At 55.3% G+C, this 55,545-nt stretch carries 55 protein-coding genes and 8 pseudogenes (2 of these 63 only partly in view); 31 read left to right on the top strand and 32 right to left on the bottom strand.

Annotated elements, in window-relative coordinates:
- The 4 genes from AC07W5_RS16555 to AC07W5_RS16540 all read right to left on the bottom strand — a co-directional run.
- Positions 1–1,530 carry the 5' portion of an FMN-binding glutamate synthase family protein gene (locus AC07W5_RS16555; protein WP_495012300.1) on the bottom strand. 141 nt of this gene lie to the left of the window's left edge, so the window shows 1,530 of its 1,671 coding nt (coding positions 1–1,530); its start codon is at positions 1,528–1,530; its stop codon lies off the left edge, out of view.
- 62 nt (positions 1,531–1,592) lie between these two features.
- Positions 1,593–2,078, bottom strand: coding sequence for an acyl-CoA thioesterase (locus AC07W5_RS16550; protein WP_494991649.1), 486 nt, complete (start codon positions 2,076–2,078; stop codon positions 1,593–1,595).
- Positions 2,079–2,404: 326 nt separating this feature from the next.
- On the bottom strand, positions 2,405–4,096 hold the full coding sequence (locus tag AC07W5_RS16545; RefSeq protein WP_495023823.1) for an NAD-dependent malic enzyme: 1,692 nt from the start codon (positions 4,094–4,096) through the stop codon (positions 2,405–2,407).
- Between the two features lie 504 nt (positions 4,097–4,600).
- Complete coding sequence (locus tag AC07W5_RS16540; RefSeq protein ID WP_495012301.1) at positions 4,601–5,503, bottom strand: LysR family transcriptional regulator; 903 nt, start codon at positions 5,501–5,503, stop codon at positions 4,601–4,603.
- 364 nt (positions 5,504–5,867) lie between these two features.
- Here AC07W5_RS16540 and AC07W5_RS16535 point away from each other — a divergent pair, with 364 nt between their 5' ends.
- The 4 genes and pseudogenes from AC07W5_RS16535 to AC07W5_RS16520 form a co-directional block, all read left to right on the top strand.
- On the top strand, positions 5,868–7,208 hold the full coding sequence (locus tag AC07W5_RS16535) for an MFS transporter (RefSeq protein WP_495023822.1): 1,341 nt from the start codon (positions 5,868–5,870) through the stop codon (positions 7,206–7,208).
- Positions 7,209–7,452: 244 nt separating this feature from the next.
- Entirely contained in the window at positions 7,453–8,736 is a 1,284-nt protein-coding gene (gene salA / locus AC07W5_RS16530) for a salicylate 1-monooxygenase (RefSeq protein ID WP_495012303.1), read from the top strand.
- 614 nt (positions 8,737–9,350) lie between these two features.
- Positions 9,351–9,953: an NAD(P)H:quinone oxidoreductase gene (wrbA, locus tag AC07W5_RS16525; protein ID WP_123359376.1), complete on the top strand. Its 603-nt coding sequence runs from the start codon at positions 9,351–9,353 to the stop codon at positions 9,951–9,953.
- Positions 9,954–10,186: 233 nt separating this feature from the next.
- A pseudogene (locus tag AC07W5_RS16520) lies at positions 10,187–10,360 on the top strand (PaaX family transcriptional regulator C-terminal domain-containing protein); the annotation flags it as partial.
- 21 nt (positions 10,361–10,381) lie between these two features.
- On the opposite strand, the gene AC07W5_RS16515 reads toward AC07W5_RS16520, so the two are convergent.
- The 4 genes from AC07W5_RS16515 to AC07W5_RS16500 all read right to left on the bottom strand — a co-directional run bounded on the left by AC07W5_RS16515 (position 10,382) and on the right by AC07W5_RS16500 (position 15,356).
- Positions 10,382–11,902, bottom strand: coding sequence for an MFS transporter (locus AC07W5_RS16515; protein ID WP_495023821.1), 1,521 nt, complete (start codon positions 11,900–11,902; stop codon positions 10,382–10,384).
- Positions 11,903–11,913: 11 nt separating this feature from the next.
- Positions 11,914–13,104 carry an HlyD family secretion protein gene (locus AC07W5_RS16510; protein WP_495023820.1) on the bottom strand — a complete coding sequence of 397 codons (1,191 nt, stop codon included), beginning with the start codon at positions 13,102–13,104 and terminating at the stop codon, positions 11,914–11,916.
- Positions 13,101–14,609 carry an efflux transporter outer membrane subunit gene (locus AC07W5_RS16505; protein ID WP_495023819.1) on the bottom strand — a complete coding sequence of 503 codons (1,509 nt, stop codon included), beginning with the start codon at positions 14,607–14,609 and terminating at the stop codon, positions 13,101–13,103. The genes AC07W5_RS16510 and AC07W5_RS16505 overlap by 4 nt, the downstream gene beginning before the upstream one ends.
- Positions 14,610–14,735: 126 nt before the next feature.
- Positions 14,736–15,356: a TetR/AcrR family transcriptional regulator gene (locus tag AC07W5_RS16500; protein ID WP_494991642.1), complete on the bottom strand. Its 621-nt coding sequence runs from the start codon at positions 15,354–15,356 to the stop codon at positions 14,736–14,738.
- A 366-nt stretch (positions 15,357–15,722) separates the two neighbouring features.
- Here AC07W5_RS16500 and AC07W5_RS16495 point away from each other — a divergent pair.
- Positions 15,723–15,986: pseudogene (locus AC07W5_RS16495) on the top strand (oxidoreductase); the annotation flags it as partial.
- Between the two features lie 16 nt (positions 15,987–16,002).
- Here the strand turns inward: AC07W5_RS16495 and AC07W5_RS16490 are convergent.
- Positions 16,003–16,212, bottom strand: a pseudogene (locus AC07W5_RS16490) (transposase domain-containing protein); the annotation flags it as partial.
- Between the two features lie 135 nt (positions 16,213–16,347).
- On the opposite strand from AC07W5_RS16490, the gene AC07W5_RS16485 reads away from it, so the two are divergent.
- The 5 genes from AC07W5_RS16485 to AC07W5_RS16465 all read left to right on the top strand — a co-directional run bounded on the left by AC07W5_RS16485 (position 16,348) and on the right by AC07W5_RS16465 (position 19,616).
- Positions 16,348–16,977: a LysE family translocator gene (locus AC07W5_RS16485; protein ID WP_495023818.1), complete on the top strand. Its 630-nt coding sequence runs from the start codon at positions 16,348–16,350 to the stop codon at positions 16,975–16,977.
- Positions 16,978–17,445: 468 nt separating this feature from the next.
- The gene (locus AC07W5_RS16480) at positions 17,446–18,057 is read left to right on the top strand and encodes a hypothetical protein (RefSeq protein WP_495023817.1); all 612 of its coding nucleotides are present in this window, start codon (positions 17,446–17,448) and stop codon (positions 18,055–18,057) included.
- Positions 18,058–18,302: 245 nt separating this feature from the next.
- Complete coding sequence (locus AC07W5_RS16475; protein WP_495023816.1) at positions 18,303–18,557, top strand: helix-hairpin-helix domain-containing protein; 255 nt, start codon at positions 18,303–18,305, stop codon at positions 18,555–18,557.
- Positions 18,550–19,263, top strand: a complete 714-nt coding sequence (locus AC07W5_RS16470) for a helix-turn-helix transcriptional regulator (RefSeq protein WP_494991638.1) — start codon at positions 18,550–18,552, stop codon at positions 19,261–19,263. The genes AC07W5_RS16475 and AC07W5_RS16470 overlap by 8 nt, the downstream gene beginning before the upstream one ends.
- A 44-nt stretch (positions 19,264–19,307) precedes the next feature.
- Complete coding sequence (locus tag AC07W5_RS16465) at positions 19,308–19,616, top strand: hypothetical protein (RefSeq protein ID WP_494991637.1); 309 nt, start codon at positions 19,308–19,310, stop codon at positions 19,614–19,616.
- Positions 19,617–19,796: 180 nt separating this feature from the next.
- On the opposite strand, the pseudogene AC07W5_RS16460 reads toward AC07W5_RS16465, so the two are convergent.
- The 3 genes and pseudogenes from AC07W5_RS16460 to AC07W5_RS16450 all read right to left on the bottom strand — a co-directional run.
- Positions 19,797–19,901, bottom strand: a pseudogene (locus tag AC07W5_RS16460) (transposase domain-containing protein); the annotation flags it as partial.
- On the bottom strand, positions 19,877–20,167 hold the full coding sequence (locus AC07W5_RS16455) for a transposase (RefSeq protein WP_495023815.1): 291 nt from the start codon (positions 20,165–20,167) through the stop codon (positions 19,877–19,879). The pseudogene AC07W5_RS16460 and the gene AC07W5_RS16455, both read right to left, overlap by 25 nt.
- Before the next feature lie 106 nt (positions 20,168–20,273).
- Positions 20,274–20,819 carry a MerR family transcriptional regulator gene (locus tag AC07W5_RS16450; RefSeq protein ID WP_495023814.1) on the bottom strand — a complete coding sequence of 182 codons (546 nt, stop codon included), beginning with the start codon at positions 20,817–20,819 and terminating at the stop codon, positions 20,274–20,276.
- Between AC07W5_RS16450 and AC07W5_RS16445 the strand changes: the two genes are divergently transcribed.
- On the top strand, positions 20,703–21,125 hold the full coding sequence (locus AC07W5_RS16445; RefSeq protein WP_495023813.1) for an RBBP9/YdeN family alpha/beta hydrolase: 423 nt from the start codon (positions 20,703–20,705) through the stop codon (positions 21,123–21,125). The two genes, AC07W5_RS16450 and AC07W5_RS16445, sit on opposite strands and share 117 nt — an antisense overlap.
- The gene (locus AC07W5_RS16440) at positions 21,064–21,360 is read left to right on the top strand and encodes an alpha/beta hydrolase (RefSeq protein WP_495023812.1); all 297 of its coding nucleotides are present in this window, start codon (positions 21,064–21,066) and stop codon (positions 21,358–21,360) included. The genes AC07W5_RS16445 and AC07W5_RS16440 overlap by 62 nt, the downstream gene beginning before the upstream one ends.
- A 363-nt stretch (positions 21,361–21,723) precedes the next feature.
- Here the strand turns inward: AC07W5_RS16440 and AC07W5_RS16435 are convergent, their stop codons facing one another.
- A complete protein-coding gene (locus AC07W5_RS16435) occupies positions 21,724–22,545 on the bottom strand; it encodes a helix-turn-helix transcriptional regulator (protein WP_495023811.1) in 822 nt (273 codons plus the stop codon).
- A 5-nt stretch (positions 22,546–22,550) separates the two neighbouring features.
- A complete protein-coding gene (locus AC07W5_RS16430; RefSeq protein ID WP_495023810.1) occupies positions 22,551–23,090 on the bottom strand; it encodes a kinase inhibitor in 540 nt (179 codons plus the stop codon).
- A gap of 489 nt (positions 23,091–23,579) precedes the next feature.
- On the opposite strand from AC07W5_RS16430, the gene AC07W5_RS16425 reads away from it, so the two are divergent.
- Entirely contained in the window at positions 23,580–23,795 is a 216-nt protein-coding gene (locus AC07W5_RS16425) for a hypothetical protein (RefSeq protein ID WP_494991632.1), read from the top strand.
- Positions 23,796–24,007: 212 nt separating this feature from the next.
- Here the strand turns inward: AC07W5_RS16425 and AC07W5_RS16420 are convergent, their stop codons facing one another.
- The 3 genes from AC07W5_RS16420 to AC07W5_RS16410 all read right to left on the bottom strand — a co-directional run bounded on the left by AC07W5_RS16420 (position 24,008) and on the right by AC07W5_RS16410 (position 26,552).
- Positions 24,008–24,217, bottom strand: coding sequence for a hypothetical protein (locus AC07W5_RS16420; RefSeq protein ID WP_495023809.1), 210 nt, complete (start codon positions 24,215–24,217; stop codon positions 24,008–24,010).
- 255 nt (positions 24,218–24,472) lie between these two features.
- Positions 24,473–25,339 (bottom strand): patatin-like phospholipase family protein, encoded by an 867-nt coding sequence (locus AC07W5_RS16415; protein WP_494991624.1) that lies wholly within the window; start codon positions 25,337–25,339, stop codon positions 24,473–24,475.
- Positions 25,340–25,943: 604 nt separating this feature from the next.
- Positions 25,944–26,552, bottom strand: coding sequence for a trimeric intracellular cation channel family protein (locus AC07W5_RS16410; protein WP_495023808.1), 609 nt, complete (start codon positions 26,550–26,552; stop codon positions 25,944–25,946).
- 57 nt (positions 26,553–26,609) lie between these two features.
- Between AC07W5_RS16410 and AC07W5_RS16405 the strand changes: the two genes are divergently transcribed.
- The 3 genes from AC07W5_RS16405 (at position 26,610) to AC07W5_RS16395 (ending at position 31,843) form a co-directional block, all read left to right on the top strand.
- A complete protein-coding gene (locus AC07W5_RS16405) occupies positions 26,610–26,714 on the top strand; it encodes an alcohol dehydrogenase catalytic domain-containing protein (RefSeq protein WP_495012320.1) in 105 nt (34 codons plus the stop codon).
- Between the two features lie 285 nt (positions 26,715–26,999).
- Positions 27,000–27,932 carry a GGDEF domain-containing response regulator gene (locus AC07W5_RS16400; RefSeq protein ID WP_495023807.1) on the top strand — a complete coding sequence of 311 codons (933 nt, stop codon included), beginning with the start codon at positions 27,000–27,002 and terminating at the stop codon, positions 27,930–27,932.
- Positions 27,933–28,096: 164 nt separating this feature from the next.
- The gene (locus AC07W5_RS16395; RefSeq protein WP_495023806.1) at positions 28,097–31,843 is read left to right on the top strand and encodes a response regulator; all 3,747 of its coding nucleotides are present in this window, start codon (positions 28,097–28,099) and stop codon (positions 31,841–31,843) included.
- A 408-nt stretch (positions 31,844–32,251) separates the two neighbouring features.
- On the opposite strand, the gene AC07W5_RS16390 is transcribed toward AC07W5_RS16395, so the two are convergent.
- On the bottom strand, positions 32,252–32,617 hold the full coding sequence (locus AC07W5_RS16390) for a nuclear transport factor 2 family protein (protein WP_495023805.1): 366 nt from the start codon (positions 32,615–32,617) through the stop codon (positions 32,252–32,254).
- 112 nt (positions 32,618–32,729) lie between these two features.
- On the opposite strand from AC07W5_RS16390, the gene AC07W5_RS16385 reads away from it, so the two are divergent.
- Both AC07W5_RS16385 and AC07W5_RS16380 read left to right on the top strand, forming a co-directional pair.
- Positions 32,730–33,692, top strand: a complete 963-nt coding sequence (locus AC07W5_RS16385) for an AraC family transcriptional regulator (RefSeq protein ID WP_495023804.1) — start codon at positions 32,730–32,732, stop codon at positions 33,690–33,692.
- A 417-nt stretch (positions 33,693–34,109) separates the two neighbouring features.
- The gene (locus AC07W5_RS16380) at positions 34,110–34,571 is read left to right on the top strand and encodes an alpha/beta hydrolase (RefSeq protein WP_495023803.1); all 462 of its coding nucleotides are present in this window, start codon (positions 34,110–34,112) and stop codon (positions 34,569–34,571) included.
- Between the two features lie 565 nt (positions 34,572–35,136).
- Here AC07W5_RS16380 and AC07W5_RS16375 read toward each other — a convergent pair.
- The 3 genes and pseudogenes from AC07W5_RS16375 to AC07W5_RS16365 form a co-directional block, all read right to left on the bottom strand.
- Positions 35,137–35,262 (bottom strand): annotated as a pseudogene (locus AC07W5_RS16375) (lytic transglycosylase domain-containing protein); the annotation flags it as partial.
- Positions 35,263–35,306: 44 nt separating this feature from the next.
- The gene (locus tag AC07W5_RS16370; RefSeq protein ID WP_495023802.1) at positions 35,307–36,809 is read right to left on the bottom strand and encodes an aldehyde dehydrogenase family protein; all 1,503 of its coding nucleotides are present in this window, start codon (positions 36,807–36,809) and stop codon (positions 35,307–35,309) included.
- A 98-nt stretch (positions 36,810–36,907) separates the two neighbouring features.
- On the bottom strand, positions 36,908–37,381 hold the full coding sequence (locus AC07W5_RS16365) for a hypothetical protein (RefSeq protein WP_495023801.1): 474 nt from the start codon (positions 37,379–37,381) through the stop codon (positions 36,908–36,910).
- A gap of 144 nt (positions 37,382–37,525) precedes the next feature.
- Here AC07W5_RS16365 and gorA point away from each other — a divergent pair, with 144 nt between their 5' ends.
- The 7 genes and pseudogenes from gorA (at position 37,526) to AC07W5_RS16330 (ending at position 43,353) form a co-directional block, all read left to right on the top strand.
- The gene (gorA, locus tag AC07W5_RS16360; RefSeq protein WP_495012329.1) at positions 37,526–38,887 is read left to right on the top strand and encodes a glutathione-disulfide reductase; all 1,362 of its coding nucleotides are present in this window, start codon (positions 37,526–37,528) and stop codon (positions 38,885–38,887) included.
- Positions 38,888–38,929: 42 nt separating this feature from the next.
- Positions 38,930–39,559 carry a hypothetical protein gene (locus AC07W5_RS16355; RefSeq protein WP_495023800.1) on the top strand — a complete coding sequence of 210 codons (630 nt, stop codon included), beginning with the start codon at positions 38,930–38,932 and terminating at the stop codon, positions 39,557–39,559.
- A gap of 301 nt (positions 39,560–39,860) precedes the next feature.
- A pseudogene (locus AC07W5_RS16350) lies at positions 39,861–40,079 on the top strand (glutathione S-transferase N-terminal domain-containing protein); the annotation flags it as partial.
- A 365-nt stretch (positions 40,080–40,444) separates the two neighbouring features.
- A pseudogene (locus AC07W5_RS16345) lies at positions 40,445–40,564 on the top strand (transcriptional regulator CynR); the annotation flags it as partial.
- Between the two features lie 123 nt (positions 40,565–40,687).
- Positions 40,688–41,317, top strand: coding sequence for a glutathione S-transferase family protein (locus tag AC07W5_RS16340; protein WP_495023799.1), 630 nt, complete (start codon positions 40,688–40,690; stop codon positions 41,315–41,317).
- 204 nt (positions 41,318–41,521) lie between these two features.
- Positions 41,522–42,442 (top strand): LysR substrate-binding domain-containing protein, encoded by a 921-nt coding sequence (locus tag AC07W5_RS16335; protein ID WP_495023798.1) that lies wholly within the window; start codon positions 41,522–41,524, stop codon positions 42,440–42,442.
- Positions 42,442–43,353, top strand: coding sequence for a LysR family transcriptional regulator (locus AC07W5_RS16330; protein ID WP_495023797.1), 912 nt, complete (start codon positions 42,442–42,444; stop codon positions 43,351–43,353). Before AC07W5_RS16335 ends, AC07W5_RS16330 begins: the two co-directional genes overlap by 1 nt.
- A 41-nt stretch (positions 43,354–43,394) precedes the next feature.
- Here the strand turns inward: AC07W5_RS16330 and AC07W5_RS16325 are convergent, their stop codons facing one another.
- Positions 43,395–44,171: an alpha/beta fold hydrolase gene (locus tag AC07W5_RS16325; protein ID WP_495023796.1), complete on the bottom strand. Its 777-nt coding sequence runs from the start codon at positions 44,169–44,171 to the stop codon at positions 43,395–43,397.
- Between the two features lie 263 nt (positions 44,172–44,434).
- Here AC07W5_RS16325 and AC07W5_RS16320 point away from each other — a divergent pair, with 263 nt between their 5' ends.
- From AC07W5_RS16320 to AC07W5_RS16305, 4 genes are all read left to right on the top strand, one after another.
- The gene (locus AC07W5_RS16320) at positions 44,435–45,058 is read left to right on the top strand and encodes a DJ-1/PfpI family protein (RefSeq protein ID WP_495023795.1); all 624 of its coding nucleotides are present in this window, start codon (positions 44,435–44,437) and stop codon (positions 45,056–45,058) included.
- 44 nt (positions 45,059–45,102) lie between these two features.
- A complete protein-coding gene (locus AC07W5_RS16315) occupies positions 45,103–45,648 on the top strand; it encodes a cysteine hydrolase family protein (protein WP_140678626.1) in 546 nt (181 codons plus the stop codon).
- Between the two features lie 32 nt (positions 45,649–45,680).
- On the top strand, positions 45,681–46,361 hold the full coding sequence (locus AC07W5_RS16310; protein ID WP_495012337.1) for a glutathione S-transferase family protein: 681 nt from the start codon (positions 45,681–45,683) through the stop codon (positions 46,359–46,361).
- Between the two features lie 195 nt (positions 46,362–46,556).
- On the top strand, positions 46,557–48,629 hold the full coding sequence (locus AC07W5_RS16305) for a 2Fe-2S iron-sulfur cluster-binding protein (protein ID WP_495012338.1): 2,073 nt from the start codon (positions 46,557–46,559) through the stop codon (positions 48,627–48,629).
- A gap of 18 nt (positions 48,630–48,647) precedes the next feature.
- Here AC07W5_RS16305 and grxC read toward each other — a convergent pair whose 3' ends face one another.
- The 8 genes and pseudogenes from grxC to AC07W5_RS16265 all read right to left on the bottom strand — a co-directional run bounded on the left by grxC (position 48,648) and on the right by AC07W5_RS16265 (position 52,719).
- Entirely contained in the window at positions 48,648–48,911 is a 264-nt protein-coding gene (gene grxC, locus AC07W5_RS16300) for a glutaredoxin 3 (RefSeq protein WP_495012339.1), read from the bottom strand.
- A 30-nt stretch (positions 48,912–48,941) separates the two neighbouring features.
- On the bottom strand, positions 48,942–49,604 hold the full coding sequence (locus AC07W5_RS16295) for a carbonic anhydrase (protein WP_110750121.1): 663 nt from the start codon (positions 49,602–49,604) through the stop codon (positions 48,942–48,944).
- A 37-nt stretch (positions 49,605–49,641) separates the two neighbouring features.
- Positions 49,642–49,824 (bottom strand): DUF2790 domain-containing protein, encoded by a 183-nt coding sequence (locus AC07W5_RS16290; protein WP_495012340.1) that lies wholly within the window; start codon positions 49,822–49,824, stop codon positions 49,642–49,644.
- Between the two features lie 169 nt (positions 49,825–49,993).
- Positions 49,994–50,461 carry a cyanase gene (gene cynS, locus AC07W5_RS16285; protein WP_495023794.1) on the bottom strand — a complete coding sequence of 156 codons (468 nt, stop codon included), beginning with the start codon at positions 50,459–50,461 and terminating at the stop codon, positions 49,994–49,996.
- A gap of 128 nt (positions 50,462–50,589) precedes the next feature.
- Positions 50,590–51,142 (bottom strand): annotated as a pseudogene (gene wrbA / locus AC07W5_RS16280) (NAD(P)H:quinone oxidoreductase).
- Positions 51,143–51,186: 44 nt separating this feature from the next.
- Entirely contained in the window at positions 51,187–51,663 is a 477-nt protein-coding gene (locus AC07W5_RS16275) for a nuclear transport factor 2 family protein (protein WP_214383422.1), read from the bottom strand.
- A gap of 68 nt (positions 51,664–51,731) precedes the next feature.
- The gene (locus AC07W5_RS16270) at positions 51,732–52,364 is read right to left on the bottom strand and encodes a carbonic anhydrase (RefSeq protein ID WP_495012342.1); all 633 of its coding nucleotides are present in this window, start codon (positions 52,362–52,364) and stop codon (positions 51,732–51,734) included.
- Between the two features lie 196 nt (positions 52,365–52,560).
- Complete coding sequence (locus AC07W5_RS16265) at positions 52,561–52,719, bottom strand: hypothetical protein (protein WP_495023793.1); 159 nt, start codon at positions 52,717–52,719, stop codon at positions 52,561–52,563.
- A 315-nt stretch (positions 52,720–53,034) separates the two neighbouring features.
- On the opposite strand from AC07W5_RS16265, the gene AC07W5_RS16260 reads away from it, so the two are divergent.
- The gene (locus tag AC07W5_RS16260) at positions 53,035–53,235 is read left to right on the top strand and encodes a YbdD/YjiX family protein (protein WP_495023792.1); all 201 of its coding nucleotides are present in this window, start codon (positions 53,035–53,037) and stop codon (positions 53,233–53,235) included.
- A gap of 181 nt (positions 53,236–53,416) precedes the next feature.
- On the opposite strand, the gene AC07W5_RS16255 is transcribed toward AC07W5_RS16260, so the two are convergent.
- Positions 53,417–54,325 carry a cupin domain-containing protein gene (locus tag AC07W5_RS16255; protein WP_495012345.1) on the bottom strand — a complete coding sequence of 303 codons (909 nt, stop codon included), beginning with the start codon at positions 54,323–54,325 and terminating at the stop codon, positions 53,417–53,419.
- A 104-nt stretch (positions 54,326–54,429) separates the two neighbouring features.
- On the opposite strand from AC07W5_RS16255, the gene AC07W5_RS16250 reads away from it, so the two are divergent.
- Positions 54,430–54,987, top strand: coding sequence for a carboxymuconolactone decarboxylase family protein (locus AC07W5_RS16250; RefSeq protein ID WP_495023791.1), 558 nt, complete (start codon positions 54,430–54,432; stop codon positions 54,985–54,987).
- Between the two features lie 149 nt (positions 54,988–55,136).
- Here AC07W5_RS16250 and AC07W5_RS16245 read toward each other — a convergent pair whose 3' ends face one another.
- Positions 55,137–55,545, bottom strand: the 3' portion of a protein-coding gene (locus AC07W5_RS16245) for a LysE family translocator (protein ID WP_495023790.1). The gene runs 221 nt beyond the window's last position; 409 of the gene's 630 nt are visible here — the last part of the coding sequence; its start codon lies beyond the right edge, outside the window; its stop codon occupies positions 55,137–55,139.

The following is a 55,545-nucleotide window of genomic DNA, read 5'->3' as shown; positions in this document are numbered from 1 at the left end:
CAATTCGCCTGATTTAAGGAAGGTGTGTGTCTGGGAAAATAAACGGATCTGGGTGTCGCTGATTCGCCGTACCAGGTGCTCGGCGGTTAATTGCGAGGGATGCTCGATACCCGCGGAGGCGAGCATTTCGGCCAGTGTCATCAGGGTATTGCGGTGGAAGTTGTAGACGCGAGTGGCTTTGTCCTCGACCACCAGTGCGCCCTGGCGCAACGGATCCTGAGTGGCGACCCCGGTCGGACATTTGTTGGTGTGGCAGCTTTGGGACTGGATGCAACCGATGGCAAACATGAAGCCGCGCGCCGAGTTGACCCAGTCGGCACCGATAGCCAGCACACTGGCGATATCAAAGGCACTGACAATCTTGCCGCTGGCACCCAACCGGATGTTGTCTCGAAGGTTCAGGCCGACCAGGGTGTTGTGCACGAATAACAACCCTTCGCGCAGAGGCATGCCAATGTTGTCACTGAACTCCCTTGGTGCGGCGCCTGTGCCACCTTCGGCGCCGTCGACGACGATGAAGTCGGGCAGGATGCCGGTCTTGAGCATCGCCTTGGCGATCCCCATGAACTCCCAGGGTTGGCCGATGCACAGCTTGAAGCCTACCGGTTTGCCATTGGACAGTTCACGTAGCTTTTGAACGAACTGCAGCAGTTCGATCGGTGTAGAAAACGCGCTGTGGCGAGCCGGCGACACACAATCGCGGTCCATGCTCACGCCCCGGGTCTCGGCGATTTCCGCAGTCACCTTATGCTTGGGCAGAATACCGCCGTGCCCGGGCTTGGCACCTTGGCTGAGTTTGATCTCGATCATCCGCACCTGAGGGTTACAGGCCTGCGTGGAGAAACGCTCGGGATCGAACCGACCGTCCTGGTCGCGACAGCCAAAATAGCCACTGCCCAGTTCCCAGATCAGGTCGCCAGCAAATTCACGGTGATAGGGGCTGATGCTGCCTTCGCCAGTGTCATGGGCAAAGCCGCCCAGTTTTGCTCCCTTGTTCAGAGCGCGGATGGCATTGGCGCTCAGGGCGCCGAAACTCATGGCGGAGATGTTAAAGATCGAAGCGCTGTAAGGCTGACGGCACTGCGGGCCGCCGACCATGATGCGGAACTCCTTGGGGTCGAGCACTTCGCTGGGCAGCATCGAGTGAACGATGAATTCAAATCCGGGTTTGTAGACATCCTTCAGGGTGCCGAAGGCTTTCTCCGCGCTCTGGTTCTTGGCGCGGGCATAGACCAGCGAGCGTTGGGTGCGGGAAAAGGGCAGTTCGTCGTCATCACCTTCAAGCAGGTACTGGCGGATCTCTGGACGGATATGTTCGATCAGGTAACGAAGGTTACCGATCACGGGATAGTTGCGACGCACCGAGTGTTGGGTCTGACGCAGGTCATTAAGGCCGATCAGCGTCAGGATCCCGGTGATCAGAGTGAAGGACCAGAGCCACTCGATGCGCTCGAACAGGCACAGACCGACGAGGGTAAAGACAAAGCAAAAGGCGAAGCATGAGTAACGACTCAATAATGATAGTTTCATGCGTGTTGTTCCTTGTAGTGTGGCATCGACAGCTATCGGCTGACCGCTCGGTTTCACGTGGTTCAAGCCTGGGAGACTTTTAGCGAGTCGTAGCGCGCTTGCAGCTCCTGGCGTTGCAGGCGGCGCTGCTGAGCCTGGGCGTACCGGCGTTGTTCGGCGCAGGTCTCCGGAACCAGAGAGCGCACGGCTACGGGGCGGTGGTTGTGATCGACAGCGACCATCGTGAAGTAACAGCTGTTGGTGTGGCGTACGCTGCGCTCATGAATGTTTTCAGTCATGACCTTCACGCCGATTTCCATCGAGGAACGACCGGTGTAGTTCACTGATGCCAGAAAGGTCACCAGCTCACCGATGCGGATCGGCTCCTTGAAGATCACCTGATCGACCGACAGGGTCACCACATAATTGCCGGCATAGCGCTTGGCGCAAGCGAAGGCCACTTCATCAAGCAACTTGAGCAAAGCCCCACCGTGAACATTGCCGGAGAAGTTGGCTTTGTCCGGGGTCATAAGCACACTCATGGTCAATTGATAGCTTCCTGGTTCCATTACTGCCTCATCAGGTCGGTCAAACATGTTGGCTCAACTCATCCGGATGTTGCTGGGCCATGGGCGACTGGCGCGGTTGTACGTCAACGCAACGAGAAGGGCAGATTCGGCCGATCAGGGCGTAACAGGGTTGCAGGACACGAAGCACCAGGTGGATGAGCCATGGTGGCGGGGGGAGTCTAACAATCGAAAAAAACGATAGCTAGCTAATGAAATGAGAAGGTGTTTTTCATGTTTTGTAACAGTGCGGCATGATGTCGCGGGTACTTCGGTATGCCCGGACAGTGTGGGAGCACGTGAGACGTGCTCCCACAGATCGTTATGCATCAGATCGAGGAACGACGATAATCCCGGTAACGCGCTTGCCAGAAGTTGCTTTCGATCGCCAAGTGCAGACGTTCGTCACTGATCTGTAAAGCCTTGCCTTCCTCCTGAGCCTGTTTGGCCACGGCGAAGGCGATCTTCTTGCTCACCGCCTGTATCTCGCTCAACGGTGGCAACACCGCATCACCCTCTCCGGTGAGTAGTGGCGAGCAGTCGGCCAAGGCTCTGGACGCGGCCATGATCATGCCATCGGTGATCCTGGTGGCCATGACCGCCAAGACGCCCAGGCCGACCCCGGGGAAGATGTAGGAGTTATTGCACTGGGCGATCTGAATCTTGCGCTCGCCCAGGCTGACCGGTGGAAACGGGCTGCCGGTGGCCACCAGAGCCTGGCCATTGGTCCAGGTAAGGATTTCCTGAGGGGTAGCCTCGATCTTGGAGGTCGGGTTGGACAGCGGCATGACGATCGGCTTGGAGCAGCCCGCATGCAGGGCCCGAATGACTTGCTCGGTGAACAGTCCGCGTTGCGCCGATACACCCACCAAAATGCTGGGCCTGGCGTGGCTAACTACATCCAGAAGGGTTAAATCGCCATTGCCTGCAGCCCATGCCGGCATGCTACTGCGCTTTTGCGCCAGCTTGTGCTGGAACGGCAGCAGGTTGGCCATGTCATCGGTCAGCAGGCCCCACCGGTCGATCATGAAGATGCGCTGGCGAGCCTCGCTGTCGCTCAGCCCTTCGAGTATCATCGCCGCGACGATCTGCTCGGCAATACCACAGCCGGCTGAACCTGCGCCGACGAAGGTCACTACCTGATCGGACAGACGTTCGCCTTTGGCCTTACACGCGGCGATCAAGGTGCCGACGGCTACGGCAGCGGTGCCCTGGATATCATCGTTGAAGCAGCAGATCTGGTCCTGGTAACGCTCCAGCAGCGGGGTGGCGTTGGTCTGGGCGAAATCCTCGAACTGTAGCAGCACGTTGGGCCAGCGACGTTTGATGGCCTGGATGAACAGTTCGACGAACTCGTTGTACTGTTCGCCGCTGACACGTGCATGGCGCCAGCCCATGTACATCGGGTCGTTCAGCAGGTCAGGGTTGTTGGTGCCGACGTCCAGTACCACCGGTAAGGTGTAGGCCGGGCTGACGCCGCCACAAGCGGTGTACAGCGACAATTTACCGATCGGGATACCCATGCCACCGATGCCTTGGTCGCCGAGCCCGAGGATGCGCTCACTGTCAGTGACCACGATGACTTTGACGTTGCCCTTGGTGGCGCTGTGCAAGATATCGTCAATGCGATCGCGGTCGGGGTAGGCGATGAACAGTCCGCGATGGGTGCGGTAGATGCTGGAGAACTCCTGGCAGGCCTGGCCGACGGTCGGGGTATAGATGATTGGCAGCATCTCTTCGAGGTGATCTTCGAGCAGACGGAAAAACAGTGTCTCGTTGTTGTCCTGCACGCCGCGCAGAAAGACATGCCGGTCGATATCGCTGGTGCACAGCTCATATTGCCGGTAAACCCGGGTTGCCTGCTCCTCGATGGTTTCCGTGGTTTGCGGCAACAGGCCGAGCAGGTTGAAGTCGATCCGCTCCTGCGAGCTGAAAGCGCTGCCCTTGTTCAGCAGGGGCATTTCCAGTAACGACGGGCCGGAGTAAGGAATGTACAGCGGCCGTTTTTGTTTTTCGTTCATCTTGAATTCACTCTCTATCTTTTTTGCAGAAACCCGAACCTAGCAGGCTAATGAGAGCGCGGTACAGTAAACGTTAGTCTGCTACTTATTTGCTCCCGGTCCTTGTGGCGAGGTGCCAAGTGAGCCTTGCGAGCGTTTGAATGCGGCGTGGGTTTCTCTGCTTGGACACGATGTATCCAATCACTCGGAAAGCTCTGTCGGTCAGGGTCGCCGCACAGCAAAGCTTAGACGTGTTTTTTTCCCGATACTGCTTATTGCGGATATCTGAGGGTGTCATTGCCTATATCTCCTCGATTTTTGTTCTTCTTTTGAGGTTTGATCATCGGGCGCGCTACGGCATGGGTATTGAATATTCATGCGCAGGTGTTGAAGGAATCTGCCATCGCAGATATTCAATGGTGGGGAGGGCTGGGGCACGAGATGGCGGGCGAACAGCCTACGGATTTTGGGTTTATCGCTCGTGACGACTTTTAATGACCGTCATACTCCGAGGATTCAGTGCATTTAATCGGAGAACAGCTCGAACATGAGCTGGCGTAACCAACGATTGGCCGGATCCTTGTTGTAACGGGCATGCCAGAACAGATTGATCTCGATTTTTGGCAGCTCCAGCGGCGGCGGTAGAATGGCGAGCCCGAAGGGTTGTTCGCAACTGGTGGCAAACCGTTCAGGCACTGTTGCCAGCAAGTCCGTGCGTTGAAGTATGTGGCCGACCGCAACGAAATGCGGAACCTCCAGACGTATTTTTCGCTCGATACCGGCGCGTGCGAGGAACGTATCAACTTCACCGTGTCCTGTGTTCGCTGCTACAACACGAACGTGGTCATAGCTGCAAAAACGTTCCAGCGTCAACGGCTCCCTGGTGGCGGGATGGCCTTTGCGGCACAAGCAGACGTAGCGATGGTGAAACAAGCGTTGCTGAAAAAAACCCGCTTGAAGGTGAGGAAGCAACCCGACAGCAAGATCGATCGCACCGTTTTGCAGCCCTTCGGCCAGGGTATCGACGTTGTTGCGCAGCGTGCTGATCGAGCAACCCGGAGCGCGTTCAGCCAGAGCATCCATTAGCCTCGGCATGAAGTAGATTTCACCAATATCCGTCATTGCCATGGTGAATCTGCGATTGCTGTGGAGCGGGTCAAACGTGTCCTGTCGGCTAAGTGCATCGCGTAACGTTTGAATGGCTTGCGCAACCGGCTCAGCCAGCTGCCGGGCATAAGGCGTGGGCTCCATTCCCTGGTAGGTGCGTACGAAAAGTTCGTCGTTCAAGGCGCTACGCAACCGCTTTAGCGCGTTGCTGACAGCGGGTTGGGTCAGCTCAAGATTATCCGCCGCAGTCGAAACCCTACGGTCGATGAGCAGTTGGTTGAACACCAAAAGAAGATTGAGATCCAGCTCACGTAATTCCATAACGCCTCGTGCAGATTGGCTCATACCAGAGCGATAAACCGTTGCCCGCCGCTGGGTTTGCACCGCTCTGAAATGGCCGCTGCAAGAACCGCAAGCCTATCAAGTGCTACACCGTTGCGTCCATCGTAAGAGTTGCTTGGCTTTTGCTCATCTCTAATCTTTATTCACGTTCGAAATAGTAGGTATTCGGATCGCTGCATTTATCACGGTGGATGCCTTGGCCATGATCGCTGCAATGCCCAAACTCTGAACGGTTTACGTCCCTCAAGAACAACGCGCATATCGGTCAGCTAGTTGGGCACCGCGCAACGCCCGGAGACGTCTGATCCTCCGGCTCTATAACAATGACAAAAAGAGCGATTCCATGCGTACGATCGATGTATCAGCCCTGATTGACGGGGCACGTTTCAACGCCTTCCATGCGCGCGTACTGTTCTGGTGTGCGCTAATCATCATCTTCGACGGCTATGACCTGGTGATCTATGGGGTCGTGTTGCCCTCGTTGATGGCCGAGTGGGGGCTGAGCTCATTACAAGCTGGAGCGCTGGGTAGCTGTGCGCTGGTAGGAATGATGTTGGGTGCGCTGTTTTTCGGATCATTGTCGGACCGGATAGGCAGACGTAAAGTCATCATGATGTGCGTAACACTTTTCAGCGGTGTCACAGCAATCAACGGCTTGGCGCAGAGCCCAGAGGCATTTGCGTTGTGCCGGTTTGTTGCCGGCCTGGGGATCGGTGGGGTCATGCCCAACGTTGTCGCGTTGATGAACGAGTACGCACCCAGGAAATCCCGCAGCACCTTGGTCGCCGTCATGTTCAGTGGTTACTCGCTAGGGGGGATGCTGTCCGCCGGACTGGGCATGGTGCTGATTCCTCAGTGGGGATGGCAAGCGGTGTTCTATGTGGCCTTGATTCCACTGTTGGCAGTGCCACTGTTGGTACGGCAGTTGCCCGAATCGATGGATTTTCTTCTGCGCACCGGGCAGACGGTCAAGGCCCAGACGTTACTGACGCAGGCCGTACCGAGTTATGTGCCCGGCGCAATCGATCAGTTGAACCGGATAGTCGCTAAAGGCACGAACGTATCGATTTCGCAGTTGTTCCGGGACGGGCGCAAGTTGAGCACCTTCATGCTGTGGTTGGCGTTTTTCTGTTGCCTGTTGATGGTCTATGCATTGAGCTCCTGGTTGCCGAAACTCATGAGCGCCGCAGGATACGGCTTGAACTCGAGCCTGGCGTTTCTGGTGGCGCTGAACATTGGCGCGATTATCGGAGCGGTAGCCGGTGGGTGGCTTGGCGATCGAATAGGCATCGCAAAGGTCTTGTTCGCCTTCTTCGGTTGCGGTGCTTTGGCCCTGAGCCTGCTCGCACTCAAGGCCCCATTACCTGTGCTCTATTTACTCATCGCTGTTGCCGGGGCGTGCACCATCGGCACGCAAATCCTGGCCAACGCTTGCACCGTGCAATATTACCCGCCGCAGATACGGGCCACAGGCCTCGGTTGGGCGATGGGTGTTGGCCGCACGGGTGCAATCATTGGTCCTCTGCTGGGCGGCGCGCTGCATGCCTCATCGTTGCCGCTGCAGGCAAGCTTCCTCATCTTCGCAATACCAGGATTGGTTGGAGCAGTCGCCATTCTGGTCTTCTTGACGCAAAACGCCGCGAGCCGTCAGATCACATCGTCCAGGCAGGCTATACCGCAGTAACAGCAGCAGAAAAAAGACGAGTTCCGTTAAGGGCTCGTCGTGTCTGAAAGATATACAGCTTGTAGAGCATGCTGGCGAAAAGTCCGGATTAAAAAATGAAGATATGACGACGGGTTTGCGTTGCTCTGCTGAGTAATATTCACACTGGTAATGCCTGGTATGGGAGTTACGGTATTTATCAATAGCACTCAGATGGCGATGATCTGGTTACTCCAATAACAACCAGCCTCATGGGTACCTTGCTATGTATAACTCTCAATCTACCTTGCACATCGGTATTGTCGGCGGTGGTATCGCTGGCGTGGCATTGGCACTGGATCTGTGCCGCCACTCCCATCTCAACGTGCAGTTATTCGAATCGGCACCCGCCTTTGGCGAGGTCGGTGCAGGTGTTTCCTTCGGCGCCAATGCCGTTCGTGCCATCGCTGGTCTGGGCATTGCCGAACCCTACCGGCAGATCGCCGACCGCACGCTTGATCCCTGGCAGGATATTTGGTTCGAATGGCGCCGCGGCGAGGATGCCGGCTACCTGGGCGCGAGTCTTGCCGAAGGGGTAGGGCAGTCTTCGGTGCACCGTGCTGATTTTCTCGACGCTCTGGCCAGCCAGTTGCCCGACGGTATCGCCCAATTCGGCAAGCGTGCGGTGAGCGTGGAACAGGATGCCGAACAGGCCCGCGTGCTGTTCACCGATGGCAGCGAACACCGCTGCGACCTGTTAATCGCCGCTGACGGCATCAAGTCTTCGATTCGTGATCATGTGCTCCAAGGCCTCGGCCAGCCCCTTGCGGCGCCGCGCTTCAGCGGTACCTGCGCCTACCGGGGAATGATCGACAGCCAACAGTTGCGCGCTGCCTATCGGGCTCGGGGTGTCGATGAACACCTTGTCGACGTTCCGCAGATGTATCTGGGGCTCGATGCACACATCCTCACATTCCCGGTCAAGCAAGGCCGGCTGATCAACGTAGTGGCCTTCATTTCCGACCGCAGTCGGCCTGACCCATCCTGGCCGAGTGATTCCCCATGGGTTCGTAATGCCAGCCAGGAAGAAATGCTTGCGGCCTTCACCGATTGGGGCGATGCCGCGCGAGTGCTGCTCGAGTGCATTCCGGCACCGACCCTTTGGGCTCTGCATGAACTTGAAGAGCTGTCGGGTTACGTGCACGGCCGTGTAGGGCTGATCGGAGATGCGGCCCACGCGATGTTGCCGCACCAGGGCGCTGGCGCAGGGCAGGGGTTGGAAGATGCCTGGCTTTTGGCCCGATTGCTGGCCGACCCACAGGTTCTGGCGAGCCGGCCACAGGCGGTGCTAGAGGTCTATGACGCTATTCGTCGTCCACGTGCCTGTCGTGTGCAACGCACCTCCTGGGAAGCCGGCGAGCTCTATGAACTGCGTGATCCGGCAGTAGCCGATAACGAGCAATTGCTGGGCAAAACCCTTGCAGAGCGTTTCGATTGGCTGTGGGATCACGATCTGCAGTCCGACCTGCAAGAGGCTCGTGAGCAATTGGGCTGGAAAGTACTCGCCTGAGACTTGAACCGGCTTTCGTCCGCAGACACCCATAAGATCAGGTGAATGATCATGACATTGAATATTTCTCAGACCCCCGAAATAAGGAAGAGGGTGTTTTAGACATAGAACCTAGTGACACACAGCCCGAGGCGGGTAATGGAAGTGGTTGTGAGTCGATAAGCGACTGCCAGCGATGTCAGGGTTTTTTGCCTCTGTGTCGCTGGCAGGATGCGAGGCGAACTACCTTGGTGTCCGCTGTTTTAATGACTATGCAAACTCGAGCACGTCTTCGTCGGCGGCCATTTGTTGGTCGCTCTTAAGCACCACTTCCTCGACAAGGATGACATCTTGGTCGGCATGCTCCCCAAACCCTGGAATTGAGCGGGTACGTGACCTGGTTGGAAATGGTGCCGCTGACACTGCTTATAAAAGCGTCTCTGTCTGCCAGCAGGCAGCATACGGAACTGCTAGTGTTAAGTCCGCATGCCGTCAAAGTCTCTGCAGTCGGGTGGGGTGTGAGCCGCAGTTTTGTTCGTGACCAAGCGCTACACCTGCCGCTGTGGTTCGTTGGCAGTGGTGTAATCCAAGATCCTCCTAATCCATCGAATGGCACTTAATCCAGGGGAAAAATCATGGCGAAGGTACTGGTTCTCTATTACTCAATGTACGGTCACCTCGAAACGATGGCTGGCGCAGTGGCCGAAGGCGCACGATCCGTCCCCGGCACCGACGTGACGCTCAAGCGTGTCGCTGAAACCATCCCGGCCGAACAGGCAGCAGCCATCGGCGTCAAACTTGACCAGAAGGCACCGGTGGCGACACCTGACGAGCTGGCCAATTACGATGCCATCATCTTTGGTACACCGACGCGCTTTGGCAATATGGCGGGACAGATGCGCACGTTTCTCGACCAGACCGGCGGACTGTGGATGAGCGGCGCGCTGGTCGGGAAAATCGGCAGTGTCTTTGCGTCGACCGGCACCCAGCACGGTGGCCAGGAAACCACTATTACGTCGTTCCACAGCACACTCCTGCATCAGGGGATGGTCATCGTGGGTGTGCCTTACACCTGCGCAGGGCTGACCAACATGAGCGAGATCACCGGCGGTACGCCCTATGGCGCGACCACCCTGGCAGGCGCCGACGGTAAACGGCAACCGTCACAAAATGAACTGGATATTGCGCGTTTCCAGGGTAAACACGTCGCTGAGCTTGCAATAAAGATCGCGGGTTAACGCAAGCACGTAAATGGGCACATGTTGCAGGACAGGAGTCGAGCTTCGCTGGCCTGTGTAACGCCGGGGCGGATTTCACCATCGTGCTGCTGATGCTCGCTGGTGGCGAGGCGATTCTGCTGGCCTTGCCAGCGAAAGCCTTGCGCGTCGGTAGTCATTGAAGAAGACGTAAGCGTTTTTGGATTCAAAGGAGCGACGCTCTAGCGAGGTCGCTCCTCATCCCGTCAGTCAAACTGACCTCCAAGGCTCTGCGTTTGCAGGTGCGCGGGAGCTGGAACATCGAAGAGCTGGCGACGCATTACAGCGAGTTCATTCAGCTGTTCCGGCCACTCTGGAAAACGCTTCGCGAGCAAGAGCATTTGCAACCATCCGACTGCTTTCTGGCGCGGACTCTGCTTGTTCATGAGTCCGTGCCTTCACAGCAGATGTCACTTGAAGGTCTTCTGCATCATGGAAATGACCAGTGCAACACTGGCTACCACGATGACAGCCCAAAAGTATTCCATGCTTGCGACCAGGGTTGATTGTTGGTGCAGGGATTGTGCAAGCATCGACACCGAAATCTGGCTGGCCGGGCCCGCGCCTACGGCAGGGGTGAGTGCCTGAGCCAGCATTTGAGTCTGTTCCAGATAGAGCGGATCGCCTGAGCTGAAATGCCCGTTGAGGTTGTTGTATTGCAAGGTGGTTCGCCATTGCAGAAACAAGGTGGCAACGGTGGTGCCGAGTGCCATGGCAATCTGCCCCAACATACTTTTGATCTGATAGGCATGGGCGAACAACGTGTCATGGTGTGTCACATCACGAAATGTCTGCATGGCCGCCGTGGCGAGCACCAGCATTACGAAGCTGCCGTTAAGCACCAGCGCAGGCAAGATGTTCGACCACATATTGGCGTCGGGGGGCAGGGATGACAACAACACGCCAAAGCAGATCAGGGCACTGAATCCGGCTATGAAGAACTTCTTGGGAGCCGGGTACTTTGGAATGACGATGGCCATGACGATCCATGTCAACAACGCGCCGGCCAGACCGAAGGCCTGGAACGTACCGATGGTATCCCAGGAGTATCCCAGCGCCGTTTGCAGGAAATACGGCAAGATGTAGTTGTTGCTGCCTAGCACAATGTAGGTGAAGCAGAACAACGTAACCCCGAGGGTGTAGCGAGACTGCATCAAGTCTCTGACCTTGAGGAAAGGCGCCTCTTTACCGTGTTCGGCGTGGAAGAAGATATACACGCCCAGGGCGGCCAGCAGCGCGAAGACGATGAGGATAAGGGTCTCGTTGTAAAAGTCATAGTAGGAGCGCTGGAGCACATACAGCAGGAAGAAAGTGCTGACGGATAACAACAGGATGTTCGCTGGGCTGGAGGGCGTCCGGTCATCTTCGTGAATCGGTGTGTTGGGCAAGAAGCGTGTGCAGAGCACAGCCGCCGCCGACGCACCGGCGATCAGTAGCCAGAAGATTGCGTGCCATGTGTCCTCGACCACTACCAGTGATGAAAGAAAGGGCGCTACTGCTGTACCACTGGCCAGGCCTGTGGCGAATACTTTTACCCCGACGAATCGCCCAGGACCCGGTGGAAGCAGGTTGACCATCAGGCGCGCGGAGGTCATGAACGATGCGCCTCCCAACGCCATGATCACGCGGCCGGCGGTGAAAGTGGTCAGGTCACTGCTAACGCCGCACACGAACGCCCCCAACACGTAAATGCTGATGGAGCCAAGCATGAAGTTGCGCCAGCCGAGCCGTTCCACCAGCCAGCGCTGTTTTGATATGACCACCACCGCGATACACGCATAGAGCGCTGCAACCAGGGTGAATTCTTCAGGGCTGGCGTCGATCTCACCGCGGATGGGAGCCGAGGCAAAGGCGATCATGCCGGCCTGCAGATACTCCAATGCGCACAGCAGTCCTACGGTCATCAACAGGGCTGCGTTTTTCCGGTACATGAAATACCCCGTCAAGGTTTCAGAAGATTGGCATATTGGCCACGGTCATCGTTGGCGCTGATCACTTGCTCTACGACATCATTGGCGTCCTTGAGCTCATTTTCAAAGACGTTGGTGCTGTAAGCCGGTTGTGCGGGAGGCTTTTTGTTGAGCACCTGCCCACTGGTGTCGGTGGTATCGACGGATACGCGCATGGAAAGGCCAAGGCGCAGCGGGTTGTCGGCGACCTCCTGCGGTTGCAGCGCGATTCGTACGGGCACGCGCTGGGTCACCTTGATCCAGTTACCCGTGGCGTTCTGGGCGGGCATCAACGAGAACGCGCTGCCGGTGCCGGCATCCAGGCCTACGATGGAACCGTGAAATACCACCTTGCGGCTGTAGGCATCGGCACGCAGAACCACAGGTTGTCCAATACGCAAATCCTGGATCTGCGATTCCTTGAAGTTGGCGTTCACCCATACCTGGTCAATTGGTACGACCGACATAAGGGCCACGCCCGGATTGATTCGCTGGCCAACCTGCACGCTACGTTTGGTGATCACGCCGGTAACCGGCGAGTAGATTTGCGTGCGATGCAGGGAAATGCAGGCATCGCGCAAATTGGCGGCGGCTACCAGCACATCGGGATGGGTACGTAACGTCGTGTTATCGACCATGGCCAGGCGAACGGCCAGTGCCTGCCGGGTACCGTCGAGGCCCGCCAGGGCGTTTTTAAGCACCTCCTCGGCGTGGCTGATCTCTTCACGGGAAACAGCGCCGCTGGTGGCAAGCTGACTGCGTCGGCGTACATCGTCCTGGGCCTTGCGTACGTCGTTTTGTCGTTGGCTGACTTCAGCCTCCAGTTGTTGCACCTGGTAATACTGGGTACGTGCCTGGCGCACGGCGCGGGCAAGGTTGGATTTCGCGCGCTCATATTGGATCTCGGCATCCACAGCATTGAGCGTGACCAGTGGCGAATGGGCATCGACATGGTCGGTGTTATCGCCGCCGATCACCGTGACGGTGCCGCTGACCTGGGAGGTCACCTGAACGATGTTGCCGTCCACATAGGCATCGTCGGTAGATTCGGTGCCAAGTCCCAACAGGTACCAGATTCCCAAGGTTGCCATTAACAGCACGATGCCCAAGATCAGCAGAAACTGGGGGCGATAGGAAGCTTTGGATTGAGCGGGATCGACGGGGGAGGGCGTTTGGGTGGTCATGATTTATCAGCTACGGTTGGGAGTGCAGAGGCGGTGGTGGGGAACTCGGGGCGGTAGCCACCCCCCAGCGCCCGGCTCAGATTGGCTTGAAGTGAAAGCGCGCGGGACTGCAACGTGACCAGTTGACGTTTCTGGGTCAGCGTCGCGTTCTCGGTGGCCAGCACTTGCAGGTAAGTGGCCAGCCCCGCGCCATAGCGCAGGTTGACCAGATCGGCGGCGGCCTGGGCTGTATTGACTGCTTCAATCTGCTGGGCCAGGCGCTCTTTCAACCAACGCAGCGAAGACAATTGATCGGCGATGTCACGTAGCGCGTCGATGACGGTCTGGTTGTAGTTTTCAACGGCCAGGTCGTAAGCCGCATCCTGCGCATCCAGATTGCCGCGCAAGCGACCACCCTCGAAGATGGGTAGGCTGATCGCCGGCGAAAAACCGAGAATTCGACTGCTGTGATCGTTGAAGGTGTCGAACGCAAGGCTTTGCAAGCCAATAAAGGACGTGAGGTTCACGTTTGGGTAAAACCGGGCTTTGGCCACTTCAATCTCATGCCCCGTCGCCTCTACGCGCCAGCGTTGAGCGACCACGTCGGGACGGTGCCCGACAAGCTCGGCAGGAATATGGCTGGGTAATGCGATGGTGTTGCTTGCCTGCATGTGGGGGCGGGCAATCGAGCGTCCACGGTCAGGTCCCTTGCCCAGTAAAGAGGCGAGCTTGTTCTGGTTCAGCTCAATCACTTCTTTGAGGCCTGCAATGTTGGCCCGGCTGGCGGGCAACGAGGCTTGGGATTGCTTGATATCGATTTGTGTGCCCAATTCGGCGGTAAAGCGTTGCTGCGTCAGCTTTTCAATGTGGACTTGTTGGTCGAGTAACGCTTGAGCAACGTCAAGTTGCTCATAAGTGTCCTGCAAGTCGATATAGGTCTGCACGATGGACACTGACAGCATTAGCGCAGCCGCGCGGCTGTCGACCTCTAATGCATGTCGGCGCCCCACGGCGGCTTCAACGGCAGAGCGATTCTTACCCCAGAAATCCAGTTCGTACCCGACATTCAGTGTCGCCTGGTCGACATTTTGCCAGGTGCCTTTCACGGGGGCAGGCGTGGTGCCGTTAGCACTGAAGCGTTCGCGGGTGGTGCTTGCTGCTGCGTCAATACGTGGTAGCAGCGAGGCACTTTCGATGGATTCCAGGGCGCCGGCCTGGCGCACACGAGCGGCGGTGGAGCGCAGTGTCGGACTCTCTGCGAGCGCCTCTTCAACCAAGGTGTTGAGCTGCGCATCCTTGAAACTGGTCCACCAGGTTTCGGTTGGCCAAGCGGCAGGCGATAACGTGATGCCGCTATTGGCCAGGGTTTCACCGGCATCCCCGGGTGAGAGCATTCTGGACTGGGGCTTCAAGTCGCTGAAAGAGCAACCGGCAAGCAGGATCAGCAGGACAGCGGCTAACGCTTGGGCGGCAAAGGGGCATCTGGATCGCACGTCCGTTAGCTCCTCATTTTTTCGACTGTTCATGAACGGTATTCTCTGGTGTAAAGACTGACTTGCAGCGACAAAAGGTGACCGGTTGGAAGCGCGATAAAGCTAATAAAAACTATCAGTGTCGTTATGGGCAAAAAAAGATCCTGGTCCCCCCACCGACTATCGAACTCTCAAGCCCTTGACGATCACCGCGACCGAATTGTCGATGTCGTCAAGATTCTCCAGGTTCGCGGTAACCAGATGCAGCCAGGACATGCCTGTGAGCATCGAGACGGCAACTTCCACCGCAGGACCGTCGACAATTTCCCCTGCGCTTACTGCTCTGGCGAATATCTTGCGCAAAGTACGTTCGCGGCGCGGTAGAAATTCTTCTCGGAATTCCGCAATGGCCTTTGAATCCAGCTGAATTTCAATGAAGAAACTGCGAAGGGTTTCCCCGGCGCTTGAAGACCGCCACCAACTCCAAAGCGAGCGTAAATGCTCAATCAGATCCTGTTCCAGATTCCCGGTGTCGGGGGAGGTGACGAACGTCAATGCGGCGCGCTCGTATACATCCCTCAACAAGGCGCCTTTGCTGCGCCACCACCGATAGATGGTCGGCTTGCTTGACCCGGCGCGCTCGACAAGTGCGTCCATGGTGAACGCTCGATACCCTTGCTCTTCAAGAATAGCGGCGGCCGCTTCCAGGATGGCCTCGGTGCTTTGCGGGCTGCGTACCGCGCCAATCGAGGATCGGCTGCGCGGTTTGGCAAGCGTGGACTTGGTGGTCTTTTGGGTCATGGGCTTGGCGATGCTCGAAATCGGCTTTTGAGTGACTCGTGAAGTCTATAGAAACCAGTAGTGTTTATACAAGGGCGTTTTTCCAGAGGCAACTTAGGGCGGAAGTAAATCCTCAGCTTTTTGCCTCAAGGCGTTGCTTAAAAAGCAATAGTCATTTGCGATTCAAGCGGATTGTGGCTCCGAAACCCTCAAGTTAGCGTCAATGCATCTTAGAAATTCATCAGACCTCTAGCGTGAGTTCAAGGCGTCCCGCGTCACCTGCCTGCCTCTCGGCTAATCATCATCCCACTCATTAAATTATGGACACTCCAATGTCGAAACTCTTCGAAGAATTCCGCTTGGGCGACACCACGCTCAAGAACCGTGGTCACCCGAATCGTCGGTGAATTCGCGCAAGCGGCCGAAAATGCGATCGAGGCGAGCTTTGATGGTGTGGAGATTCATGGTGCCAACGGTTACCTGTTCGAGCAGTTCATGAATCCATTGGTCAATGATCGTACAGACCAGTATGGCGCTGGTAAGTTGGCAAATCGTCTTCGGTTCACCCTGGAAGTCATTGACGCGGTGGTTGCCCGGATTGGGGCAGGCCGTGTGGGCATACGTATTTCGCCCTATGGGCAGCTCTTTGACAGTAAGCGGCTGGGCATCACAGGTTGCGCGACGGCCCCCAGTTATGCGGCAGCAACTCTGTAACTGCGCTCGGCAGCTGCGTCGGCAGGCGCGTGAGGACGTCCTTCAGGCAAGCATTTGGATCGTGCCAATCGAGCCTTGCCGACTGGATCAAACTCATGATCGCAACCGCGCGTTTGTCGCTGCGTAACGACCCCGAGAACAGCCTGTTCGCCTGTCCACGTGCCCTATGCATCCCTGCGACAGCAGCAGTTAACGCTCCCTGAAAATCGACTGTTGCTATTAGATAAACTCTGACTGTAGCTACCGCCATATCAATAGTTCGCTTATCGTCGTCGCTCAAGCTTACGGAGTGATGCCCATGCCGGATGCAGCCAATCTCTATCTATTCATTGTCGCCGCCATGCTCCTGTTAATCGTTCCGGGCCCGAACATGGCTTTTGTGACCAGCCATGCGTTGGCCCACGGTTGGCGTGCGGGCTTCGCTGCCGCTCTTGGTATTTCCTTCTCTGACTTGCTGATGACCGCTTTGGTTAGCGCAGGTATTGGCGCTATGGTAATGAGCTGGGCACCAGCGTTCGAAGTACTACGCTTGGCCGGGGCGTGTTATCTCATATGGATCGCCTGGCAAGCTTTAAAAACGCCAGCAGTGACTCAGGGCACTCAACCTCAGTTGGCTTCCTTGTGGAAAATCTTCGCCCGAGGCACCCTCAACAGCCTCTTGAATCCTAAGGCGCTTTTGTTCTTTATGGTATTCCTGCCTCAATTCGTCAGCGTAACAACCGGCGATGTTAGCCTCCAATTAATGTTCCTTGGAGCGCTGCTTGCGCTGATCGCGCTAATCTTCCATACCGTACTTGGGATGTGTGCCGGGCAGCTAAGAGGGAAACTGGGCAGCGGCAGGATCTCCAAGCGTCTGGGGACGTATGGTTTTGCTGGGGTGATGGCAGCGTTAGCGGCACGCTTGTTGTTTCTTGACCGCCCGCTTTGACGCAGTGCAGGACAGAGCGGGGGGACGCGCCCGGCAAATACACTCAAGCCCGCGCCCCCCGCGCTTACCATCCCAGGTTGCGGGTGCCACGATGAACCTCCCCAGTTCGACATTTCTGGATAAGCGTCCGCTCAACACACCTTGTGTAATGTAACCGTCCGGTGAAGGCGCCTACCTGTACTGAGCAGGATCTGCAATGAGGTGCAGTCGCCCCGAACCTCACCGCGCAACGGTCTAGATAGGATCCTGAACATTGCTGGCAGGGTCAGCTATGGATGCGTAGGACGTCCCAAGGTAAGGTACGGTCGTCACACTTGGGTTGATAAGGATTCGCCAAGCAGTGAGTAAGGATAACTTCACAAGGAATTGTCAGTGTACCCACCCGCGTTCCCCCATGACCCTATCACTCCTATTTTCCACAACGTTTACCTAGTTCATGGCAGCATCAGGATCGGCCCTGGAATGCGTATGAACCGAAACATGGTCATTGTCAAAAGTGGCGATGAATTGACCCTCATCAACCCGGTGCGCCTGAGCGATGCCGCACTTAGTCAGCTGGATGCGCTAGGTAATGTTCGCCATGTCCTGCGTCTAGGAGATTTCCATGGTCTAGACGATCGGTTTTACGTTGACCGATATCAGGCGGAGTTTTGGTGCCAAGCTCGACCTGAGACCTACAAGCTGCCTATTGGCACCCATGTGATCAGCGCAGGAGCGACGCCTCCGATGCCTGACGCAGAGTTCTTTGTATATGAAGCAGCCCAGTACCCTGAGGCGTGCCTTTTGCTGAAGAATCTAAAACTGCTCATCGCCACGGATAGCATTCAATATTGGGCCGACTGGAGTTACACGACCTTCCTTAGCAGATGCGTACTTCGAATGATGGGTTTTAAGCTGACGCTACTTATTGGCGGCCCTTGGCTGAAACGCGTCACGCCGGAGGGGGGCAGCCTTGCCGCCGACTTCGAGAGGCTTCTGAGGCTTGATTTCGAACATGTCGTAGGCGCTCACGGCCAACTCTTGCATGACGCAGCCAAACCTATGCTTGAAGCGGCAATTGCTAAGACATTGCCAGATTGAGCAGGCGATAGCTGGCTTCCGACAAGCGTGCGACCGAATCGCTCGACGTTAGTCAGGCCGGTATCCACCGATGCGGCAGCAGCTGCTCGATCTCACTCGCGCGCTGGGTTGGCAGCCGCATCGTCCGTCTGCCGAACCCACCTTCCTGATGCTTACGCTTAGGGCGATGGAGTCCATCTATTGAGATGCCCTCTCTCGTCGGGCAAACTCCGGTTGCCTCATTGGCCGATAACAGGAGTTTACGGATGCCATTTCCACTGACGGAACATAATGCCTTGTTGGCCCTAAAGGGCGTGGGGCCGGCCGTTATCGCTCGCCTTGAGCAGATGGGCATTGACTCGCTAGCTGTGCTCAGCAAAGCGAATGTTTGTGACATCCTGGCTCAGGCATCGGCAGCAGTGGGATCGACTTGCTGGAAGAATAGCCCCCAAGCTCGGGCCGCCATTAACGCGGCCATTGAGCTTGCGATGGACTCTCAGTTGAGCACACCTGGTGCGTAAAGCTGATCGCTTATTTCAATTGGTAAATCTGATTCGTGTCCATCAGCCAATCTCTGCTGAACGACTGGCTAGCCGAGTCGGAGTTTCCGTTCGCTCAATCTATCGATACATCGACGACCTTTCCTTCAGTGGAATCCCAATCTATGGTACCGCTGGCGTGGGATATGCCTTGGATGCCGATTTTGAGATGCCGCCTTTAACGTTGAACAAGCTCGAACTGGATGCATTGATGCTCGGGATGGAAATGCTTTCAGCTTCCGCCGATAACGAACTAAGTGCTGCTGCGGGGATGTTGTTGAGCAAAATCTCAGCGTCCATAGTCCATCACAAGGTTGACCCCAGCACGGCAAAAATCAGGGCACTTGGAGCAACACCTTCCTCAACGCGTGCCCATTTGGCAACCCTTCGAAATGCCATCGAAAACACTCAGGCGCTGAAGATAATTTATACCAGCTTGGACGGTGTGGTTTCGCAACGTCTCATTTCTCCCCTTGGCCTTTTCTACTGGGGAGGAAAGTGGACGGTTGGAAGCTGGTGTAGTGCCAAGGCGGCTTACCGCGATTTTCGGGTCGATCGCATAGCCTCCATCGCTATTGCCCAACAACCATCACCCGACAATCCTGCCCTTGATCTCCAAGCGTATATGAAGCACCAGGCAAGCCAGTGGAAAGCGATCACCACTACTGACACTACGCTGTCAGTATGAGGCACTGATAATTGGGACTCCCTAACACACAGAAGGTCATCCCTATGCAGCGCTCATCTCATGTACTCGAATTAGCCATTTTCAAGGTCAAACAGGAATGCGTTGCGCAAGTGCCTGTGCTCCGCGCAGGTCTTCGTGAAACGTTAAAGACCTTCCCTGGTTTGATCGAGTACCGCGCCTACTGCCCTATGAGCGACGACCGAATCTTCGCGGACTTAGCAATGTGGGACAGTCTTGAGAACGCACAAAAAGTGGCAAAGGCGTTCAACGATGGAGATCCGAGATTCTCTGAGTATATGCACGCTATTGAAAACCTGACGTTCATGAGCCACCTCGTTCCAGAGATGAGTTGACCCCGACGGACTGTCAGAGCAGGCAAGCGACACCGATGCCTTTGCTGTCAGGCATCGTTGTCGTCACTTCCAGTGTAAGTGTTCTCAGATCACCTATTGCTAGGTTCCGGGCTGCGAACTGACGTTATATGGTAAAACCGTTTCGAAAAAACGTATCGTCCGCCCTCACACCTTGCGTGACTAAACGGGCGTCCACCTATGCGGCAGTAACTCCGTAATTTCACTCGCCCGCTGCGTCGGCAGGCGCGTGAGGACGTCCTTCAGGTAAGCATATGGATCATGCCCGTAGTGCCATGCGGCTGCTGGATTTCAACGCAGATATTCGGTGATGCAGCTTGCGAATTTGCTCCGGCTAGCTTCATGGGTAACGGAATAAAAGCAGGTTGCAGCTCCGTGCTTTTTTGCGTTTGCAGCCGAATCCATTTGTGGACAAGGTTCGCATTGAGGCTATGGCTCAGCGCGACGCTGGCAATCGAGGCACCGGGCTGGTCGTACTCTTGAATGACCTGGACTTTGAAGGATTTGGAGTAGGAACGGCGTTGTGGCTGCATGAAATACCCGCTTAAAAGGCTAGAACTGGTGCCCACTTAAATTTAAGTGCACACCATGTCTTGGCTTTGCAGGGTTGGGTAGATGACTTGGGCGGACGGATACAAACTAACTCTCTACCTGGCCAACGAAAGCAGCAAGAACACGCCGGCTTTGCATCAGGGCTTCGAGCCTCTCTTCCAACCTTTCCAGTTCGTCACGCAAAGCAGAGCGCACTGCGGCGCATGGATGAAAACGAGGTGTATCGTCAATCATGCAAGGCAGCACCATACGAATGGTTTCCAGCCTGAGCCCTGCGCGGTTTAGCTGGCATATGGCGTGCGCTGTCCTTAAATCCTGATCGCTGTAGGACCGATACCCGGTGGTTGATCGTTGCGGGCAGAGCAGCGCTTGTTCTTCGTAATAGCGCAGCATTCGCTCGCTGGCCCCGGTCAGCCGAGACACCTCGCTAATTCGCATCGCGTTTTCCTTGACCTTCACAGTGCTGTCAGGGTTCAGACTGATGTCTTGTTTCCTGAAAAGAGTTGGTATTCCCAAATGATCAGTTTCCTGAAAGCTGCTTCGCTGACTTGCATTGTCGCCGTGTTTTGCATCTATGGTCTGCCGGCTACTGTCTCCAGCAAGCCCCTCATGCCAATTGTCTACATCCTTCATGGCTACGCAGCCTCCGCAGACGATCACTGGTTTGCGTGGCTTCAGAACAGCCTGGCCGAACGAGGTATCGAGGCACACATACTGTCTTTACCCGACTCGAGCCATCCGTCATCGAAAGCTTGGGCAGACTATCTCGACCAGACGATTACCCGCGAGGATCGTGAGACATTTTTTGTCGCGCACAGTCTTGGCTGTATCGCGCTACTCAGGTACTTACAGCGTCAGCCGGCGGGAACCCGGATCGGTGGGATGCTATTGGTGTCGGGCTTTTCCGCAAAGCTTCCCTCCCTCCCTCCCGCAACTTGATGACTTTGTCAGTCCCCCTGTGGATTACAACGCAATCATACAAAAAGTCGACAATCGTCGCGTGATCGCAGCCCAGGATGATCCGATAGTTCCTTACGCGTTAAGTGCCTCACTCGCCATACAGCTGAAGTCGCCTTTAACGTCAGTGGAGCATGGCGGTCATTTTCTGGCTTCTGATGGATTCGTGCGGATGCCGCAAGTGCTGGTGGGGCTGCTGCCGATGATCGAGCACTAGAGCTTGCACAATAAAATCCGGCGTCCGGAGAGCCTTGACGATTACGTCACTGAAACCAACCCAATGCGCGTTGTTTGTCTATGAACTCTGAACTGCATCCAGTCGAGTTGTAAGCAAGAGCGAGAGGTCCAGCTCAACGTCGAACTAATGTGGCTGACCGGGTGGAACGATCTCGACGACCTGAAGGCTGATGCCCTTGAGTCCGTTGACGCAACAATTGCGCGCAGGAATAGAGCGCGTCTTTCGTCGCTCAGTAGCTGGTGATGACGGTCTTGGGTACGAACCCCGCAGTGGAGGTGACGTTCGGGATCGCGCCACGGGGTTGTTTCAACAGGAAGGTATGGGGACACCTCACAGGAATGCTTAAATTGCCGCCCGCAATTCCCGTGGCGACAGACCATAGTGCGAGCGAAAGCGCACTGCAAAACGTGAGGCCGAGGCGTAACCGCAGGCAGCGGCGATTTCACCGATGGGGCGAGACGTGGTTTGCAACCATTGCAACGCCATGGCTAGTCGGACGTTTTCCAGAATGTTCCTGAAGCTGTCACCTTCATTGGCCAGTTGGCGACGCAAAGTCGATTCACCAAGGTTTAGCTGTTGTGCGACGCTTGCAACAGTCCATTCCCTGGCTGGGTTGCCCATTACTAGCTGCTGCACACGTTCGCAAAGTGGATCGTTGCGATTCATCAGTAGCGGGCCGGCCAGGCCGGAAAGGCCCAAGCTCAGAAGGACGGCCTCCCCATAGAGTGTGCGTAATGCGTCTGGGGCATTGGCACTGATGGAGGCCAATAACTGATCCCATGCCTGTGTTGTATGTCTATCCAGAAGGACACATAGGTCCGTCTTCAAGGCTCGACTACGATGACTCATGATCTGCTGGCCATATCGAGCGCTGAAGTTACGCAGTGTCGAGCTGGGAAAGGTCACTGCATCGGCGATGTAGTGACCGTAAAGGCCGGGGAGGTTGGAAATTCCCAGTTCGCACCCTGCCGGCATCAGCAATAGATGTTGTGGTCCTGCACGCATCTCCCGCTCGTCCCACTGCAACAGCTTTTCTCCATGCCGCACTCGACACAAGGTGGTAACGAATATCGGCACCCTTTGTAAGGTATGGGGCTGCCGAGCCCGGATTACGCAACCCTCGATGAAGTTTTCTCTGTGCTGGATGCTGGCAGGAGGGTGCATCGTTCCTAACGTCCGTAAGTGGAAGTGATTGTGGATTTGGCCAGGGTATTGGCATTAAGCATGTAGCCAACCAAGGCGCCGCTGGCCTGCTCGTCGAGCGGTAGCTTATCTACTTTCAATGCCCATACGGTGAATTGATAGCGATGGGGCTTATCCCCGACTGGTGGGCAAGCTCCACCAAATCCCGACTGACCATAATCGGTCCGCCCTTGTACTGCACCAATAGGCAGGTTCGACCCCACTCCTCTTGGCAAGCTGCTGGTTGAAGCAGGTATGTTGACCACAGTCCAATGCCACCAGCCGCTGCCGGTAGGCGCATCAGGATCGTAGACCGTGATCGCGTAGCTTTTAGTACCTGCAGGGGCGTTACTCCAGGAAAGCTCAGGAGAGGTATTCCCCCCCTCGCAACCGAAGCCTTGGAATACTTCAAGATTGGTCAACGGTCGGTTTTCAGCAATATCCCGGCTGGTCAGCGAGAAATCGGCAGCGTATCCGCTGAGTGCTACTGCCATAGATAGGGCCGGCAGGATTAATCTGATTTTCATTGCGATCTCATCTGCATCTTAGAGTGAAACCCGAGTCTAGGTAGATCAAAGGGTGGTTACTGTGCCGAAATGCTCGATAGCTGTGCCGAAACGCTCGATTAGTTTGTACTGGGAAACATCATTCGCCGGTTGCAGCGTGAAGCCAAACTCAGCCGCCCTTTGCTCGATGGGTTTAGGGAGAGCCGAGGTCTCCCTGATCATGTGCAACGGCGAAACGTTGCGTCTAACCCCTACCCATCGACGGTACTCGAGCGTTTATTACAAGCATGGCGCAATGGTACGAAGCTACAGACCCGGACGTGCCTGCTGACTATGGATGCTCGGTGTTCAGTCGGTGCAAACAGTCGCGACTTCAGCTCTGACCTTGAACACGCTCGCCGAGCCTCCTTCGACAAGAGCCGGTGATTCAAAACCAGCTCGAGTAGCTGAAACACTGACGAAACATTCCGGCCATATGATTCGCGTCACCGAAAGCTAGGAGGGTTGGAGATGAATCGGCCATCAAGAAGTATGCGCAAACTGCTCGACGCCGTTGCCACTAACAATGAGGCAGCGGCGCTTGATGTGATGCGTGCTGCCGAGCAGCTCCAAGATGAGGTGTTGCGGCAACGATTGCTTAATCTCATTCATCGGCTCAACCAAGACGCCAATGACTTGCGAATGGCGCGGGAGGATATCCAGGGCGGAGCCATCAAACTCGCGTGACCCGCATCCTCCACTTCTAAGCTCGTCCACCTAAGCCACGCATTGAGTGGCGCGATGAGCAGCTTTATCTAAATCCAGGTAGTGCGGGGGCGACGACACTTCCAGCTGCCTGTAACGCAGCGCTGCTTGAAACATCTGCAACCTCCATTAAGCCTCGATTGATTCACCTATTCGAGTGACTCGTATCATCAATGGTGAAAAGGACGACCAGATCACTCAGGTGTCATCAGCACCGCGAGCGTCATGTTGATGAACTCTTCGTTTCGGTCGATAGCGGCCAGAGCCCCGCGCACATTGTCGGCGACGTCACCTGATCCGCGTTGCTCGACCCGATTCGTAAGCTCCATGATGGCAGCCTCAAGGGCGAGTTGGTTTTGATTGATTTTAAATAGCGGGGAAGGGAGCAGGTCTGCATTCGACATTGTGATTCCTCCGCGGAAGAGGTCAGCGTAGCAGGAGGAAAAATGAGGTGGGACGCTTTCAGAAGGGCGGAGCACAATCTTGAGTCCGCGTGACCCAACCAGGCTGGAAATTGATCGCGGCTTTCCCGATGATGTAGTGCTCACGGGACACTCGGCATAGGTCAACATCGAAGTGGGGCATGCTCAACCTCTCCAGATACTCTCGCAACATTGCACTGAGTGTTGAGGGCCTCTTTTATAGGTAATTCACATCACTCAATGCTCATGGGCATGTGAATGGATGGTCAGGGCACCAGGTACCTTGGTGCGTTCGAGCCCCCCACGTTCCAGCCACCGGAGGGTCTGCTCATAGGCACGCTGCAGCAAAGACTCGGTCTGGTCAAAGTTGAACACCGAGACATCCACAGGGCACAAGGGCGGGACGATGTGCAGGCTGGTGAGAGTGCGGAAGTGTTCGATGTCGCTCACCAGTTGGCGCATGCTCATCAGATTGACGGTGTGCAGGGCTAAGGCGACCAGGCCTCGGGGCGGTTGTGTTAGGGCGCAACTCACCCCGGTGGGAATTACCACGACGTTGGTGGCTCCCAAGGCTACGGCAGTCGAAATAGGTGTATTGCTTGCCACGCCGCCGTCAACCAGGAACTGATCGGCGATTTGTACGCAGGGGAACACCAACGGGATGGCAGCGCTGGCCAGTAACGCCTGCTCAAGTTCGCCACTGGACAGAACCGTCTCGGCACCACTGAGCAGGTCGGTGGTGACGATGTGTAGGGGCAGCGCCGCATCCTCAATGCGATGAATGGGCAGTGCCTGATCCAGCAGTCGATTCAAGGCCGCCGGCTGCAACAGAAAACCACGCCGTTTGATCAGTCCTCTACAGGTATCGAGCCAGGACAGGGGAAAGATGTCCGTTTTACGTAGGCCCCGCCAGAAATTGGCGAGCGCCTCGACGCCTTCGGAATCGGGTCTTGCGGCAAAATAGGCACCGTTGATGGCGCCCACCGAAGCGCCCACCACCATGTCGCATCGAACGTTGGCCTCGACCAAGGCCCGCAACATACCCACTTGGACAGCACCCAAGCTGCCGCCGCCAGCGAATACGATTGCGGTATTGGTCGCCATGGTCGAAGTCTCTGTGCAGAAATGTATCGAATTAGTGTAGCTGGTGGCTCGGCGTTACTTCCGGGGGCTCGCCACATGATCGAGACGTCGCAAGCTTGGAGTTCCGGACGATACCGAATCCCAATGGAGCCGGGATCAATGCGTAACCATTTGGCGCTTGGCGTTTCGAAACGGGTGGATCATAGGCTTAGGGACGCACGACCTACATCATTCTGACGTGGTTGCTCGGCATTCAGCCGCGAACAAACAGCGTCTGCCTCCGTCCTGACCTTGAACACGCCATGCTTGCTAGCCGAGCCTCCTTCGACGAGATCAACGACCCTGTATTGCTTACTGCCATCGTCCAGTCTGGTGGTCTCGATCACCTTGAATCTTGGTTGCATGGTGCGTTCCCTGCTGAAGATTGTGTTCCAGGAGTACCGGTCTGACTCCATGATTTCAATAATTATGCAGGACTGAGCTGCGACAATTTATGACAGCGCGTCGTGACTCTCATTTCCCAAGCGCTGACGGCAAGCTGCAATGGAGCGTATAGCTCAACTGGATCAGTGCCACAGCGCTGCCAGGTTTCAATAGATCCGACACGGCCGTCACCCCGGACGAATTATCCCTGCTTGGTAGAGAAAATCGCTGGCATTTGAAGATGCCTGTAAATGGCCAAAAACCTCAGGCCGAAGGTGAAAATCAAAGCAATCCAACCGGCGATCCAGACCGACGGGAATATGTTGCGCAACACAACATACAGGGTGCATCCCAGCAAGATTGGCGTGGCATATATCTCACGTGACATCAACAATGAGACTCTTCCGGCCAGGACATCGCGTGCTATACCGCCTCCAATGCTGGTCAGCACGCCCATCATCACCGCCAAAGGCGCGGCAAGGTGGAATGCCAATACTTTCTCAGTAGCAGCCAGGCCGAACAGTGCAGCGGCCAAACCATCGAGATAGAGCAGCAGGCGATAACGTCGTTGTAATCTTTTAGTCAGAAAAAACGCCAACAGCGCAGCAAAAAAGGCGGCCCAAATGTAATTGAAATCGGCAATCCAGAAGATCGGTAGACCCAGCAGCAGATCTCGTAGGGTGCCACCACCAATAGCGGTGATGATGCCGAGCACCACAGCACCGAACAAATCGACATCGGCTTTTTGGATAGCCAGCACACCGGTTATTGAAAATACGGCAATGCCTAGCATTTCCTGAAAATAAAGCATCCTGTGTTCCTTTATCGGGTTACCAATCGCCCAACTATGTTGAGACAGTAGCCCAAGATGGGGAAATCGCTTTTTCGGGCACCTGGGCTGGAAGGCGCGGGGCATGTCGCCGCTGTTGGTGCAGGTGTCAGCAATGTGCGAGTAGGGGATCGCGTCGCCTAAGCGTGTTTTTTTGTACTAGGCTAGTGCAGCAGACTGGGCTGATAGATTTTTGGGAAGGGAGGGGAACTGCTGCTTATCGGTACAACGCAGCTCTTCTGCGACATCGACGGCTTCCCCCAGTATCAGTAAATTCGTTGGAACTGTGAATCGCGGCAAGCGCTGCTTCTTAACGATAGCCTTGCAGTGACCCCATACACCACGTCGGCGGAAGACGTGTTGATGGCAATGGCACTGCCTACATGATGAAGGGGGCGTGACGCCATTACGGCAAACGATGATTACGATATGGATGAATCGATGTCAGATCTTTTTGCCGAGCAGAACCTGATACTGATTGTTGACGACAGCGTCGATACGATTCGTCTGTTGAGCGGCATGCTCAAAGATCAAGGCCAAATACTGTTCGCCACCAGCGGCGAAACCGGTATTCGTCTGGCCCATGAGCGAAAACCGCAACTGATCCTGCTCGATGTGGAAATGCCCGGTATGAGTGGCTATGAAGTCTGCGCGGCGCTGAAAGGAGACCCAAGCACCTCTGGCTGTGCTGTCATTGTTATTACGGCACATACGGGGGTGGACAGTGAAGTCGCAGCGTTGGCTTCTGGTGCAGTGGATTACATCACTAAACCGTTCAATCCTCCGGTCGTGCGCGCACGTGTTCAGACGCACCTTCGACTGCAACAGCACAATCATTTCTTGCTTCAACTGGCGAATCGGGATGGTCTAACGGGGCTATATAATCGACGCTTTTTTGATGAAACACTCGCATTAGAGTTCGAGCGGCACCGACGGCAGAAAATGCCTTTAGGCCTAATGCTTATCGATATCGATCACTTCAAGGCTTACAACGATCATTATGGTCATCAGGGTGGCGATGAGTGCTTGAAGCGTGTGTCGGCTGCCATTGGTGCTACCACGAGACGACCAGGTGAAGTCGTCGCACGCTATGGCGGTGAAGAGTTCGTGGTCATCCTGCCGCACACGGGAACATATGATCTACAAAAGCACGGGGAGTGGGTCTGTAAACAGGTTCGTAGTTTAAACCTCGAACATCAGTCCTCAGCAACCGCCAGCAGCGTTACGATCAGTGCTGGTTTAGCCTCCATTGTGCCTAATCAGAGCGATTCTATGCAGCAACTGATTGCAGCAACTGACCAGGCGCTATACCAAGCAAAGTCAGCTGGGCGAAATCGTGCGGTGATGAGTACGCCGAAGTGATTCGAAAACGCTGGCGGGTAGTCGTCAGCGGCAATAGCTTCGTATCTGGCTGAGCTACATTCTACGGGGCGGGCTTAGTGCAATGGCCCCTTGGGTATCCAGTGACGGGCTTAGAGATATACCTAGAAAGTGCTTTGCTTGATGGTTAACCAAGGAGCAGCAGCTTGCAGACCAAGAAGAGAACGTCCATTTTTTTTGCAGACGTGTGGTTTGTATGGCCTTGCCTGCTGTTTGTGTTATGCCTGACAACCACATTGGTGGTACTGGTCTCTGACTATCGGACTCGGCAAAAAGCCACCTCGGAACTTGATGCAGAAGTGGTCAGAATTGCCAAAGTGCGCTTTGGGCAGTTGCAACATCGGATTGCAGACTTGCACAACGATGTTTTGTTTCTATCCAAGGTTCCTGCGGTGTCGGGAATGGTTCGTGCTTCCCTTGCCGGAGGTATTGACGCCAAAGAAAGCGACAGCTATGAGGTTTGGACACACCGGCTCGAACAACTCTACAGCGCATACCTCGAAACCAACCCGCACTACTTGCAGGCAAGGCTGATTGGCGTAGCGAATAATGGCAAGGAGTTGGTGCGTGTTGAACACAAGGCTGGAGCTGTGTTGGTGACTCCCGCCGATCAGTTGCAGTTCAAGGGCGACCGCGATTATTTCCAAGCCACCGGTAAACTGCGCCAAGGGCAGGTTTATACCTCAGACTTCAACCTCAATCGTGAGCGTGGCAAGCTGGAACTACCCATCGTACCAACGGTACGGGTGGCAACCCCCATCTATGCCGACGACGGCAGCCTATTCGGTATCGTGGTACTCAATATCGACAGCAACGCCATATTGTCCCAGGTGGGAGAGCGGTTGCCTGATAACTATTCTGCTTACATCGTCAATCAGGAAGGGGACTTTCTGCTGCACCCCGACTCAGCTCGCGCCTTTGGTTTTGATCTGGGTAAGCGCTATCGATGGGAGGATGAATTTAAGGCTGTGAGCCAGTCTGCTCCTGGCGAGAAAGGCCCTGTCCAAAATTGGAGAAGCCAGGCGGGAAGTTTGCTGCATGTTGTGCGGCATGACGAGATGCTGAGCGGTGAGGGTTCGGAGCGCCACCTGACAGTATTTATTGCTGTCAGCGACACCGCGGTCATCGAAAGTGTGGCCAGTTCGAGACAGATCACCCTGTTTACGATGCTGGTCATTTCCGGCATCGCTGCCGGCTTTCTTTACCTGTATGGAGTCAGTACGCGACGTCAGTTGCAAGTAATGATGGAGCAAAGCCGCCTTGCTGCCATTGTCGCCAGCTCTAGCGATGCCATCGTTGGTACAACACCGCAAGGCTTTGTGCTCAGTTGGAACGAGGCCTCAGAGCGCATGTTTGGCTACAGTGAAGACGAAGCAGTGGGCCGCTCGTTAGCAAAGTTGATTGGCTCGCCGGAGCTGATAGCGGAACAGGTGCGCCTGACGGCAGCCATTGAGCGCGGAGAAGCAGTCCCCCATTTTGCTACAACACGACGCCGACGCGATGGTACGACCGTGGACGTCTCTATCGCTGTTTCACCCGTCCGTGAGGCTGACGGTAAAGTGACAGCCGTTGCGCAAACAATTCGTGATATCAGCCAAGAAAAGGCCAACGAGTCTCGGATTCTCTCGCTGAACGCCAATCTAGAGCAGCAGGTCGCTGAGCGTACTGCCCAGTTACTGATCGCCAAGGATCGTGCTGAAGTCGCCAGTCAAGCGAAGAGTGAGTTTGTTGCCAATATGAGTCATGAAATTCGCACGCCGATGAATGCCGTGTTGGGCATAACGCACCTTCTGGCGAATACGTCTTTATCCACCGACCAAAATAAATACCTGCAAATGCTGCGAGGTGCTGGGGAGTCCTTGCTTGAAATTTTGAATGACATTCTGGATTTTTCCAAAATTGAGGCCGGTCACTTAGAGATTGTCCCCATTCCGTTCCAGTTGTGCGATGTACTCAACGCACTAGCGACCATTATGTCCATCAATGCCGTCAACAAGGATTTGGAGTTGGTGATCGGCGTCGAGCCGGATGTACCGCAAGCTTTTATCGGTGATGCACTACGGTTACAGCAAGTGCTGGTCAACCTGGTGGGTAACGCTATTAAGTTCACTGAGCGTGGGGAAGTTGTTGTGCTCGTGCAGCGGGTGGGGAGCGAAGAGGACATCGTCAACATGTGCTTCCGGGTGCGTGATACCGGCATTGGTATGACGAACGAACAACAAGCGCGTTTATTTTCACCGTTTTCCCAGGCAGATACCTCCATCACCCGTCGCTTTGGCGGCACTGGCCTTGGGCTGGCTATTTCGAAGCGTTTGGTTTCCTTAATGGCGGGAACCATCACGATGGAGAGTTCCGTCGGCGTCGGCAGTGAGTTCCAGGTAACTATTCCACTTCGACAAAAAAGCTCCATTGAACACATACAACATCCACAAAATACCTTGGGTGACTTACGCATTTTGGTTGTCGATGACAACGTGACCAGTCGTGAGTATTTGTGCAAAACGATTTTTGGTTGGAACTGGCAAGCCGACGGGGTGGCGTCAGGCGAGCAGGCGGTAGAGCAGGTGCGCGTGCTTGAACGGCGTGGTGAGCTCTATGACGCGGTGATAGTAGACTGGCAGATGCCGGGCTTGAATGGGCTCGAAACCATGCAGGGGATCCGGAGGATACTGCCTACGTATACGCAGCCGATTATCATAATGGTCAATGCATTTGATCAGGGTAAGCTCATGCAAGAGCCTTCGTCGGCGGAGATCGATGCAGTCTTGATCAAGCCCGTTACCAGTTCAAATCTGTTCGATACGCTGCATCAAGCGCTGGCAGCGCGAATAGATCCCCAGGTGTCCGTCCAATTCAAAAGCGAGAGCTTATCTTCAAGTCTGCAATTGGATGGCGTGCTCCTACTGCTGGTGGAGGACAATCCCCTGAATCAGTTCGTGGCAACGAACATACTGGAACAAGCTGGCGCGATTGTGGAGGTCGCCGGCGATGGTCAGCAGGCTGTCGATAGATTGCGTGCCGATCCGCAGCGTTATCAAGTAGTGCTAATGGATGTGCAAATGCCAGTCATGGATGGTTTTTCCGCCACCCGAGTTATCCGCAATGAGTTGCAACTGACATTGCCGATATTAGCCATGACTGCGGGGGTATTTGAGTCTGAGCGTGAGCAGTGTGTAACCGCTGGTATGGATGGTTTTATCGCCAAACCCATTGACGTCAAGCAGATGCTGAGCACCATCCGCCAACATGTGCCGACTATCAGCCACGCATCAAAGACGCCAAAAACAATGACTTTAGCACCTTCGATTGACGACCTTTCGGCATTCGATGTTGGGCCGTTACTCGCCGTCGCCAAGAACGACAAAACCTATTTTGACACCCTCATTACATTGATCAAAAGGACTGTAGAGGACGGCGTCGCTCCCATCACTAAAGCGCGTATCGCATGGCAAGAAGGGCGGAGCCGCGATGCGGCGAGCCTGTTCCACACACTGCGGGGAACCCTCGGTACGTTAGGAGCCAGGCGTTTTGCAGAAACATCTCTACAAATCGAATTGGCCATTAACGATAACGACAGGACGCGCGCCGACGCATTGTTTGGTGTGATCACGCTGGATCTGGAGGAAACGCTGACGGCTGCTAAACATTGGATTGCACAACAGGGAGTATCTGAAACGAATGAGAATGCTTCTGCTAACTGGGATCCATCCCAAATAACTGAGTTTTACCTATTGCTCCAGCAACAGAGTTTGGATGCCTGTGAGCTCTACAGCGCTTTGCGGTCGTCGCTTCTATTACAGCTCGGTTACGATCTGGCTAAGGAGTTGGACGCGGCAATGGAGCGGCTGGATTTTCAAACAGCATCGGCGTGCATTCAGTCTGTAATGATCTAATGAAACCGCATTTATTTCGCTACGTTGAAAGCGGATTTTCAAACCATCGACTTCGATGAACTTCATGTCGTCTGAGTTTATCGATTTAGTCATGACGTGTTCCTCGGGTTGCATGCAATATCCCTGTGAGGGGACTTTTTGTGGTCATGCGATGGTTGCAGGCGAGCGCGCGCACTCGCGCAGCAGAAATCTTCGGTCGCCCGCCGAGTACGACGCGCGCTTGGGCAGCTCGAAGCTCGCCCGCTGCGGGCGACAGAACGCTATCGACTCTGCCTCACCGGCCCTACACCAGTGCCGTGCGTTCGATAAAAAACAGCGGTGACAAGGCAACGAAAGCAACGAAATTGGAGGCGTTGCGTTCAAGGTCATCCGCATATGGATTGGCCTTCGCCACCGCCATATCCCCACTCAGAACATCGTGTTCGTGTTGTTGGCCGTTTCCGGCACCGGCTGCAGCACGTCCCAGTGTTCCACGATCTTTCCATCGGCATCGAAGCGGAAGATGTCCACGCCTGCGGTTTCCTTGCCGCCCCAGTCCAGGTAGCGCACGTGGATGAAAGCCAGGTCGCCGTCGATCGCAATACGCTTAACTTCGCACGCCACTTTCCCAACCTGCTTGATGTAACCGGCGATGAAATCGGTGCCATCCGGAAACAGCGGGTTGTGCTGGATATACGGACCAGCAACTAGACCTGCCAGCATTTCGGACTCGCCCTGGTTGAAGACACGCGCGTAGATGGTGTCGATTGCTGCCTGAATGCGATCTCTATTCATGGTTTCACCTTTTGGTTGATGTGATCTGTATTTCATCAGTCGCGAAGGAGATGAACCATGTCTAAAACTCGCTAACACATACCAATTCGTCTCATTCTGCTAATATGACGCGATGGACGCATTGAATGGTTGGTTGAAAGCGGTTCGAGCCGATGGCTTGGTGCTGGCGCGCACCCGCGTGGCGGGGCCATGGGGGTTTGCGGTGCAAGCTTGCGAAGCCGTAATGTTTCATTTCGTCGCGGAGGGACGGGCCTTCGTCCGCCAAGCAGACGCGGCAACCATCGAGCTGCAGGCTGGTGAAATGGTCATGTTCCCGCGTGGCCATGCGCATGAAGTTGTGTATTCGAAGCGCGGCCGAGTCATGCCGCTCGAATCCTTCCTCGCCCTGCGCGATGGCGTCCTCGACAGCGGTCCAAAGGCCACCACGCTGATTTGCGGTCAATTCAACGTGGATCAGCACCTGGCGCTTCCAGCACTGCGGGCGTTACCGCAGTCGGTGTCGTTGCGCGCCGGAATGGAGCCTGGCAGTTCGTCGCTGAGCGATACACTGCGCATGCTACGTCACGAAGTGGAGACACCGAACTTCGGCAACCATATCGTGGTGCGTAACCTGCTCTCGTCCCTGTTCGTTTACTTCATGCGTAGTTGGGCCGATGCGGCTTCTCCAGCGGCAAACGACTGGTTTTCAGCTTTGCGATCGCCGCAGATGACACGGGTTCTCGCGCGCATACACGAAGCACCTGACCATGCATGGACCTTGGAGGAACTCGCCAAAGAAGCTCGCTTGTCGCGTGCTGCTTTTGCCCGTAACTTCTGCGCCTTGGTGGGCGAGCCACCACACCAATATCTGACGCGTTGGCGCATGGGAATTGCCGCGCAACTGTTGGAGGAGACCGAGCTGCGACTTGGCGAGATCGCCTCGCAAGTTGGCTATAGGTCGGAATTTTCGTTCAGTCGTGCCTTCAAGTTGGCGCGAGGAGTTTCACCGATCCAGTACCGCCGAGCACAACAGAATCAAGCACCCGCAGGTCAGCGCGAGCCTGGGTCGGTTGCGACGCGATCCCTGCCAACGTAGACACCGTGATGGGTGTATGCGCCTCGGCCGACAATCAGATGAGATCCAGTCGGAAATGTCGTCATTCGGTGCCTCCTAAATTGGTGTTTGTGGGTTGCTGCAGTGCCTCCTTCACACTCTAGGATGGCAGTGCTGTTGCCGCTGCCCCAAAACTGACCCAGTAGAGGCTGTTCTGCCGACTGAAAACTGACCCAGGTGTTCAACTGCTTCTGCTCACTTTCCGAGCAGGAGAACACAGGGTGATCAGCATGGAAATCTTGGGAAAAATCCGGCGGATGAACGAAAGCGCAAGGACGAAGATGGTATCGAGGACGATGAACCGTTTTGATCTGCACCATAAACACCCTGCCGCATGCCTGCATGCGGTCGGGCCCGATGCGTCTTCAACCAGGACACTACTGCTAAGCTTATCCACAATTGCTGGGACAAAAATCAGCAATCCGCCCTGGGTCAATTTTCAATTGGCAGGGTGGGTCAGTTTTCAATCAGCGCCAACACATGGGCAACCGGGCACTGTTGGAAGTGCTCGAAGACTGGGAGAACAAACCTGGTGCGACACCAATCAGTCAGATTATCCTCGCAGCTCCAGATGTCGATGCCAAACGATTCAAGCAATTTGGACGTGTCTTCAATTTGTATGAGCAAGTGACTCTTTACGCCTCCCGCCATGATCGAGCGATTGCGGCTTCGCAGTTTGTTCATAGCTATCCCATAGCAGGCGGCGCCAATCCTCCATTAGTCATGGATCACCTTTCGACTATCGACGTATCGAGCGCGGGCAGAGACATGTTTGGGTTGGGGCATAGCTACGTCGCCGAGGTATCGAAAATTTTTCGGGATCTTTTTTACATTGTGAGGCATCGCCACAAGCCAGACTAACGGGCGGGGATCTCGAAAAAAGAGGAAGGATATTGGGAGCTGACCTGACGACGCTTCAGAGCGAAGCGCCGCAAGATGAGTCGACAAGCGAGATCAGAGCGCGGGTCATCGGTGCCCCATGTTTTGACTTCCAATCCGCCTCTTTAGCATTAGTTAGTTAGAGGCTTTTTGAAACTTCGCCTGGCGCTGCCCAACTCCCTCTGGCTTACTATTAACTTGTTTTTCGCCTCTACCTGCCGTGCGACACGATCAGCAGTTCAGTGGCTTCGCGAGCTGGAAGCACGCAGCGGAATCGCGAAAAATCTGGGCTGTTTGCAGGCTTACCCGGCCGGTGAGGAACCGGCACGCACTTGGGCAACTCCACTGTGATAGACCTTGATGCGCTTTACAACCGCTCTGGGTGGATAGCTACCGGTGAGCGTGGAAGATCGGTAGAGCCATTCCCCGCCTGGCGTATTGATCGAGCGCGCAATCTGATTGCTTTCGTAGGGCGGATAACTCGCAAGCGTTATCCGCCGTGGAGAGGGTGGCGTATTACATATTCCGGGTTATGCGCCCTACGTTACTAACGATGGTTGCGATAGCGTTCGGCCAAGGACTGCACGAGGGTGACGTAGGATTGCGTCTCAGCGTAGGGAGGTACCCCGTTGTACTCGACCACGGACGCTTCGCCAACGTTGTAGCCTGCCAACCTTCCAGCGACCTCATAGTCGGATGGTCGCTGGAAGGAGGGACTTAGCGTTTGACGCCCAGATCGATCTGGGTCATGCGGCTGCGAATAGTGAACACACCATCGCCCGAGAGAATCGCGCTACGCGCAAACAGGCGCCCGCTCTCCCAGTTCGACAGGCCCAGTTCCGGCTTGTTGAGGGCGTACTGGCCATCGACCCAACGGGTAATGCCGTTGCCGACAAAAGGCGCGTTGACCGCGTTGTAGAAGCGCTCATGCGCCGCGCCATCTTCACTGATCAGCGACACGGTGAACTGCGGGCTGTAGCGGTTGAACAAGGCGATGGCGTTGTCCAGGTCGTCGACGATTTTCAGGCTGACTTCCGGGGTTTCTTCCCATTCCCACTCGCGCCCCAATTGATCTTCGGGCAGCGGCTCGGCCAAGGCTTCGGTCTGATAACCTTCGGCGCGGCAGACGTCGACCTTCGCAGTCCTCCAATCGTAAGGCAGGTACGACTCGCTGCCCTCAACGATGTGCAACTTGCAACCTTCGTCCCGTGCGGCTCCAGCCTGTTTCAAGGCCTGTAGAAACAGCGGCACCAGTTCGGTGGCGCGGTCGCGGTGGATCAGGCACACGTTCAGGGTGTTGCAGACCTTGCGGTCCAGGGAGTTGCGCACCACAGCGGCAAAGCGCGTGGCATCGGCGTCGGCATTGGCGATCAGCCAGGCGCCACCGGTGCCGTGCAGGCTGACGGCGGTGCCGGCCTGCTGCGCGATGCTGCCCAACTGACTGACGGCACGTCCCGAACCACGGGCCACAGCTAGGGACAGACGTCGGTCGGCGAACATCGCCCAACCGGCGGCGTGATTGACGCTTTCCACCAGCGACACTGCGCCGGCTGGCAACCCGGCATCGACCAATGCCGGATTCAACGCGTGGGTGACAATGGCTTGCGCCGTGCCCAAGGCATCGCTGCCAATGCGCAGCACTGCGGTGTTACCGGTGCGCAACACACCGGCGGCATCGGCGAAGACATTCGGCCGGCCTTCGAAGACGAAAGCGACGATGCCCAACGGCGAGACCACTTGCTCGACTTTCCAGCCGTCATGCTCGACGCAACTGACCACTTTGCCACGGGTGGCCGGTGCATCGCGCCAGGCACGCAGACCGGTAATCATGTCCCGACGCATGCGCTCATCGGCCAACAGTCGTGTGGTAGAGCGCCCACGCGCCTTGGCTCGCTGGATGTCGGCCAGGTTCGCCGCCTCGATCAAGGCCCAGCAATCGGGGGTTTCCAGACGTTGGGCAAACAGATCGAAGAACCCGCTGATCGCCTGATCCGAGACCGCCGACAGGGCGCTGAACGCCGCTTCGGCGCGCTCGATCGCCACGGCAGCCGTTTGCTGATCCGCCACCGGGATCAACAACAACTCGCCGCTGACCTGTTCCACCAGCAGGTGGTCTCCGGGCTGGAAGCGTGCCGCCAGTTCGGGGCTGACCACAGAGACACGATTACCCGCGAAAGGGATTGGCGTGCCAGCGACTAGACGTTCGAGCGCAAGAGACATAAAGCGGTTTCACCATGGTGTGGACGGCCGGGAAGGGGACCGATCGGGTTTATCCGTAGCTCGGCAGAGAGCTGATTTTTTTCCAAGGACACTGTTGGCTATGTGTCCAGAAGATTCTCCATTTTAACTTCATGCATCTCAAAGGACACCAGATGCTTTTCAGTACATTGCGATGCCTCCACTAAACCAACGGTGCACTCGAACCAGGAGGTGTTTTGGAGACTTGGAATTTTGAGACTATCAATGACCTCGCATAAGACGCTGACGCCAAGCCTGATCAGTATGTTCAGAACAACGCCTCGCTGGATTATTTCACTCAGCACAATTAAGTCATGACATCCCTGCAGGTTCTCTAATTGCCCATACATGGTGAGACTGAACGCAGAAGCAGTTGACCCATTTCGGGTTAATGCAGTGTCCATCCAGGGAGTCCCCACATGATTGATGTCGCTCATTCCTGCGACGGTAACCCTTGGTTGGATACTCCAGCCATGGCCCTTACCGAATACGAATGCGGCTTTTTGCTGCCCCAATTGATGGGAGCGCTGGCTAGCGAATCTAGAGCGGCTCATGTCACGCACAGATCCAGCACGCATCAGAACAAGGCGTCGGTCCTGAAACTATGCGCCCCAATTTTGCGTGCATTGAAGCTTCGTTTTTCTCCCCTATAACGACATTCGGCGCCCATGTGTTGTGCGACCTTGCAGAGAATTGAGATGACCTACGACTTTGATTTATTTGTGATTGGTGCAGGTTCCGGCGGTGTCCGCGCAGCGCGTTTTGCCGCAGGGTTCGGCGCGAAAGTGGCGGTTGCCGAGAGTCGCTACCTCGGTGGTACGTGCGTCAACGTCGGTTGCGTACCGAAGAAACTGCTGGTCTACGGGTCCCATTTTGCTGACGACTTTGAACAGGCCGAGGGCTTTGGTTGGACTGCCGGCAAGGCACAATTCGACTGGGGAAAATTGATCTCCAACAAGAACCGTGAGATCGAACGACTCAATGGTATTTATCGCAAACTGCTGATCAACAGCGGCGTAACGATACTCGAAGGTCATGCACGACTCACCGACGCGCATCATGTGGAAATCAATGGACAGCGTTTCAGCGCCGAACGCATTTTGATTGCAACAGGCGGCTGGCCACAAATTCCGGATATTCCAGGTCGCGAGCATGCCATCACTTCGAATGAAGCATTCTTTCTGGAGCAACTGCCCAAGCGAGTACTGGTGGTGGGCGGCGGTTACATCGCCGTCGAATTCGCCGGCATCTTCAATGGCCTTGGTGCCGACACCAGCCTTCTGTATCGCGGTGATCTATTCCTGCGTGGGTTTGATAAGGCGGTTCGCACGCACCTGGTGCAGGAGCTGACCAAGCGCGGACTGCAATTGGAATTCAACACCGATATCGTCCAGATCGATAAACAGTCTGACGGTAGTCTACTGGCGACACTCAACGACGGTCGTCAACTGGAGACCGACAGCATTTTCTACGCCACTGGCCGGCGGCCGATGCTCGACAATCTGGGCCTGGAAAATACCCGCGTCGAACTCAATGAAAAGGGTTACATAGACGTCAATGACAACTTTGAAACTCGCGAACCATCGATCCTGGCGTTGGGTGATGTGATTGGCCGAGTGCAACTGACCCCTGTTGCAACGGCGGAAGGCATGGCGGTCGCTCGTCGATTGTTCAAACCTGAAGAATATCGTCCAGTAGATTACCGCCACATTCCCACTGCTGTGTTCAGCCAGCCCAACATCGGAACCGTTGGGCTGACTGAGGAACAGGCGCTGGAGAATGGCCACAATGTGACCGTTTTCGAAAGCCGATTTAAGCCGATGAAACTGACCCTCACGGATTCGTCTGAGCAGACGTTGATGAAGCTGGTGGTGGATGCTGTTACTGATCGGGTCTTGGGCGCGCACATGGTGGGTCCCGACGCCGGAGACATCATCCAAGGGCTGGCCATCGCGTTGAAAGCGGGTGCGACCAAGCTCCTGTTCGATGAAACCATCGGTGTGCACCCGACCTCGGCAGAAGAATTTGTGACCCTGCGTACACCTGTCTCTGGCAGATGACAGCAGACGGCCAATCCAAATACTTTTTTCAAGAGTGTTGTTATGAAAGTCCAATTACCTCGTTACGAAGGCTGGTCGCTGTTCGGTCTGCTGTGTTTGCTGATATTGGTGATGACGGCGTTGATACTGGCGCTGAGTCCAGATTTAGTTGAAGGTCTACGTAGCGCAATCCGCGCCACCGCGCGCACCTCGTTTGCTCTGTTTCTTGTGGCTTTTACCGCCTCTGCATTCGCTGTTTTGGTACCGTCCCCGTTTTCCAAAGCGCTTGTGCGCGAGCGTCGTTTCATTGGTCTGGCATTCGCGTTCTCTCACCTGCTGCATGCGGTATTGATCTACGAGTACGGTCAGCTGAACACCGAGTTCTGGCCCGGTCGATGCACTATCACCAACATCCATGGCACGCTTGGCTATTTGTTTATCCCGATCCTGTGGATGACAATTACGCCCTTCAAGACCACCACACGTCTGATTGGTCGCAAGACCTGGAAGGCCTTGCACCCCACCGGCATGAGGGTGCTAGCAGCAGTTTTTGCTTACTCCAACTTCAAACGCATCCCCCTGAGCGCTTGGTATGTATTGCCGTTTAGCATCATGTTTTCGGCAAATGCCATTCGGGTTGTGGGTAAGCTCGCACAGAAGAACAAACGGAATCAGCCTCGCGCTTTTGCTTGAAATCGATTTGGTTTGAGCGGAGCAGGGGAGAGCGTATGTCGATAAATATGGTCGTGAACACTCCGTTCACTCGTCATTGGATTGGTCTACATTGAATTGGCTTGCCTAGGTGTATGTCACCATCAACATCGGTTACAGCACCGTCAAATTGACGTTGACCTCCCTCGCGGCTTTCATGCCTCCGTTGCTCCCGTATACCGACAAGCTCGTTTGATGTGTTACAGACTCGGTTCCTCTGGCATCGCAACACTGCTTACAAGGCAGGGGCTCGATAACGTCCATCTATGTTGGAGCAAGCGTCATGAGCCTTACTCTCTACGGTTTTGACGGCAGTCCATACGTTCGTACGGTGAAAATGCTGCTGAAGGAAAAAGGAGCGGAATTCAATCAGTTACAGGTTAACGTGATGAAAGGTGAACCGCATCATCCGGAACACCTCGCACGGAATGCGTTCGGGAAAGTGCCGGTCATCGATCACGACGATTTCAGGGTGATCGAAACAAGCGCGATCATGAGCTATCTGGATGAAGTTCTGCCTGGGACTTCACTGACGCCCAAAACTGCTCGGGACCGCGCCAGGAGCCATATGGCTCAGGCAATCTACGATTCCTATGGTTATGGTTCGATGGTCGCCGTCTTCGGTTATTACCTGTTCCCTGACTTCATTGGCGGGCAGAACGACGCCTCTCGCCTTCAAGGCATCGAGAAATCGAAACTGGTGCTCAGCGAGTTGATGAAGATCAAAGGCAACGATCCATTTGTGGGTGGGCCCGCATTGAGCATCGGCGACCTGTACCTGGCACCGGCATGTGCTTACTTATCGATGACGCCGGACGCAGAGGAAATTTTTGCCACCAAAGGCTTCGCAGACTGGTGGACAAGGGGCCACGGCGCGGAGCCGCCCTGTTACGGCGTAAAAACAACTATCACAGCGCGGCGTCAGTCGCCTTTATGGACCTGATGTTGGGAGTGTCGGTGGGGGCAGTAGCTTCGGCAAAAAAATGATCATTACACGCAATGAAATGCTGGATTGTAATTGCTGGTCATTCCGCTGTTTATGAGAGGAGGGGAAGATAACTCCATCGACGCGATCACCGGGTCGAACTCAAACAACAATCGGAGCACGTCATGTCCCAGCAAGCGATCAAACTTTATCGTCACCCTTTGTCTGGCCACTCTCATCGGGTCGAACTGATGCTGTCCCTGCTGGGACTGCCAACCGAACTGGTATTCGTGGATCTGATGAAGGGCGCGCACAAAACGCCTGACTTCCTGGCTCTCAACCGCTTTGGCCAAGTGCCGGTGATCGATGACAACGGCACCGTCCTGGCTGACTCCAACGCCATCGTGGTTTATCTCGCCGCCAAATATGGCAAGGGCCAATGGCTGCCGACCGACCCGGTAGAGCAAGCCAAGGTTCAACGCTGGTTGTCGGTGGCCGCCGGTCAAATCAATTCGGGCCCTGCCACCGCGCGATTGATCACCGTGTTTGGTGCCGGTTATGACGCCGAAGAAACGATCAAACGTTCTCATGCCCTGCTCAAGATCATGGAGGAGGAGCTGGGTCAGAGCAAATTCCTGGCCGGCGACAAGCCGACCGTCGCCGATGTTGCTGCCTACACTTACGTGTCCCACGCACCGGAAGGTAACGTGGCGCTGACTGAATACCCGAATGTCCGTGCCTGGTTGAGCAGCATCGAAGGGTTGCCGAACTTCGTTGGCATGCAACGTACTGCTGTAGGCTTGCAAGAGGCTTGACTCGATTCTGAAGGAGCTTGCCGGGAGAATAATTCCGGCCAGTTCCTTTTCATCTGTTTCGCAGTTCTCCCAGGACGCTTTACGTACATGCAGCCAGCCCGACGGCGCGTGCGAAAGTCGCTGTAGCCGACGATACTGGCAATCAGGTCTTCCCGCGCAAGCGGCCAGATACCTCGCTGTCCTCTCATCAAGACAGGGGCGACTATGGATCGTTTTCAAGAAATGCAGATATTCATGGCCGTAGCCGAGGAAGAAGGCTTTGCCGCCGCCGCCCGCCTGTTGAATATCTCTCCCCCCAGCGTGACCCGTGCCATCGCCGCGATGGAGGAGCGAATCGGCACACAGCTCCTTTCTCGAACCACTCGCAGCCTGCATCTCACCGAAGCGGGTCAACGCTATCTCGAGGATTGTCGGCGTATCCTCAGTGATATCGACGAGGCGGAGGAAGCGGCTGCTGGTAGTTACTCGATACCGTGCGGGCATTTAACCGTCACCGCGTCGGTGCTGTTTGGTGAGTTGTACATTGCGCCGCTGCTGGCCGACTACGTAGATCAATATCCCTCGGTGCATCTCAATGCCTTGCTGGTTGACCGTGTGGTGAACATGGCCGATGAGGGTATCGATGTGGCCATCCGCATTGGTCATTTGCACGAGACCAATCAGCACACCATCAAAGTCGGCGAAGTACGCCAGGTGATCTGCGGTACCCCCGATTATTTCGAACGCTACGGCAGGCCGCGTCATCCCGGAGAACTCAGTACCGCCAACATCGTCATGTCTTCGGCCAGCCATTTGCTGAGCGACTGGCAATTCGTCAACGACGGCAACGCCCTGAGCTTTCGATTCGAACCGCGATTGGTGGTCACCGCCAATCAGGCCGCGATCAATATCGCCAGCCTGGGCTGGGGCGTGACGCGGGTGTTGTCCTATCAGGTGGCCAGACAGGTGGCGGCTGGCGAACTGGAATTGGTGCTGGAGGACTTCGAACCGCCTGCGCTGCCCATTCAAGTGGTCTACCTCAAGAGCACCCGAATACCGGCAAAGGTTCGTACCTTCGTGGATTTTCTCGCGGATCGACTCGGCAAGGATTCGGCGCTCAAGGCTGCGGTGAAGGGTTCCAACTGATGGATCGCTACCATGAAATGCTGATGTTCGAAGCGTTATCGGAGCGTCCCAGTCTGGCTGCTGCGGCCCGTCGTCTGGATGTGTCCGGACCTACGGTCGTTCGCGCCATTGCACGGCTGGAGGAACGTCTTGGCGTGCCTCTGTTACTTCGAAGCACCCGCGGGGTGTCGCTGACCGAGGCCGGCGCCGGCTTCATGGTCGATTGTTCACGCATTCTCAAGGCCATCGAAGACGCAGAGGCTTCGGCCAAGGGCTTACACGTTCAGGCCCAAGGCAATCTCACGGTGCTGATGCCTTTGCTGTTCAGTCGTTATGTCATGACCTCGATTCTGACGGACTACATGAGTCTGTATCCTGAGGTAAAAGTCTTTGCGCAATACCATGATCGTTTTCCGAACATGAATGAAGAGGGCATCGATGTGGCGGTGCTGATCGGCAATCTACCAAGTTCGTCATTGATCGCACGACAGGTGGGCTATGTACGCTCGATGGCATGCAGCAGCCCTGCTTATCTGGCTGCTCACGGTGAGCCCGGCGTACCTGAGGATCTGCAAAATCATCGACTGGTCGCCACCCATGCTTATCGAGACTGGGTCCAGTGGGACTTCCACCACGACGGTGAGGTGAATCACTTAAAAGCCCGGACACGGATCAGTTGCGCGACAGTACAGGCGGCCATCGATGCAACCGCTCATGGCGCCGGCATTACCCGTTGTCTTAGCTATCCGTTGTACGAGTATTTGTACACTGGGCGATTGCGGCGTGTGTTGCAGCCCTATGAGTTACCGGCGCTGCCGGTGCACGTGGTGTACCGCGAAGGGCGCAAGGCCTCGATGCGGGTGCGCAGTTTTGTTGACCACATCGTCGACGGCCTGCGCGAGCATCCGGCCATGCAGCCGGATGTTCTTTGAACGCTTGCAGCGCACGCAACAGCGGAGGTCACTGCTAGTCATTACTTAGCAGTGGCAGCTGTTTCAATCAGGCTGGCAACGACTTTCGGATTGGACACCATCACCACATGGGACGCGCCTTTGACTACGACAGTCTTCTTGGCGTGTGCCCGTTCAGCCATGAACACCTGGGCTTGCGCAGGGATGTTCTTGTCCTTGTCGCCATAGACGAAATACGACGGAACGGTTTTCCAGGCGGGTTCGCTCGAGGCTTCATTTAGCGCAGCTACGGTCACGGGACGTTGGGTCGCTGCCATCAATTTTGCGTCAGCATTCGGCACATCGGCGGCGAACTGATCGTGGAACTTGTCCTGCTGGATGAACAGATCCTTTCCACCATTGGCCAATTCAACCGGTGGAGCCAGGGTTTGCCCCAAGGTATTACCCGGGAAACGACCCGCCAGGTCGGCGGTGGATTCACCGGCTTCAGGCGCGATAGCCGCGACGTAAACCAGCGCCTTGACGTTGGCATTGCCGTAGGCAGCTGCGCTGATCACCGGGCCACCGTAGGAGTGACCAACCAGTACCACAGGGGTTTTGATGCTTTTCAGTACATCAGCCACCGATTGCGCATCGCCTTTGAGGCTGCGCAGCGGGTTGGAAGCCGCGATCACCGGGTAGCCGTCTTTTTCCAGAATCTTGACCACGCCGTTCCAGCTGCTGGAGTCGGCGAAGGCGCCGTGCACCAGCACAACCGTTGGTTTAACGGGGGCCGCCAGCGCAGCAGTGGCGCTGGCCATGGCTGTGGCAAGGCCCAGTCCTGCGAATAACTTGTTCATCAGGTGCTCCTGTACGGGGTGGGAGGAGTGAAGCGACAGGGCCATTTGAACCGGATGCTGTGTCTCGTATGTGTCTGACTTGCCCGCCCGGCGCATGGAAATATGTCTGAAATCGCCTGAGCTACAAACGGATACAAGCGCCGTTCGGGCATTTCAGTGAGCGAAATAGTGGATTGTATTTTGTGGTCGTTCTCTACATCGCGGTTAAGGCGGAGCATAAGCCCACACACTCTTCCATGCTGTACAGCAGAGGCTCATGACCGATGAAACGCGTGCTTATGTTACTGGCCAACGGCGTAGAGCCTCTGGAAATGGCCGCTTTTACCGATGTGCTTGGCTGGGCCAACCTGCTGGGTGATCACCCTGTGGAACTGGTCAACGCCGGCCTTCGAAGAAAGATCGTGACCACCTTCGGTCTCACGCTCAATCCGAGTTTTTTATTGAGCGATCTGGACGTGAGCAGCTTCGATGCCTTGGCACTGCCGGGTGGTTTTGAACCGTCGGGTTTTTACGAGGAAGCCTTGAGCGAACCCTTCCTGGCGACCATCCGGCATTTCGTCGAAGCCGGTAAACCCGTTGCCAGCGTTTGCGTGTCTTCCGTGTGCCTGGGCGTGGCCGGCGTGCTGCGTGACAGGAACGCCACGACCTACCACCAGGAGGGCGGCAAGCGGAAAAACCAACTGTTGGAAACCGGTGCACGCTTTGTCGATCGCCCCGTGGTTGTCGATGACCAGATCATCACTTCAAGCGGGCCGGGCACTGCCACCGAAGTTGCATTCGTACTGCTCGAAAAAATAACGAGCGTCGAAAATGCCGCTTTTATCCGCAAGAAGATGCGCTTCGCCACCCCCGACCGTGATTGGTACGAAACGCCGCAAGTGCCCTGAAATGTTCCACCCACTCCGAATCGACTTTTTACCAAGGTAACCATATGACTAACACAGCACTCATCGTCGTTGATATTCAGAACGACTATTTTTCCGGCGGCAAATGGGAACTCAACGCTACTGACTCGGCCGCTGACAATGCGGCTCGTGTGATTGGAGCAGCACGTGAGCGGGGTGACTTAGTCATCCATATCCGTCACGAGACTTTAGCCCCTAATGCACCGTTTTTTGTTCCAGGATCCGACGGCGCGCAATTGCACGAGAAGGTGCGCAATCTTGGGGACGAGTTGGTCATCGTCAAACACTTCATGAACCCATACCGCGAAACGGAACTGCTCGAAGTGCTTGAACACAACGAGATTGAACGGGTCACCGTGGTCGGCAACATGAGCCACATGTGCATCGATGCTGTCACCCGCGCGTCTGACGACTTCGGGTTTGAGGCGACAGTTATTCACGATGCCTGTACGACCCACGACCTGGAATTCAACGACGTCAAGGTTCCTGCACATCTGGTGCATGCGGCGTTCATGGCCGCTTTGAAGTTCGGGTACGCCGAAGTGCTGAGCACTGACGAGTATGTGGCCTAGGTTTTCATTCTGCTGCCGAAAAAGGTAACCCAATGTTCAATCTTTCCAATGCTGTCGATTACTACTACTGGCCAACCCCCAACGGGCAGAAGGTCGCCATTTTTCTTGAGGAATCGGAACATCCCTACGTCGCGCATCCCGTCAATATCAGCAATGGTGAGCAATTTTCCACTGAGTTCACCCGAATTTCACCCAATCAGCGCATTCCAGCGATAGTCGACAGAGAGACTGGTGTATCGGTCTTTGAGTCAGGGGCGATTTTGTTGTACTTGGCTCAGCGCCGCGGGCAATTCATCCCCGCCGATGCGAAAGGGGCGGCTGAAGTCATGCAGTGGCTGTTCTGGCAAGCGGCGAACCTGGGGCCGATATTGGGACAGGCAGTGTTCTTCCTTAATTACGCCTCTGAACATGTACCGCTCGCCGTGGCACGGTTCAGTAAAGAGACCGAACGTTTGTATGGCGTTCTGGAGCAGCAATTGAGCGAACGACCTTACGTCGCCGGCGAGTACTCCATTGCCGATATGGCGATCTATCCTTGGATGCTACAACATGACAAGCAAGGAATGACGCTCGATGGTTATCCTAACGTCGCCGCTTGGCTAGAAAAAATCAGCACGCGCCCAGCAGTGGTTCGGGCCTACGCTAAAGGGGAGCAAATTCGTCCATCTGGTCAAACTGATCAAGACAGAAAAAAGCTTTATGGGCTTCCATAGCGGGGTCGCTACCCACTTAGGCGATTCCAGGTTGCTCGAAGTGCGTGCAGGGTCTGTCTCGAGCTTCATGAGGTTGCAAAGCGCAGAGTTGATGATCACCGGCAACTGCGTATTAGACCCCGCTGCCGGGGATTCAACCATTCCTCGCCGGGCGGCGGGTGAAGGGCACCTGTTTACGAATGCGTAGAGGTGATCATGAATCAGTCGGACGCGCCAGGAGCATCCCCTTGGCATGCGGGTGAGCGTGAGTTGCAGGAAAGCGTCGGCGTCGCCGATCAAATGGAGATATTTGGACGCAAGGTCGTACGTGACTACATGCCTGATCAGCATCGATTGTTTTACAACCAGTTGCCTTACCTGGTGGTGGGCGCGGTCGATGAACAAGGGATGCCTTGGGCCACGTTGATCGAAGGCCCCCCTGGCTTCATCCATTCACCCGATCCGCGTGTGCTGCAACTCGACCGCCTGCCCGCCGAGGGTGATCCAGTTAGGGCGGCCCTTAAGCAAGGCGCTGCGGTGGGACTGCTGGGCATTGACCTGAAGACCCGAAGGCGCAATCGCATGAACGGCAACATCAGCACCGCCTCGTCAGGCGGTTTTACCGTTTCTGTGGTGCACACTTTCGGCAACTGCCCGCAATACATTCAGTTGCGAGGCGTTGAGCCGGTCAGCCTTGGCCAAGCCTCAGCAAACGTAGCGGCCGAATGTCTCAGCGAACTGGATGAAGCCGCGAAGTCGACCATCAGCAAGGCCGATACCTTTTTCCTCGCCAGCTACGTCGATCTGGATGGCGATGCATCCCGGCGCTCGGTGGACGTTTCTCACCGGGGAGGCAATTCAGGTTTCGTCAGGATCGAAGGCAACGTGCTGACGATTCCCGATTTCGCTGGCAACCTGCACTTCAACACCTTGGGTAATTTCCTGCTCAACCCGCGCGCAGGGCTGGTGTTCATCGATTTTGAAACAGGCGACATGCTGCAAGTCAGCGGGCGTACCGAGATCATTCTCGAGGGGCCGGAGATTGCCGCCTTTCAGGGGGCTGAGCGGCTCTGGACACTGACCGTGGAACAGGTGGTTCGACGTCAGGCTGTGTTGGCCCTACGTTGGCGGTTTGAAGGTTTTTCGCCTAACAGCCTGATGACGGGCAGTTGGGAGCAAGCTGAGGGCCGATTGCAAGCCGATAACCTGCGTGATCAATGGCGACCGCTAAGGGTGACGCGGATCGTTGACGAGAGCAGCTCCATTCGCTCCTTCTATTTTGAACCGGCCGATGGCGCGGGCATACCGCGGTTTGAGGCTGGCCAACATCTGCCGGTGCGCTTTTGCCTTGCTGAAGGACAGGCGCCTCTGGTCAGAACCTACAGCCTGTCGAGTGCGCCGTCGGACAGTTTTTTCCGTATTAGCGTCAAGCGTGACGGACTCATCTCGTCGCATCTGCACGACCGCGTTAAGGTAGGGGATCTGGTTGAAGCCCGTGCCCCTCAAGGGCGCTTCACGGTGCAAGCCGATGAATATCGACCGTTGGTTTTGCTGGCCGCGGGCGTGGGCGTGACGCCACTGTTGTCGATGCTGCGTGAAGTGATTTATGAAGGCGAACGTATCCGTCGCACTCGACCGACCTGGTTCATCCAAAGTGCGCGCAGCCTGAGTGAACTCGGGTTTCGCGATGAGCTGTACGAACTGGCGACCCGTGCCAAGGATAAAGTTCGTGCGCTGCGTCTGCTCAGTCAGCCGGAAACTCATGCTCGCGTTGGTGAGGATTTTGAAGTGGCGGGGCGTGTGGATGTCGAACTGCTCAAGGCATTGCTGCCCCTGGACGATTACGACTTTTACCTGTGTGGCCCTGGTGCTTTTACCCAGGCGCTGTACGACGGCCTGCGTCAGTTGCGTATTGGCGATGATCGTATTCACGCGGAGACTTTCGGTCCTTCGACCCTGGTTCGCCAACGGGATCATTTAACCCCGGCGGTCGAGCAGATACCCGCGGCAAGCAGCCCGGTCAAAGTGCTGTTTTCGGCATCGGCGAAGGAAGCTCGTTGGGAGCCGGGTGGTGGGAGTTTACTGGAACTGGCCGAGAGCCGTGGCCTGAACCCGGACTTCAGTTGCCGGGGCGGATCGTGCGGTACATGCAGGACCCGATTGGTCAGTGGCCAAGTGCATTATCTGAACCTGCCGGCTGAGATGCCGGCCGAAGGGGAAGTACTGATTTGCTGTGCGGTGCCAGCGCAAGCCAAGGAGGGCGACGCCCCCCTGGTGCTGGATTTGTGAACTGGCCGTCATCGGTGCTCATCCCGCCATGCGCGGGTTGAGTACCTGGTCGATGCCGCCTTCGCTTTCAAGTTGAGCCAAGTCATCGAAGCCGCCAACGTGCCAGTTGCCGAAAAAGATCTGCGGGACGGTATGGCGACCGCTTCGGCTGACCATTTCGTTCTTCACGTCGACTGAGCGCACATCGATTTCCTTGTACGCAACCCCTTTGGCATCGAGCAACCGCTTGGCATTACGGCAGTAGGGGCAGGTCGTGGTGGTGTACATAGTGACTTCAAGCATGTTGAGTGCTCCTGAAAATTAGAGGCTGATTTAGGCAACAGCTTTTGCTGGACGGGCATGAACGGCAACGGTGTTCGGATGCTTGACCAGTGACTTGAAGGTCTTGTTGTCGGCGTCCAGGGCGTCGATTGAACCGGTGCCGATGTCGTAGACCCAGCCATGCAGATTCACCAGACCTTTTTCCTGAGCCAGGCGCACGCTTGGATGAGTCTGAATGTTGGCCAGTTGGGCGATGACGTTCTCACGCACCATGGAACTGACTTTGGCGGCTTCACTGGCGTGAGGACGCGATTCGTTGATGACTTTCGCCGACTCGGCATGTTGCAACCAGCCGGCGACCGCAGGCAAGTGATCCATACACTTGCACTTGGCGACAGCGGTCATGGCACCGCAATCGGAATGGCCGCAGATCACGATATCGGTCACGCCCAGTACGGCGACGGCGTATTCGACCGTGGCAGACACACCACCGGAATGTGGGCTGTAGGACGGCACGATGTTGCCAGCGTTACGGATCACGAACAGTTCGCCAGGCTCTTGCTGCGTCAGCAGTTCCGGTACAACACGGCTGTCGGAGCAGGTGATGAACAACGTGCCTGGATGTTGCGTGGTGGCCAAGTGTTTGAACAGGTCAGTGCGTTGCGGAAATGCTTCTTTTTGGAACTTCAAAAAACCTTCGATGAGCGCTTTCATGATGTTTACCTTTCATTGAGTGTTGAGTGAGTGACAATTAGTTGGTGCAGCCGCTACCGATCACGCTGTATTCCAGGATGTGGGTTTCACCGTGCGAATCGCGGTAAGTCATTTGCACTGGCGTCGGGCCACAGACATCAGCCGTCGGGGTGATGTGAATGACTTTGGCGATATCCAAGTGCATGCCATACGCATATGGAACGGCCTCAGGTGCTACCACAGCTTCCTGTGCGTAGGCTGACAGCGAAGCCGTCAGGGACAGGGCGAGAAACAGAATTTTTTCATGACGAATCCTCCATTCAAATGTGGTGATTGATCGAAAAGGGTTTAGAAATTTTTTGAAGCAGGCCCGCAAGGCTGCGGGCCGATTTACAGGTCCGGTTGCATCCTTAGAAAGGACGCAGTGGCAGGAACTTGCCGTCGAGGGTGATCACTGCACGGTGGCCGCCTTCCGGGTCTTCGACTTTCTTCATGTCGAGCTTGAAGTTGATCGCGCTGATGATGCCGTCGCCGAACTGCTCGTGAACCAGGGCTTTCAAGGTGGTGCCGTAGATCTGGATCATTTCGTAGAAGCGGTAGATGGTCGGATCCGTTGGAACACCCGACAGGCTGCCGCGCAGTGGGATGATTTGCAGACCGGCGACCGAGTTGGCGTCCAGGTCCAGTTTTTCGCCGATCACTTTGGCAGCGGCTTCAGGCAGTGGATGCTGGCCGAGCAGGGCGGCAGTGACATAAGCCAGACCGAGGCCGGTGCCTTGAGCCATGTCTTCGAAGGACAAGTTTTTGCGCGCCTTGGCGTCGAGGATTTTCGCGGTCAGCTCGAGGCTGGTGTCGTTGTAAGCGTGGGACTGTTGCATGGTGTTTCTCCTATCGGGTTTGCTTGTTGGCTGTTTGCCAGGTTGGTGTTGCTTGGGTGTGAAGCAATGTTCTGCTGGTTGCTCGATAGCGTCCAAGACCGATATACAATCCTGCGCATAAGTCGTTCCTATAGATGCAGGTCGGAGCGTTCATGAATTTGGCGGGATCCATCAGCACCTGAAATGGTGGATGCCCCATAGGGGGTACCGCCGCCTGGTTGCGATACATCGAATAAGGCTGGATCGGAATAACCGATAGGCACAATGACCATGCCGTGATGAGCAAGTGTCGTCCACGTCGAGGTGATGGTCATCTCTTGGCCACCGCCAGTACCCGTTGATGTAAATACACTTGCGGCCTTGCCAACCAGTGCTCCGCTAGCCCACAGGCCGCCAGTCTGATCGAGGAAGTTGCGCATCTGTCCTTACATGTTGCCAAAGAGGGTAGGCGTGCCAAATATGATGGCGTCATAGCCAGACAATTCAGCACGGTTTGCCACTGGAGCCGCCTGGTCAGTTTTGCCATGTGCAGCTTTGAATGCCTCAGGATCCATGGTTTCAGGAACACGCTTTACCGTGACTTCACCCCCCCGGGACGCTGCTAGCACCCTGAGCTACATGCTGCGCCATCATTTCGATATGGCCGTACATCGAATGATAGAGAACCAGAATCTTGACCATCTTCACTTCCTCGTTTCGCTACATCATCTGTCGAACGCCGGTTGTTACAGGCCTAAATCAGAAAGACCTGGATGATCGTCAGGGCGACGGCCTAACGGCCAACGAAATTTTCGCTCCGACTCTTTGATTGGCATGTCATTGACGCAGGCAAACCGATGAGCCATCAGTCCGTTTTCAGCAAACTCCCAATTCTCGTTTCCGTATGAGCGATACCAATTACCGGAGTCATCGTGCCATTCGTAGGCGTAACGTACCGCGATGCGGTTATCGGTAAATGCCCACAGCTCTTTGATCAGTCGATAGTCCAGTTCTTTGTTCCATTTTCGGGTCAGGAATGCTGCGGCTTCAGCCCTGTTTACTGCGAAGTCGACTCGATTTCGCCATTTGGTATCAGTTGTGTAAGCCAGTGAAACTTTTTCTGCATCGCGGGAGTTCCAGCCATCCTCTGCAAGCCGGACTTTGAGAATTGCCGACTCACGATCGAAAGGGGGTAGTGGGGGACGCGTTTCAGATTCAGCCATGATTTTCACTCCAAACGTGTGGGGACATCGTGGTCAAGCAGGCAATGTGCTTAGGGAGCAGGTGAGCCCTATGCCGTTGTTTCCGGAAACTCCGCCAATGGAACGAATTTGTTGGTTCTGCCATCGAGCGCGACGATGGACCCTGTTTCGATGTCATAGACCCAACCATGCAGATTCAGCTTTTTCTGTTCCAGAGCCAATCTGACGCTGGGGTGGGTTTTCAGGTTGGAGAGCTGAGCGATAACATTTTCCCGAACCATTGAGCTGACACGTTCTTTGTCGGATGCGTGGGTACGGGTCGCGTTCATTACCTTCGCCGACTCCGCATAGCTCATCCAGGCCGCCACTGCCGGTAAATGATTCAATGATTTGCCACTGGAAACCGCCGTCATTGCTCCGCAATCCGAGTGACCGCAAATGACGATGTCATGGACCTCGAGTACCGCAACGGCATACTCGACAGAGGCGGTGACACCACCCGGTTGTGGACCATAGGATGGAACTATGTTCCCAGCGTTGCGTATAACGAATAGCTCTCCGGGCTCTTGCTGTGTGAGCAACTCCGGAATGACTCTACTATCGGAGCACGTGATAAATAACGTTTTTGGATTTTGGGTAGTGGCGAGATATTTGAAAAGGTCCGTTCGCTGCGGAAAAATTTCTTTTTGAAACTTGATGAAACCTTCGATGAGTTCTTTCATGTGCAAGTTCCGGCGTTAAGTGTCTGGGTGAAATTGCGAAGACCAATGCTAGAGGTCTTGCTAAATATCGTCCAAGAATAAGAGGGAGCAATGATTTATTTATTATATGGGATAAGTCTAATGCTGCTGAGCTTTCATGCTATCTATGTAAGGCTGGAGGGTGAGTCGTGACTTCGTTCATCAATTACTGCAATAATTAGGCTTGGTTAACCTGAATTATTGACGGAAATTTTAAGCCGCTTTTTTTTGCACTTATTTCGAGCAATGTTCCACTTTTTTCGCTCAAATAATCAGCAATGCGGGAGCGTAACCAACGCTCGCCTGGATCGTTGTCCAGCGTGGCGATCCATGACATGGATAGATCGAGGGGCGGGAGACTCATCGGAACGGGGTCCGCGCGTAGACCACCTTACATCGTCAAGAAGGGTGAGCCGCCGGTTAACTTGCAGAAATAGGCTGCACTTGCCGGCTGCTTGGAAAACATGATTTCCGGGCAGACGGCCCGAATTAAATAGCGCCGCTTACCTACTGGCCCGTTGTTCGCCTTAGCGTTAACTGACAACGTGACGCGCGATTCTGGACGTACTTAGAAATAGAAAAGCTCAGACACATTCCAGATATATAACTGCGGTTTGATGCATCAGTCCCCCTCCAAACAGAGAGAGTTGTTTTGTTCAGCAGATTACAGACCGCGCTGAAGTCGGTGAGCCAGAGCGCGCGATTGATGGTAGGTGTACCCGATTACGACAATTATGTGGCCCAAATGGGTATCAACCATCCGGACCAGCTGGTAATGACGTATTCGGAATTTTTTCGCGAGCGTCAGGAAGCTCGCTACGGCAATGGAAAATGTACAACGCGCTGCTGCTGACCATTCATTCGGAGCGTTGAAGCAAAAAGTTGTTTCGCCACAAGATTCTGATGGCGATCGCTTTGAGCGAAAAAGTTTTTCACCAATCCTCCTCACAACAGTCACCGACGGTGTGACTGTAGCTGTCGTGCTGCCGATAGGGTGCCCAACTCCATACGGGTGGATTCCATCCGAAAGTAGCTCAACGGCCTTCATAATTTTTTCGATAGGCTCCTGGTTGCATGCCCACCGATTTGGCGAAAGCGCGAGAAAACGCGGAAATCGACTGGTAGCCCACAGCTGCACACACCGTCTCCACTGTCTGATTGTTCTTCAGTAATTGACAGGCATGGCGAATTCGCAGCGCTAGTAGCACTTGCCCCGGCGACTGGCCTACCAGTTCGTTAAATTTTATGAAAAACGCCGAGCGAGAAAGCCCGGTACACGCCGCCATACTCTCTAAAGACCATGAGCGCGCTGGGTACTCAATTAATTGGTCCAGTAATGTGGCAAAGACCGGATGTCGAGCAAGGGCCACCAAGCCCCCTAGGTTATGATTTTCCATTACCTGTTGGCGTAACACATACAGAAATAGCAGATGGCTTAGACGCTCCAACAATGCAGAGGAGGGTGAGGCTTGCTGGCATTCATCCAGGATCAAATCGAACAGGGCGCGGGCAGCACTCAGCGACGGATCCCCAGCCCGTAGAATTATCCAGTCCGGCAACCCCTCGATGATCAGTGATGACAACCCGGACTTGAAGTAAAAGAAGCCGCATACCAGCCCCACACCGTCCACGGACTCGCTATCCAGCTTTGTCATTTCTCTGCGAGGTAGACGGTGGGCGGTATTAGCCTCTTCGGCACTGGACAACCGATAATTCTGATCACGCAACAAAAACACAGCATCTCCTGCATTCAGTTGCTGCGCCTGATTCTGTCCATTGATATGTAGCCAACAATTGCCTTGTACGACCAAATGAAAACTGGATCGTGCAGAGCCGTAGGTGCTGGCATGCCATCCTCCACAGTAACGGCCAACATGAAAGAGGTTGGCCTCTAGCTCAAGACTTTCTAATAACCAATCAATCAGTGGGCTGGACGAAATCATCTAATGAAAATACTCAGAGGCAGGTAAACGCTACTCAGGAGAGTGGTTGTAAATTCGTGTTGCCAACAGACTTGCCGGACATTCAATTCGCAGGAAAATATCTCATGGCACGTGTCACTCTCCACACATTGCAAACTGCACCTGAAGCAGCCAAACCTTTCTTGGAAAACGCCCAGAAAAACTCTGGTTTCATTCCAAATTTACTGGCTGTGTTGGCAAATGCTCCAGCGGCATTGGAAACGTACGTCACAGTATCTGCCCTCAATGGCAAAGCTGAGCTGAGCTTAGCTGAACGTGAAGTCGTGCAGCTGATTGCTGCGACCAATCACGGTTGTGATTTCTGCGTAGCGGGTCACACCGCGGTAGCGTTGAACAAGGCGAAGTTGTCTGATGAAGTGGTCGGCGCACTGCGCGGACAAACAGCCATACCGGAGGTGAAGCTTGAAGCCTTGGCAGCCTTTGCCCGCGAAGTAATCGCGACGCGCGGTAACGTCAGTGAACAAACCTACGACGCTTTCAAAACTGCGGGCTACACAGAGGGAAATGCCTTGGAAGTAATCCTTGGAGTGAGCCTGGCAACCCTGTGCAACTTTGCCAATGTTTTCGCTAAAACCCCTCTCAATCTGGAGCTTAGCCGTTACAGCTGGCAGTCGGATAAATAATCCAAAAGTTGGCAACTGGATCGTTTGTCTGGGCGGGTTAGCCCAATTGAAAGTCGCCCCAGTGGTCAATGCAGCAATTTCGCGTCGGTATCGGCGCGAATGTGCTGGTACCGCAGTAGCCAATGAAAAAGCTCTTCAATAATTGGGTTTCAGGTTTGCTGTACCAGTGCCAGCCTTACGGAGAATCCTATGAGAAGAGTACCGAATAGCCATTGCTGAATGCGTTGCGCCAGCGCGCTTCGCTCCATCCAGCGGCCTACCCATGCGCTGGCGGTTGCAAAAATACTGTCGAACAGAAGCCCTGTAATTACGAGGACGATACCTAACACGGCAAATTGCTCCCATACGGAGGAGCGATTGGGGTCAATGAATTGTGGTAGCAATATTGAGCTGAACAGTAACGCTTTCGGATTGAGCAGATTAGTCAGAAGACCACGCCGGAAAGCTGCCTTCAAGGATGGCGATGCAACGGGATTCTCAACAGCTGTTGGTGAGCTTGCGCCACTGCTTTTAAACATTTGTAACCCTATCCAGAGTAGATAAGCAGCGCCTGCGTAT

The sequence above is a fragment of the Pseudomonas sp. GW821-FHT01E05 genome (assembly GCF_059422425.1).
This window is presented reverse-complemented; position numbering and strand designations above follow the sequence as displayed.

What these genes read in the sequence shown, in the direction of transcription:
- AC07W5_RS16480 (WP_495023817.1), top strand. Translation starts at nt 17,446, where the DNA reads ATGAACCGAAACATGGTCATTGTCAAAAGTGGCGATGAATTGACCCTC.
- AC07W5_RS16270 (WP_495012342.1), bottom strand. Translation starts at nt 52,364, where the DNA reads ATGAAAGAACTCATCGAAGGTTTCATCAAGTTTCAAAAAGAAATTTTT.
- AC07W5_RS16500 (WP_494991642.1), bottom strand. Translation starts at nt 15,356, where the DNA reads ATGACCCAAAAGACCACCAAGTCCACGCTTGCCAAACCGCGCAGCCGA.
- grxC (WP_495012339.1), bottom strand. Translation starts at nt 48,911, where the DNA reads ATGCTTGAAGTCACTATGTACACCACCACGACCTGCCCCTACTGCCGT.
- AC07W5_RS16295 (WP_110750121.1), bottom strand. Translation starts at nt 49,604, where the DNA reads ATGAAAGCGCTCATCGAAGGTTTTTTGAAGTTCCAAAAAGAAGCATTT.
- AC07W5_RS16405 (WP_495012320.1), top strand. Translation starts at nt 26,610, where the DNA reads ATGGGGAAATCGCTTTTTCGGGCACCTGGGCTGGAAGGCGCGGGGCAT.
- AC07W5_RS16420 (WP_495023809.1), bottom strand. Translation starts at nt 24,217, where the DNA reads ATGTCGAATGCAGACCTGCTCCCTTCCCCGCTATTTAAAATCAATCAA.
- salA (WP_495012303.1), top strand. Translation starts at nt 7,453, where the DNA reads ATGTATAACTCTCAATCTACCTTGCACATCGGTATTGTCGGCGGTGGT.
- AC07W5_RS16325 (WP_495023796.1), bottom strand. Translation starts at nt 44,171, where the DNA reads ATGAACAAGTTATTCGCAGGACTGGGCCTTGCCACAGCCATGGCCAGC.
- AC07W5_RS16365 (WP_495023801.1), bottom strand. Translation starts at nt 37,381, where the DNA reads ATGAGCCGCTCTAGATTCGCTAGCCAGCGCTCCCATCAATTGGGGCAG.
- AC07W5_RS16320 (WP_495023795.1), top strand. Translation starts at nt 44,435, where the DNA reads ATGAAACGCGTGCTTATGTTACTGGCCAACGGCGTAGAGCCTCTGGAA.
- AC07W5_RS16510 (WP_495023820.1), bottom strand. Translation starts at nt 13,104, where the DNA reads ATGACCACCCAAACGCCCTCCCCCGTCGATCCCGCTCAATCCAAAGCT.
- AC07W5_RS16450 (WP_495023814.1), bottom strand. Translation starts at nt 20,819, where the DNA reads ATGAAGGATGTAGACAATTGGCATGAGGGGCTTGCTGGAGACAGTAGC.
- AC07W5_RS16255 (WP_495012345.1), bottom strand. Translation starts at nt 54,325, where the DNA reads ATGATTTCGTCCAGCCCACTGATTGATTGGTTATTAGAAAGTCTTGAG.
- AC07W5_RS16545 (WP_495023823.1), bottom strand. Translation starts at nt 4,096, where the DNA reads ATGAACGAAAAACAAAAACGGCCGCTGTACATTCCTTACTCCGGCCCG.
- AC07W5_RS16430 (WP_495023810.1), bottom strand. Translation starts at nt 23,090, where the DNA reads ATGAAAATCAGATTAATCCTGCCGGCCCTATCTATGGCAGTAGCACTC.
- AC07W5_RS16370 (WP_495023802.1), bottom strand. Translation starts at nt 36,809, where the DNA reads ATGTCTCTTGCGCTCGAACGTCTAGTCGCTGGCACGCCAATCCCTTTC.
- AC07W5_RS16330 (WP_495023797.1), top strand. Translation starts at nt 42,442, where the DNA reads ATGGATCGCTACCATGAAATGCTGATGTTCGAAGCGTTATCGGAGCGT.
- AC07W5_RS16385 (WP_495023804.1), top strand. Translation starts at nt 32,730, where the DNA reads ATGGACGCATTGAATGGTTGGTTGAAAGCGGTTCGAGCCGATGGCTTG.
- AC07W5_RS16275 (WP_214383422.1), bottom strand. Translation starts at nt 51,663, where the DNA reads ATGGCTGAATCTGAAACGCGTCCCCCACTACCCCCTTTCGATCGTGAG.
- AC07W5_RS16250 (WP_495023791.1), top strand. Translation starts at nt 54,430, where the DNA reads ATGGCACGTGTCACTCTCCACACATTGCAAACTGCACCTGAAGCAGCC.
- AC07W5_RS16515 (WP_495023821.1), bottom strand. Translation starts at nt 11,902, where the DNA reads ATGTACCGGAAAAACGCAGCCCTGTTGATGACCGTAGGACTGCTGTGC.
- AC07W5_RS16305 (WP_495012338.1), top strand. Translation starts at nt 46,557, where the DNA reads ATGAATCAGTCGGACGCGCCAGGAGCATCCCCTTGGCATGCGGGTGAG.
- AC07W5_RS16390 (WP_495023805.1), bottom strand. Translation starts at nt 32,617, where the DNA reads ATGAATAGAGATCGCATTCAGGCAGCAATCGACACCATCTACGCGCGT.
- AC07W5_RS16445 (WP_495023813.1), top strand. Translation starts at nt 20,703, where the DNA reads ATGATCAGTTTCCTGAAAGCTGCTTCGCTGACTTGCATTGTCGCCGTG.
- AC07W5_RS16505 (WP_495023819.1), bottom strand. Translation starts at nt 14,609, where the DNA reads ATGAACAGTCGAAAAAATGAGGAGCTAACGGACGTGCGATCCAGATGC.
- AC07W5_RS16315 (WP_140678626.1), top strand. Translation starts at nt 45,103, where the DNA reads ATGACTAACACAGCACTCATCGTCGTTGATATTCAGAACGACTATTTT.
- wrbA (WP_123359376.1), top strand. Translation starts at nt 9,351, where the DNA reads ATGGCGAAGGTACTGGTTCTCTATTACTCAATGTACGGTCACCTCGAA.
- cynS (WP_495023794.1), bottom strand. Translation starts at nt 50,461, where the DNA reads ATGCAACAGTCCCACGCTTACAACGACACCAGCCTCGAGCTGACCGCG.
- AC07W5_RS16535 (WP_495023822.1), top strand. Translation starts at nt 5,868, where the DNA reads ATGCGTACGATCGATGTATCAGCCCTGATTGACGGGGCACGTTTCAAC.
- AC07W5_RS16485 (WP_495023818.1), top strand. Translation starts at nt 16,348, where the DNA reads ATGCCGGATGCAGCCAATCTCTATCTATTCATTGTCGCCGCCATGCTC.
- AC07W5_RS16410 (WP_495023808.1), bottom strand. Translation starts at nt 26,552, where the DNA reads ATGCTTTATTTTCAGGAAATGCTAGGCATTGCCGTATTTTCAATAACC.
- AC07W5_RS16455 (WP_495023815.1), bottom strand. Translation starts at nt 20,167, where the DNA reads ATGCAGCCACAACGCCGTTCCTACTCCAAATCCTTCAAAGTCCAGGTC.
- AC07W5_RS16475 (WP_495023816.1), top strand. Translation starts at nt 18,303, where the DNA reads ATGCCATTTCCACTGACGGAACATAATGCCTTGTTGGCCCTAAAGGGC.
- AC07W5_RS16355 (WP_495023800.1), top strand. Translation starts at nt 38,930, where the DNA reads ATGAAAGTCCAATTACCTCGTTACGAAGGCTGGTCGCTGTTCGGTCTG.
- AC07W5_RS16550 (WP_494991649.1), bottom strand. Translation starts at nt 2,078, where the DNA reads ATGGAACCAGGAAGCTATCAATTGACCATGAGTGTGCTTATGACCCCG.
- AC07W5_RS16415 (WP_494991624.1), bottom strand. Translation starts at nt 25,339, where the DNA reads ATGGCGACCAATACCGCAATCGTATTCGCTGGCGGCGGCAGCTTGGGT.
- AC07W5_RS16310 (WP_495012337.1), top strand. Translation starts at nt 45,681, where the DNA reads ATGTTCAATCTTTCCAATGCTGTCGATTACTACTACTGGCCAACCCCC.
- AC07W5_RS16540 (WP_495012301.1), bottom strand. Translation starts at nt 5,503, where the DNA reads ATGGAATTACGTGAGCTGGATCTCAATCTTCTTTTGGTGTTCAACCAA.
- AC07W5_RS16425 (WP_494991632.1), top strand. Translation starts at nt 23,580, where the DNA reads ATGAATCGGCCATCAAGAAGTATGCGCAAACTGCTCGACGCCGTTGCC.
- AC07W5_RS16340 (WP_495023799.1), top strand. Translation starts at nt 40,688, where the DNA reads ATGTCCCAGCAAGCGATCAAACTTTATCGTCACCCTTTGTCTGGCCAC.
- AC07W5_RS16335 (WP_495023798.1), top strand. Translation starts at nt 41,522, where the DNA reads ATGGATCGTTTTCAAGAAATGCAGATATTCATGGCCGTAGCCGAGGAA.
- AC07W5_RS16265 (WP_495023793.1), bottom strand. Translation starts at nt 52,719, where the DNA reads ATGTCATGGATCGCCACGCTGGACAACGATCCAGGCGAGCGTTGGTTA.
- gorA (WP_495012329.1), top strand. Translation starts at nt 37,526, where the DNA reads ATGACCTACGACTTTGATTTATTTGTGATTGGTGCAGGTTCCGGCGGT.
- AC07W5_RS16465 (WP_494991637.1), top strand. Translation starts at nt 19,308, where the DNA reads ATGCAGCGCTCATCTCATGTACTCGAATTAGCCATTTTCAAGGTCAAA.
- AC07W5_RS16435 (WP_495023811.1), bottom strand. Translation starts at nt 22,545, where the DNA reads ATGCACCCTCCTGCCAGCATCCAGCACAGAGAAAACTTCATCGAGGGT.
- AC07W5_RS16400 (WP_495023807.1), top strand. Translation starts at nt 27,000, where the DNA reads ATGGATGAATCGATGTCAGATCTTTTTGCCGAGCAGAACCTGATACTG.